Below are 57671 nucleotides of genomic sequence, written 5' to 3'. Positions count from 1 at the left end.
CATCCCAAAACAGGCCGAGGAACCGGATCAAACCAACAACCGCGTCGAGCATCGCGTGTTTGTGGCCGAAGCCAAACGGCTTCGGGTGCTGATGATTGAGGGCTTCCCCCGTTATGACTATCGGTATGTGAAAAGCCTTTTCGAGCGAGAATCCGATGCGGTCAAGGGAAACAAGTCCATTGAATTGGAGGTGTATCTCATCTCCGCCCAACCGGACTCTCCAAAGCAGGACCGGACACTGATCGGCCGGTTTCCGTCGAGTGATGAACTCAAAAAATATGATCTGGTGATTCTCGGCGATGTTGATTTTAAATCGTTTCCGAAAGGGGATCAGGCGGCCGAAACGCTGGCGAAGTTCGTCAAGGACCACGGCGGCGGTCTTTTAATGCTCGCGGGTGAGCAGGCAAACCCGCACAGTTACCGGGACACGCCGCTGAACGACATCATGCCTGTGATCTGTGACGGGCCCCCCCCGGAACCGGTCGAGCAGGCGATCCGCGAATCGTACCGCCCTCGGCTCACGACTGCCGGGCAAACGCACCCGCTGTTCAAGTTCTCAACCGAAGACGCGGACAATCCCGAGATTTGGAACCGCCTGACACCGTTGTATTGGTACTCCAAAGGTTATCACCGCAAACTCTCGGCCGAGGTGTTGGCCGTCCATCCAGACAGGCCGGCCGAGGCTGCCGCCGGCCAGATCGTCCGGGATGAGAATCATCCGTTGGTGCTTCAACAATTCGTCGGGGCCGGCCGGGTGCTGTTCATTGGATTCGACGACACATGGCGTTGGCGTTTGTTGCAGGACGAACCGCGTTTCAACCAATTCTGGATGCAGGCGGTGCGAACGCTGGCCCGCGGTCGTGTGGGGCGGATCGAGGTGCGGACGGACCGCAAGACCTATCGGCGGGACGAGCCGATGCGAGTCTCCGTGCGTTACCCGGATGAAATTCCCGCCCCGCCTTCGCCCGTGCGCGTCGCCCTTACCCGTGTGCCACCGACACAACCCGGCACGCCGCCGGCGGAGATCGAGGCCCAAACACTGGAACTCGCCCTCAAGGACGGGACGCGAGGAACCTATGAAACCATTCTCACCCGTACTCCGGACGGCGAATACAACTTCGCCCTGACGGATGTGCCCAACGGAACCACCCGGCCGAAGACGGAGGCGAAAGTTTTTCCTCCCCCCGGCGAGATGGATCGGATTCGCCTGAATGAAACCGACCTGCAACGAGCCGGGCGGGAATCGACCGGGAAGTATTACCCGTTGAACGAAGCGGGCGCCATCCCCGACGAACTGCCCGGCGGCGCCCGCGTGGCCCTCGATCAGCCCAGCCCGCCGTGGCTGATCTGGAATCACGAGGCGATCCTGGCCCTGCTTGTGAGTTTGTGGACTGCCGAATGGTTGATGAGAAAACGCTGGCGACTGTTATGATGTGTGGAACCCCGCTTCCATCGGGAAGAGATCATGCCGTTCACCTTGTTGCCACCCCCCGTCACGCGTGAAGACTTCCTGAGTCGACGGCTTGATTCCCTGCGGGGATATTTCCGTCGAGTCGTGTTCACTCGCGCCGCCTGTCGCTGTTTCGTCGTTGCCGTGCTGGCGGTGGGTTTGATTGGCTGGCTGGATCATCGCTACGCCCTCCCGGCGTTGGTGCGGGCGTATGCACTGGTGGGTCTGATCACAGCCGTGCTGTTCCTCTTTCATCGCTGGCTGGTAAAGCCGCTTCGCGGATCAGGCGACCCGGATCGTCTGGCCACCCTTGTGGAACGGCGTTACCCGGATTTCAACGACTCCTTCCGCAGCGCCGTCAACTTCCTGAATCATGACGCCGACCGGCCCACCTGTTCGCCGGATCTCCGCAAAGCCGTCATTCGCCGGGCCGTCCGCAAACTGGAACATCACGACCTGCGGGATGCCGTGGATCGACGCGGAACCATGCGGGCCTTGTTCGGCGCGATGGCTCTTGCTGGGGTGATGGGTTGGTGCGTGATCGTTCAACCGGATGCCGTATTGGCAGGCGCCAAACGTCTGACGGAACCATTCGGCGGCAGCAGACCGCAACAGCAAACGACATTGGAGATCGTGTCCCCCGCCTCATTCCCGCATCGCATGGCAAGGGGCGAAGCGCTGGAATTGAAAGTGCGCGTTGGCGGTTCGATTTCTGATCGCATCACGCTGGTGATCCAACCTGACGGATTGCCAAGCGTGGAACAACAATACACCGTGCCGGATGATGCCCCCGCCAATGAGCCGATTACCCTTCGGATCGAGCCGAGCCGGATTCCCCGGAGTTTCCAATTCCGGGTGAAAGCCAACGACGCGGACACTGGCTGGCGTTCCGTGACAGTGTCCCCGCCTCCGGTGCTTGTTCCTTTCAACGGCCGGCCCAGCCCGCAATTTCATTTGGAATACCCGGCCTACACGGATCTCCCGGACGCCGACCTGCCCGACGGCGGCAGCATCATCGAGTGCATTGCCGGAACCCGCCTAACGTTGCGAGCCGCCACCGACCGGCCGGTGGCCAAGGCATGGATCATTCATCGCCCGGAAAATCCGCTGTCTGCTCAACTGACAATGCTTTCGGTCCTCGGCGGAAAACCCGCCGCCGCAATTCCCGGCTTCGATTTGATGGCCCGCGAAGTGTGGGCCGAAATTCCGCTGACCATTCGGGACGGCGCCTTGTTGGAAGCCACATTTGTGCCGCGAGTATCCGGCCCGTATGTGTTCCGCTTCGAGGATGAAACCGGTCTCGGAACCACCCGATTGCTCGACCTGCGGGTCCACCCTGATCCCGCCCCCGCGGTGACATTGGAACGGGCGATCAACGGCCGGGACCAGATGATCGCGTTGCCGGAAGCGGAAATCCACCTGCCAGTTCGCGCACAGGACAAAACATACGCCATTCGCAGAGTATGGCTGGAATACCGGATCAACTCCGAACGGGCCGTCCGCATGCAGATGATTTATGATCCGGGCCAATTGACGAATTTATTGCCGCTGTTGCTCAATCTGAAGCCCTCGACAACCAACTTTCCCGTTCCCTCATTATCGCTCACAAGGATGCAGCAATTGGCGGCCGAACCGATGCTGGCTCTTGCCAGTGTTCGCACGGAAGACGGTCGCCCACTGCGAGAAGGGGACATGCTGACACTTCATGCGGTCGCCGATGATTTCGACGATGTCACGGGCTTCAAGGAACCCGGCCGCAGCACGGAATTGCGAATCGCCATCGTTTCCAAGCAGGACGTGGAAACCATCGTCCAGCAAACTCAAAGCGAAGTGCGCGATCAACTGGCCCGGTTGCGACAATTGCAACAGGAAGCCAAAACAAAGGTGGAACAGGCCGCCAAAACACCTGAGATGAAACCCGCCGAAATGGATAAGTTCGCCGAGGCCGAGCAGACTCAGGATCAAATCCGCAACAAGGTCGAACAGGGCGAGGAAAGCATCCGGGCGACCATCGACAAACTTCGCCAGCAATTGAAGGAAAACAAGGTTCCCGATTCGCTGGCCACCGAACGACTCGACGAAGCCGCCAAGGAGCTTGCCCGTCTTGCCGATCGAGAATTCGAACCACTGGCCGGGGATTTCGCCAAAGCCAAGCGTGAACCGGACCCGAAGGCAAGGAAGGCTACGCTGGACAAGATCGCCGAACGCCAACGCGGGGTTGAGAAAACCTTTAAGGAACTCGTCGAACGGCTGGAGCCTTGGAGCGGGGCCGGCGAAATCCGGGGCGATGCCCGCAACTTGTCACAGGACATTAAGCGACAGGCCGACCAAACCAACCAGCTTGGCGGCAAAATCCCCGAGAACACCCCTCCGGAAAAGCTGGATCCGATGGCGAAAGCCGAACTGGACAAGGCCATCCAAAATGCCGAGCGTCTCAGCGACCAGGCCCGCGAACTCATCGAAAAGATGAACCGACTGGCAGTCGAAAAGGAAATGTCAGCAGGGGAGAAAATTCAACAATCCACGGCTGCGGAGAAGCAAGCCGCTGATTTGAAAACTCAGGCCGCGAAGGAGCCCAAAGGTTCCCCCAAAGAACGCGACCTTGCCAACCAAATCGATGAGAAAACCCGCGAGGCCGGCGATCTCCGCGAAACAGCCGCCGATCTGCAACGCGAGGCCGCCGCTTTGCGACAGGCCGGACAAGCCGGCAACTCGGAAGAATTGAAAGAACAACTGCGACAGGCCGCCCAAGCCGCGAAGCAAAACCAGCTCAACCGAGCCTCCCAGCAACAGCAAGCCGCCAAAGAGAACGTGGACCGCTTGCTGAAGAACCTGCGTCAAACTGACGAGCAAAACGCCGAGCGGTTGCAAAAGAAAACCGAGCAGGCCAAGGCCGATCTCGACAAGATTCTCGACGAACAAGAACGGCTGCAAAAGAAGATCGATGATGCCGAGAAAATCCCAGACGAAACCCTGCGACGTGAAACATTAAAGAAACTCGCGGCCGAACAGGAACAACTGGAGAAGCAAACGCGAGAACTGGCCCAGCGGTTGAACCGCCAGCAAGCCGAACAACCCGCCGAGCGCCTTCGCCGGGCTGCCAATGAGATGGCCAAAGCCCGCGAGCAATTGCAAGAGGGGCAATCCCCCGGCGACAAGACGGATGAGGCCCTTGAACGCCTCGACGACGCCAAACTGGAACTGGAACAAGCGAAGGGTGAGCAAGAGGAAAAGCTCAACCGGGAACAACAAGCCGAACTTGCGGACCAAATTCGGGCGTTGAAGGAACGTCAAGAACGGATGAACGCCGAAGCGACGAGAATTCACCAAGTGGTGAAGCAGGCAAAAAAATGGGAACGGCCAATGCGAGCCAGCCAGAACGATCTTCGCCAACAGCAGGCGAAACTCGGCGAGGAGGCCGAGACACTGATCGAGAAAGAGTTTCAGAAGATTCCCGTGTTCGGCCGGATGTTGCGACAGGCGGCCGGAGCGATGAAACTGGCATCCAAGCGAATGGACGCCCGGTTGGAGGCCGCCGAAAGCGGCCCCTTCGACGCGGAGTTGGAGGATATCGCCGAACTCTCGACCCGCAGCCAGCAGATTTTGGCGAAAGAACGGTTGGAGCAACTTCTCGACGCATTGAAGCCGGATGCCCAACCCAAACCCGAATCGATGGCTGCCCCGCCGCCGGGAGGAGGGCCAATGCCCCCGGCGATGGGAGGCGACGAGCCGAAGAAACCGAAACTCCCGCCACTGGCCCAACTCAAGGCTCTGCGGAACCTCCAAGCCGACATTGGCGTGAGGACACATGCCTTCGACAAGGCCCATCCGGATCGCACCATGCTCAACGATGATGACGCCGATGAACTGATGGCGCTGGAGCAGATGCAACGGGACATCGCCGATCTCATCAAGGAACTGACCGCCGACGCTCCGGGGGAAATGCCATGAGAAGAATTTTGACCATCGCCCTCTTCTCCGGGTTGATCGGCGGGATGACCGCTCAAGAGCCGGAAAAGAAAGACGCCCCGGCGAAGCCCAAGGTCGAGGCAAAAAAAGAAGTCGAGCCTGAGAAAAAGGACGAGGAAACGGACGTTAAAAAGACAGCCGAGCGGATCGCGGATAACGCCGCCAAAGCCGGGGAACGCCTCAAGGAGAAAGACCCCGGCAAGGACACCCGCGAGTTGCAGGAACAAATTTTGAAGGACATTGATGCACTAATCAAAAAGTCTGACCCGCCGCCGATGAAGTCCGACATGCCGCCACCGATGCCGCCCATGAACCCGCCGCCGATGAAGTCCGACATGCCACCCCCGCCTATGGATGGGATGCCGCCCCCGATGGGGGGGATGCCTCCTCCACCGCCAATGGGAGGGATGCCACCCCCGATGGGGGGCATGTCCCCGATGGGGGGCATGTCCCCGATGGGGGGAATGCCGCCACCCATCGGGGGAATGTCCCCGATGGGCGGGATGCTTCCCCAACCGATGGGAGGCGGTCAACCCATGCCGAAGAACGAAGAAAGCATGGGAGGCAGTCAACCCATGCCGAAGGAAGGCATGGGCACCGCCAAGCCGGAGCAAAAAAAAGAAGGCATGGGGGGCGGTCAGCCGATGGGTACTCGGCCCGGCCGACGACCCCGGCCCAATCGTGAACCAATGGGCAAAGAACCAATGGGCACGGGACCGATGGCCAGGGCCGAACCCAAAGACGGCGAGGGTGGCAAAGAACCGAAGGGGACCAACCAGCAATCAACCTTCGGCCAGCCGCCGAAGAAGAACAACCGGCCTGAGCAATTTGCCGAAATGTACAAAGATGTCTGGGGGCAACTCCCCGACCGTCTGCGACAAGAAATGGACATGTATTACCGCGAGCAATTCATGCCTCGATATGGCGAGCTGTTGAGGCAATATTATTCGTCCATCGCGGAACAGAAAAAACGCGGTCCCGGAGACAAATGATGCCCTCACGCCGCCAATTTATCACGCGATCCATGACCGCCGGGGCCGGACTGGCATTCGGCTTCCCCACGCGGGCCAACCCCGGCGCCGACCCGTTCACGGAGCGGGAGTATCAAAATCTTGTCACGCCCGATGTTCGCCGGGCCGTGGACCGGGGCTTGCAATTCCTGGCAACCACCCAAAACCGGGATGGCTCTTTCGGGGATTCCCCGATGTTTCACGGCAATCTTGCCGTGACCAGCCTGGCCGGGCTGGCCCTGATGGCCGGGGGCCATCAGCCGGGTCGCGGACAATACGGCGACGCCGTGAAACGGGCGTTGAATTTCGTGCTGAGCATGGAGCAACGAAACCCGGAGGGTTTCCTGAACAACCCGACGAGCCTTTATAAACAGGGACCGATGTATAATCACGGTTTCGCCACCCTGTTTCTGGCTGAGGCCCACGGTATGGTGGCCGACCGGAAACTCGGCAAAAACCTTGCCGACACGATCCGACGGGCCGTGGATCTGATTATTCGCTGCCAGAATTCCGAGGGGGGCTGGCGCTACGATCCGATGAAGCAGCACGCGGATTCGTCCGTCACCATCTGTCAGATCATGGCCCTGCGGGCGGCCCGAAACGTGGGTTTCTTTGTGCCCAAAGAAGTGGCGGACAAATGCGTGAAATATGTCCGCTCCTGCCAGACGGCCGACGGGGGTTTTAGCTACTTCGCGGGACAGGGACCGGCGGCCTTCGCCCGCTCGGCGGCCGGGGTCGTGGCCTTGTATTGCGCGGGGGTGTATACCGGGCCGGAGATTGAAAGAGGATTGCGTTATTTGATGAAGTTCAAGCCGGGCGACTTTGCCGGGGGTCGCGGCTTCATGCCGGAATCACATTATTTTTACGGACACTATTACGCCGCCCAAGCCATGTGGACCGCCGGACCAAAATACTGGAACGACTGGTTTCCCGCCATCCGAGATGAGCTGCTGAGGATCAATAGATCAAGAAACGACGGCTCCTGGCAGGACCCCACAGTATGCGGGCACTATGCCACGGCGATGGCCTGCATCATCCTGCAGATTCCGAACAATTATTTGCCCATTCTGCAAAAATGAGGACCGGGTAAAAAAGAAGGGCAAGGCGAAGGGGGCTGCGAGTCTTTGTCAAACAACACTTACTTGGACATCGTCTGCAAAACGGCTTTGATGGTCTTGTCGCCGAGCTTGTCCTGCCACTTTTTCATTTCCATCACAAACAGCGTGATGTCCACCGGACTGGCCGTCTCAGTGGCAACAGCCAGAGACATCTCTGGTGTCTTGACGGCGTTTTTCCGAACCTTGGCGGCCTTGGAACCCTTGCGAATCCGCAGAGGGGGCATTCCCTGGCGTTTCCGTTCGGCGCTCCGAAGCTGCGACACATAGGCCTTTTCCAGTTCAAGGCCGTATGTTTTCTTCAAGTAGTCCACACATTCGTCCGGCGAGGCGTCCCAGCCGATTGCCACAATCATCGCGCGAATCTTGTCCTGCTGACTCACTTCACCCTCGGGTTTCTTCGCCATTGCCAGTTTCCTCGCATATGATAGATTCGGGCGAATCAACACATTGTTGTCAAGATAATATACATGCTGATCCAACACAATTTGGCAAGATTCAATCCGTTATCAACACAGAAATCTTATCTATTTAGCGGATTAATACCCGGTCAAAAAATCCTCGCCTTCCTTGTTTTGATCGCCGGCGGGTTGTCCTCTGGCCGGGCCGAATGGCGGGTCAACACGATTTCAGGCTCGCCGGCGATCACTTCCGGCGTCACTATTTCCGCGAATGGCGACCTGATTCTTGCTGAGAAAACACCCATTCCAGCGGCGATATGGTATTCGTTGCGCCGGACGGATCAGCCGCTGCCAGAACCAACAACCGGTCCTGTTCTCTATTTCACAAACGGGGACCGCCTCCCCGGCCGTCTGCTGGATTCGGACGGAACGACCATTCGCGTGCAACCGGCCTTCGCTGATCCAAAATCGGATCATCCGCTCACAGTGTCCCTTTCCTCTGTCAACGCGTGGTTCCTGCGAATCCCGACCGATTCCGAATACTTGGAGACGCAATCCAAGCCTCGCTCACGTGATCTCCTTGTCAATCGCCGGGGGGATTCGCTGGCTGGTTCCATCGCCACCTTGGACGACACGGGTTTTCGCCTGCAAGACGGCCCCAAAACCACGCTGGTCGAACGGGGAACAGTTACCGCTGTATTTTTCAACACGGAACTGGCCCGTGTTCGCAAACCCAAGGGGCGATATTACCGAGTCCGTTTTACGGATGGCACCCGGTACGCCGTTGCCGGCTTGTCCGTCGATGAAACGACCTGTCGGCTGACGACATTCGCCAAGGAGGCATTTGCCGTGCCCTTGTCACAAGTCATTTCAATTGATGTGGAACAAGGTCCGGCCATATGGATTGGTGATTTCAAGCCTCTCCGAAACGACTATCAACCCTTTGACGGGGAATCCCGCCTCCGGCAAACAGATCGAAACGCACTCGGGCATCCGTTGCGGCTGGCCGAGCCAAAGGGCGAATCAACTTATGCGTGTGGTCTCGGTCTCACGGGCGGGATGTCGCTGACCTACGATCTCGGTGGCAAGTTTAAACGATTCGAGGCACTGGCCGGGATGGATGCCCGAGATGGCCGTGTTGGCGAGGCAATTCTTCGCTTCCTGCGCGACGGCAAGCCCGTTGAACTGCCTGACGGCGGCCGGGTGGGATTGAAGCCGGTTGAAATGATTGTTGACGTGGCCGGGTGCAAGACGCTGACAATCACCGTCGAACGGGACCGTCACGCCGGAGTCCAGGACATTCTAAACCTGGCAAATGCCCGATTAATTCCCTGATCTTCAAACATGGCTCACCGGCCGAAGCACCTTGGCGGCGTATTTGCCCAACCGGCTGATGAGTAAATAGTTCACCGCCCCGGCGCTCGCTTTGGCCCCGAGTTTGCCAAAAACCTTGCCCAAAAACACCTCGGAAGCAGGCAGGTGGGGTTCCACGAATTGCTGAAGTTGATCGGACGCCATTCCCTCCATCTCGTTAATCTGCCCGGCGGCATACGAATTGAAGAACACCCGCGTGAGCAACACCATCGTGCCGAGCCGACCGGCCCTCAAGTTGTAAATGGTGCAAAGATCGGCAATCATCGCAAAGCTGAAATAGAGCGTCATTCCGGTGTCCGCCAAGGCATTCGGGGAAACGGCAGTGGCGAATGCCGCCCGACGGGACCAATATTTGATGCGTTCCCTGGCCGCATCGTCCAACTTCTGTTGAAAAGTCTCGCGGAAGGCAACAAACCAAGATTGCGAGTCTGGCCAGCGGTCCTTGTCCATCAATTGGTCGCGGGTTTTCATCACCGCATACAGCGAATCTCCGGCAAGGCCCACCCGGGCCAGACGCTTACGATCCCGATCCGTTGAAGCCGGATACTCGAGGAGATAATTCGTCAGTTGTTCATAAGCTTCGTGTCGCTTGGCATTAATCAGCCAGCGCAACCGGGTGCGGCGTTCCAGTTCCTCCAAGCCGCGCAAACGAAGTTGTTTGTTTCGCCTAAGTTTCAAATAAAGCACTATCAGCCGACTGACAGAATAAAGCACTAAAAACGACAATAATCCGAACACTCCCCACGCGGCATACCACATTGGCCCGCTTAGGGCTTGAATAGCAATAATGGCCGTCGAAACTTGGTTGAACAAAAACAACCCAAGAATACCGCCCATCCCCAGCATCACCAACCCAACAAGCGGATGCCCGAACAAACTTGGCAAGCCGAACACCGTCGGCTCGGAGGCCAAAAGTTCCTGGGCCTGTTGCATCTCGGCATCGAGCAACGTCAGTTCACGCGGCAGATCGTTCTTGGCGGGCGTGGTGAGTGTCGGTGGCACTTGGGCCAGCCGCCCCTCGCCCTCGTCTGTCTCACCGGGGCGGGACTCAAAGTTTTCTGAAGAGAGTCGTTGTTGGGCGATATCGGGCAACGGGACGGGGACCGGTGGTTCCGGACGCCGCGGAGCCTGCGGCAGCATCAACGGCATGTCGTCGAGGTCGTTCATTGCTCTCTCCGCTACCAACTCAGGAAATTGAACAGTTCATCCAAACCCACTTGTTCGGTCGGGCAATTGCTCAGGGGGGACACTCGCGGATACACATCCGGAAAAATGAAATCCCCCGGCTTCCAACCCTGTTCCGGCCACACATCCGGAACGGGGGGAACGCTAAATTTTCGTTCGGCTCCGGGGGTCAACGGCGTGCCGTCCGCGTCATATAACGTGCTGCCGAGCATCTCCCGGCGGCCCTGTTGATTCTCCCTCGCCCCGAGGACAGCGGCGACCGGGAAATAACCCATCGTGATTCCCCGGCAATTCTTGGCCTCATGCCGGACGAGTTGCTCCATCAAACTCCGCACTCTCGCACGATCTTCAAATGGAATACGGTCGGTTTTCGGAGCCACAAAGGCTATCCGACTTATCCATGATCGCCGCCAGTTGACCGGAAGCAGCGTCTCATATACGTTTCGCAACACCAGATCGAGGGTGGTGTCTTTCGGGTCGAGGGCAGCCAGCAGATCGCCGACAAGTTGTCGGTAATCGTTGTACATCCCGGGCCCGTGACCCAAAATAGCCAGCACATCGACCATGATGACCAAGGCATGACAAGTCTTCAAACTGGACACCACGGGAAGAATGACTTCCTCCTGGTATTTGGCAAATCGCCCCACGAACGCCTCCACCCATTCCGGATGTGTCGTTCGAGAATCGGCGGGCAGGGGAACGAATTCCTCCTCCGGTGAAAGACCGCAATAACGTGTCTTTGCCAAGATTTCCGAATCAGTTCCCTTGATGCGCTGTCCGTCGCGGTCCAGCAAGAAAGTCGAGGGGGTGATGTATGGCCGGTAAGCCAGCCGGGATTTGGCGAGAGCGACCTTATAACGGTGGACGACATCGGCCACGGAAGCGTCAGCCCGCCGGGCGAGTTCAAAAAATGGCTGAAAATACTCCCCGGTCGTCAGGTCTTTCTCCAACCGGCGACACGTCCGATCCGACCATGCGGCGTAAGCCGTCTTCGCATCCTTCTCGCCGGTGATCATCGGGATGTCGTTGACCCGTTCCCCTGGCAAGTCAAACAGATGCAATCGCAAACGATTGAAGGTCCAATCGCTTCGTTCAAATTCGCAAACGTATTGGGAGATGTCTTTGGTGGCGGCGGGCCACTTGCCGTTCTGCACGAACTGATTCCGATAACCCTCATAGTCGAACCACGACAGCGACCCGGGTTTGCGAACATCGGGAGTGTCCGTGATTTCCTTATAATGGCTCACTTCGCCGTATTTGTTGGCCGCTCCCAATTTGAATCGCAATGGATCGTGAAACTTCAAATGGTTGATGAGGGAGGTGAGCAGGACGGTCTTGCCGCACCAGCGCGGCCCGATAATGCCGATTCGGCGTTCCACCGTCTTCCACCGGAACGTGGACATGCCGTCCCCCACAAGCGAAAAACCTTATCATACTCTTCGCCGCCGGGCGGTGTGCATTTGATTGACCCGTTCATGCCGAAAATCGGGTCTGGTTATGCGATTCCCGCCCGGCACGGTTATTCTTTGGAAGAGGCCGGCCTCACGCCACGATATGGAAACGGCACATGACTACGACTGAGCGAATTGATCTGATCCGGACCAAAGTACATGGCGGCGAACGCCTAAGTTATGACGAAGGCGTGTTTTTGGACGCCAACGCGGATCTGCACACATTGGGTGAACTGGCCAACATTGTGCGGGAACGAAAGAACGGCAAAGTCACCTATTACAATGTCAACGAACACCTTAACCCGACCAATGTGTGCGTCTATCGTTGCACCTTTTGCGCGTTTCGGGCCGATTTGAAGTCCGAAAAGGGCTACGTCATGCCCGACGAACAGATTATTGCACGCGGTCGGGAGGCGACTGACCGGGGCTGCACCGAATTACACATTGTTGGTGGCCTGCACCACCAGCTTCCGTATGAGTGGTATTTGAACATCGTGCGGATTCTGCACCGCGAATTCCCGGACCTTCACCTGAAGGCTTGGACAGCCGTGGAATGGGACTGGTTTGCCCGCATGACCGGCCGGCCCACCAAAGAACTGCTGCAAGAAATGAAAGATACCGGTTTGGGCAGCCTGCCCGGCGGCGGGGCGGAGATTTTCCACCCGGAGATTCGCAGCCAGATTTGCGAGCACAAGGCTGATGGCGCCGAGTGGTTGCGGGTCCACCAAGAGGCTCACGAAATCGGGCTGAACTCGAACGCCACCATGCTTTACGGCCATATTGAAAAGCCGGAACACCGGATCGATCACTTGGTGCGTCTGAGAGAACTACAGGACAAAACAGGCGGCTTCCAGACCTTCATTCCACTGGCCTTCCACCCGGAAAACACCCGTCTGAGCCACATCCCCAAACCCTCCGGCCTCACGGACCTGCGGGTGATGGCCCTGTCCCGGTTAATGCTGGATAACTTCCCGCACATCAAAGCTTACTGGATCATGCTTGGGATGCAGACGGCTCAGATCGCCCAGAATTACGGGGCCGACGATATTGACGGCACCGTCGTCCACGAAAAGATTTACCACGAAGCAGGCAGCGATTCCCCGCAAGAATTGACCGTCGAGGAATTACGACGGCTTATCACCGAAACCGGCCACACCCCGGTCGAACGGGACACGCTATACCACGAAATCATCCGGGAACCCGGCTCGAAGTGGCGAAAAGGCAAACGGATGCTGGCGCTGGCGTGATGCGACTGTCATCCGGCGGCAAGATGAATACGCAGGTCCACACAAGCGGCGGCATGACTGGCTTCCAAATCGAGAGGAACCGCCAAATCGGCCGACAACCATAACGGAACCGTCGGCAGCCGGTTGCCCAATTCCAAGGGAGCCGGCCACGCCAGCAATTGCCCTGCCTCATCGTGGCCGATGGTTCTGTAGGAAACGACCCCCAAACCAGCAGATATTTCGGACACCACTTCCACACCCAAAGCAACCAGCAGGTCGGCGTGCAAGTTGGCCAGTCGGGTTGTCACCACATCAACCACCACAACTCCACATCCTTGTCGAAGCAGGACGGCGCATTTTGAGGCAAACGCCTGCCGGGAACGAAGCCGATCCTTGTTTCCGGGACTGACCAATTCGACGGAGGCTGCGAGAACCGGGTCGCCATTGTCTGACATCACATCCACCCGCACGCCATCAATGGCCGTCAGGTCAACGACTAGCGATATTCCGGGAGAGTCTGGTTTCCAGTCGGACATCCCGGCCGACCCGTCAATCGTTCCGTTTGAGATTGAGTCATGTAGCGCCGCCACATCAATTTCCACGGGTCCGTCATGATCCAGAAACGGGACGGCATAATAACCGGCCGGAAGGACGCCTTGATTCAGCAGGCGGGCCATGGCGGCGGCCCAAGCTCCGTGAAACCCTCTCCACGGATGCGTGCGGCTCAACGGCGGACGAAAGTGATCGAGCAATGGCATGGTTGCTCCGTAAAAACTGACCGCACATGTCACCGGAAAAACGACCCGGCCACAATCACAGGGTCACAATAGCCGAACCCCAAGTGAGACCGCCGCCGAATGCGACCAGCAGAAGTGTGTCCCCGGGTTTGGCGCGGCCGGTTTTGAGGGCTTCGTCGAGGGCGATCGGGACCGATGCGGCCGAGGTATTGCCGTATTTTTCGAGATTAACCATGACCCGGTCGGACGGAAATCCGGTCGATTCCAAGGCGGCATCAATGATCCGCTGGTTCACTTGATGGGGAATCAGCAGATCGATTGACCGCCCGGCGAGACGACACTCCAATATCGCATCGGTTGTCAACTCGATCATCCGGCGAACAGCAAACTTGAACACTTCCCGGCCATTGAGCCGTATGTGTTCATGCTGTTTCTGATCAGCCGGGGGTTGGGGGGTGACCAAGCCCGGCACATGGATTAATTCACGCGGGCCACCATCCGCGTAAATCTTGACCGAGTGGACGCCACGTTCGCGTTGTGGCGAAGCCGAGAGAATCGCCGCTCCGGCTCCGTCTCCAAAAAGAATGCAACTATTCCGGTCCGTGAAGTCCAGCGTGCGTGACAGCACGTCCGAGCCGACAATCAACACATGCCGGGCGGCGCCAGTCTTCAAAAACTGATCCGCGATGGACATCGCGTACAGAAAACCAGTACAGGCCGCCGAGAGATCGAAGGCGGGAATTGGCCGGCAGCCCAAGGCCGCATGGATCACGGCCGCGTTCTGCGGGCACATATTCTCCGGAGTCACCGTGGCACAAATAATCAGATCAATATCTTCAGGATGGAGATCAGAACTTTCCAAGGCCAGTTTCGCGGCGGTGACCCCAAGCGTTGCCGATGATTCGCCGGGGCCGACAAACCGGCGTTCACGAATGCCTGTGCGGCTGCGAATCCACTCGTCGGACGTGTCCACATAATTGGTGAACCACTCATTGGGCACGACGCGACTCGGCACGCTGCACCCCGTGCTGCGAATCACCGAGTTGTGAAGGCCAATCATGCCGTGCAAACGCCTTGCCATGAAACCGACAATTAATCTCTGACAATGCTAGCCAAACATCCGGGTGTTCGCCAGACGGGCGGGCCGAACTTACCGAGAATCCGCCTCATTCTCGTTGAACTCCATGCCTTCTATCTCGTACACTGGACAACATCCCACCAAACACTCTCCACCCTGAGGGAGGCATTTCCTAATGAACTGGCGTACCTGTCGTTTTTGTATTCTTTGTGGCATTCTGTCAGCGATCATGGCTTTGCTCATGTTTCTGCCAAGCCCCGCCCAAGCCCAAGAGAAGCCGGTCAGCTTCATTATGGATGTCGCCCCCATCCTGAAGGAGAACTGTTTCGCCTGTCACGACGCCAAAAAGCGTTCCGGCAAATACGATATGACCACTTTCGAGAAGTTGATGGCTGGCGGGGCCGGTGAAGAAGGCATCCATGCCGGCAAGCACGAGGAGAGCGAAGTCTACACCCTCATGGTGACGGACAAAGAACGTCGGATGCCCCCCCGGAAAGACAACCTTTCCCCCGTTCCCAAGGCCCAGACGGAAATCATCAAGAAGTGGATCGTGCAGGGGGCCAAACTGGACGCGGGCATCGACCCGAAAGCTGATCTTGTGCGGGAGCTTCGCATCCGCTGGAAGTCCCCGAATCCCCCGGCCGCATACAAATATCCGACGATCATCAACGCCTTGGTCTTCTCGCCGGATGGCAAGAATCTTGTGGTCGGCGGGCATCACGAATTGACGGTGTGGGAAGCCGCGACCGGGAAACTTCTGAAGCGAGTTTACACTCGGGCCGAACGGGCTTACGCGATGGCCTTCCTGCCGGACGGCAAGCTGGCCGTCGCCGGGGGGCGGCCGGGACAAGAAGGGGATGTCCGCATTTTAGACTTGAACGGCCCCGGCAAAGCCGAGAACGGCGTGCAGATTCTTGATGGTGTCAACAACAGCCAAGTCATGGTGAAGCAACTGCTCGATGTGGATGATTCCGTGTTGTGCCTCGCCGTCTCCCCTGATGGCAAGCGACTGGCCACCGGCGGATGCGACCGCACCGTGCGGGTGTGGGATTTGGCCACCGGAAAACTGGAACAATCCATTGAAAACCATGCCGATTGGGTGATGGGGGTGGTTTTCGCCCCGGACAACAAACACCTGCTGACGTGCAGCCGGGACAAAACCGCCAAGGTGTGGGATCTGACCGCCAAGGAATCCGTCCTCACGTTCCCCGAACACCAAAACCCGGTGTATGGTGTGGCAGTGAAGGCCGACAGCAAAGCGGGTTTCTCAGCCGGGGCCGACAAGCAACTGCGGATGTGGAATTCAACTGGCGAAGGCAAGCAAATCAAAGCCCTCGGCGGCCACGGGGACGACATCCTCAAACTCGTCCAGCATCCGAAAGAACCGATCTTGGTGACCGCTTCGGCCGACAAGACCGTGAAAGTATGGAACAGCGAAACTGGTGCGAACACGAAGACCCTCAGCGGGTTGACCGACCATGTGTTCGCGGTGGCGATCAGCCCCGATGGCAAGCAAGTCGCCGGTGGTTCCTACGACGGCGAAGTGCGGGTATGGAATGTGGCCGATGGGATGGTAGCGAAGGCGTTCAATGCCTCACCCGGCTATGTTCCTCCGGCCCCGCCGATGCCTCCGGTCAAGAAATGACGACTGGTTGATACATCCTCTCTCTCGGGGTTCCGTTCATGCGTTCCTTTTGGGTGTTCATGGGCGGGATGTTGTTCCCGGCCGTGTCGATGGCCGCCGTCGATTTCAGCCGGGATGTTCGCCCGATTCTTTCCCAATACTGCTTTCAATGTCATGGTCCCGACGAAGCCGCCCGCAAAGGCGGCTTGCGTCTCGACCTGCGTGATTCCGCATATGGCAAAGGAAAATCCGGTGAAGTAGCCATCGTTCCAGGCAAATCAGCCGCCAGTGAGGTCATCAAGCGGATCGACCACGCAGATGCCACGGAATTGATGCCGCCGCCCGCCACCAAAAAGCCGCTTTCATCCAAACAACGCGAAATATTGACCCGGTGGATCGACGAAGGGGCGATTTATCAGGATCATTGGGCGTTCTTGGCTCCGAAACAGGCCCCCTTGCCAAGCGTAAAGTTATCGGATCGGCTCATAACGCCTATTGATCGGTTCATCGTCACCAAGTTGGAAGCCAGCGGGCTGACGTTGAATCCCCCCGCCAAGGAAACATTGGTTCGCCGGGTGTTCCTCGATTTGATTGGTTTGCCGCCCACCCCAGAGGAAGCAGCCGCGTTTTTCAAGGACGAATCACCAGATGCTTATGCGAAACTCGTCGAACGGTTGTTGAAATCCCCACATTATGGAGAACGCTGGGCCAGAAAATGGCTTGATCTCGCCCGCTATGCGGACACCAACGGCTTCGAGAAAGACCGCGCAAGAAGCATGTGGCCCTACCGCGATTGGGTAATTCGGGCCATTAACGCCAATATGCCGTTCGACCGGTTCACCATTGAACAACTGGCGGGCGACTTGTTGCCGGGCGCCACCGAGGAACAACGCATCGCCACCGGTTTTCACCGGAACACGATGACGAATGAAGAAGGGGGCATCGACCCGCTCGAATTCCGCTGGCACTCGGTGAATGACCGCGTTGCCACCACCGGAACAACCTGGCTCGGCCTCACACTTAATTGCTGCCAGTGTCACAATCACAAATTCGATCCCGTCTCGCAGGCCGAATATTACAAGATTTTCGCGTTCCTCAATAACGCGGACGAACCGACGATGGACGTCAAGTCCACAGACATCGCCGCCAAACGGGACACCATTCTCAAGCAAATTGCCGAACGTGAACAACAACTCATTAAGAAAATTTCGCCGGAGAACTTCAAGAAATGGCAGGAAGCTGAACGCCCCAAAGCGATCGCTTGGCACATCGCCGAACCCATTGAGGCAACCGCCAACATTCCGACCTTAAACCGCGAAACGAATGGCATCATCTTCGTGAGCGGAGACATGAGCAAGCGGGACATCTACACACTGAAGTTCAAATCCGTTCCCAAAAATACCACGGCACTGCGAATTGAAATCTTCCCCGATCCCCGGTTGCCGGCGAATGGTCCCGGCCGGGTGAGTTATGAAGGCCCATTCGGGGATTTCTTCCTGACCGAACTCACCCTGAAATCAGGCGACACGACAATTCCGCTCGGACTAGCCAACGGTTCAGGCCATGACGGCAAGAACAAGCCAGAACATGCGGTGGATGGCAATGTTCTCACCGGATGGTCGATTAACGGCAAACAGGGCCAAGCCAACAACGCCGTCTTCAATCTCAAAAAGCCTCTCGAAGCGGACACCGATCTTCAACTGGATCTGTTGTTCGAGAAGTATTATGCGGCCGGGTTGGGCAAATTTCGCGTCTCGTTCACCAAGGCTGATATCCCTGTCGAATCACGGGCCGTCTCACACGAGGCCGAAGAAGCCATGCGAATCGACCCCGCCAAACTCTCCGACGAACAGCGGAACATTTTGTCGGCCCAATACGTAACCATTGCCTCGGAACTGCAAACCGAACGGGCCGATATTGCCAAGTTGCGGACCTCGCTCCCGAAATTTCCCACCACACTGGTGATGCAGGAACGCCCGGCGGGGCAAACACGGCCAACGCCGGTCTACAAACGGGGGGAATATAACCAGCCCACCACACCGGTCACGGCCGATGTGCCAGCCATCCTGCCGAGTCTTCCCAAAGACCTGCCGAAGAACCGTCTGGCGTTTGCAAAATGGCTTGTGGACACCCAAAACCCGTTGACAGCCCGTGTGATTGTCAACCGACAATGGGCAGCGTTCTTCGGTCGGGGAATCGTCCGCACACTGGAGGATTTCGGCTATCAGGGAGATGCCCCGACACACCCGGAATTGCTTGACTGGCTGGCCGTCGAGTTCATGAAATCGGGTTGGGACATGAAGAACCTGCATCGGCTCATTGTCACTTCCGCAACATACCGGCAATCGTCTGAAGTCCACGGGGAACAACTGAAGACCGATCCGAAGAACCAATTGCTGGCCCGCTTTCCCCGGCAACGTCTGGAAGCCGAAATCCTGCGGGATCAGGCCCTCACGGCGTCTGGACTGCTCTCTCGCAAGATCGGCGGCCCGAGCGTCTTCCCGCCGCAACCACCGGGCGTCACCTCCGAGGGAACTTACGGCGGCCTGACATGGAATGCCAGCGCCGGCGAAGATCGCTATCGCCGGGGGTTTTACACCTATGTCAAACGCACCGCCCCGTATGCGATGTTCCAAACTTTCGACGGACCAAGCGGTGAATTCTGCACTGCCCGCCGCGAAGTATCCAACACCCCCCTGCAAGCCCTGACAATTCTGAACGATGCCGTGTTTCAAGAACTCGCCCAGACGATGGCGAAACAATTGACATTGGCCCCCGGCGACACAGATGCAAAACTAAAGATGTTGTGGAATCGCTGCATGACAAGACCGCCAACCACCGACGAGTTGACCACACTGCGGACCTTCTTCAACACCCAGAAGGCGCGATTCGAGAAACTTCCGAAGGAAGCAAACACGGTGGCCGGTCCCGGCGATGGCGACCCGGTTCAACGAGCCGCCTGGACCGCCACGGTTCGGGTGGTGTTCAATCTCGATGAAATGGTGACCAAGGAATGAAAACAATATTTCTAGACCGTGAGTGGATGGCGGCGGCCGCCTTGGCCACCGGCGTCCCGGACCCGGTCGAATACCCCGACTCCGACGGTGAACCCATCGCCGAGAACACCCAACAATTCGACTGGATCATGATGCTCAAGGGGGAGCTTGACGACCTCTTCAGGCAAGATCCCAATGTGTTTGTCGCCGGGGATTTGTTGTGGTATCCGGAGTTTGGCAATCCGGCAAACAGGATCGCCCCGGACACGATGGTGATTTTTGGAAGACCGAAGGGGCATCGCGGTTCCTACAAGCAATGGCTTGAAGGGGGAATTTGTCCGCAGGTTGTCTTCGAGGTGTTGTCCCCCGGCAACCGGCCGGGAGCCATGACGGAGAAGTTCCGGCGATACGAAAGTTTGGGCGTCGAGGAATATTACATCTACGATCCGGAAGATTTCTCGCTTCAGGGCTTTATCCGCGAGGCAAACGTCTTCCGGGGAATCAACCCGATGGACGGATGGATCAGCCCCCGTCTTGGCATCACTTTCGTTCATGACGGAGCCAGCAAATTACGGATTCGCAAACCCGACGGAACATTCTTCCGCGATTATTTGGAAGTGACCGCCGAGGCCGTGGCAGCCAAGGAACGAGTGCTGGAAGTGGAAGATGAGTTGGAGGAAGAACGCCAAGCGTCTGAACGCAAACTAAGGGCTGAGCGGCGAAAAACTGAAAAAGAACGACAGGCCGCCGACATAGCCAAAGAGCAAGCCGACAAAGCTAAAGAGCAAGCTGACAAAGCAAAAAAACAAGCCGACATTGAGCGACAACGGGCCGATTTGTTGGCGGCAAAGCTTCGGGAACTTGGCATCAATCCGGATGATGTGAAATGAACCAACCAGCCAACATCGCCCGGCGTTATTTCCTTCAAGAATGCGGCATCGGCCTTGGCAAGATGGCCGGGGCGGCGTTGCTGGCCAACGGCTTGGCAAAGGCGGCCGAACCATCGCAATTTGCCCCGAAGAAACCTCATTACGCGGGCAAGGCGAAGGCCGTCATTCATTTGTTCATGGCCGGGGCGCCGAGCCACCTGGACTTGTTTGATTACAAGCCCGAACTCGCAAAGTGGGAGGGCAAATCGCTTCCCGAGGCGGTTACTAGCAAACAGCGATTCGCGTTTATCCGGGCCGACGCGGCCGTGATGGGCCCGCGGTTCAAATTCAAAAAATTCGGCAAGGCGGGGACCGAAATCGCCGATATCTTGCCGCATTTGGGCGGGGTGATCGATGATGTGTGTCTGATTCGATCAGTGCAGACGGACCAATTTAACCACGCTCCCGCCCAAATTTTCCTGAACACCGGCTTTTCACAACCTGGTCGGCCCAGTTTGGGTTCATGGGTGCTGTACGGCATTGGTTCGGAGGCAAAAGACCTTCCGGCATTTGTCGTCATGTCCACCGGAAGCGGCATCAGCGGCGGGGCGGCCAACTGGTCGAGCGGGTTCCTTCCCAGCACCTACACCGGCGTGCGATTTCGCAATCAAGGCGATCCGATTTTGAACGTGCAACGCCCGCCGGGGATCGACGAACAATTGCAACGAGATTCACTCGACGCGATTGGCCAACTTAACCGCAAACGGCTGGAAACCATCCGTGACCCCGAGATTGAAACCCGCATCGCCAACTACGAGATGGCCTTCCGGCTTCAAAGTTCTGCCCCCGAATTAATGGATCTTTCTAAAGAAACCAAACAAACGCTGGAAATGTACGGGGCCGACCCGGCCAAACCCTCTTTCGCCCGAGCTTGTTTGCTTGCCCGAAGAATGGTCGAACGCGGCGTTCGGTTCATTAACATTTACCATGAGGGATGGGACGCCCATTCGGACCTCACCGGCAACCACACGGGCAATTGCAAAACCACCGACCAACCATCGGCGGCTCTTGTCAGAGATTTGAAACAACGCGGCCTGCTCGATTCCACACTGGTCATCTGGGGCGGGGAATTTGGACGGACGCCAATGGTGGAGTCAAATCCGGTGCTGGGGCGAAGCAACGGCCGGGACCATTTGCCGACGGCCTTTAGCATGTGGATGGCCGGGGGCGGCATCAAACCCGGCATCGTCCACGGCGGCACAGACGAACTGGGTTATCAGGCGGTCGAGAAACCGGTGCATGTCCATGACCTTCAGGCGACCATCTTGCATACGCTCGGTCTCGACCACGAGCGACTGACGTTTAAATACGCCGGCCGGGATTTTCGGCTCACCGATGTTCACGGCCATGTCGTGAAGGATATCCTGTCATAACAATCCCCGGCTTTTTGAGAACTGATTGTGCCCACCGTCATCATTATTGTCCTTGTGACGCTGGCCCTGATCGTTGCCGCACTTTATGTGCGTTACGCCCTGACGCCGGAATTTCGCTGGAAACGTGAACTGGCGAAGACGCTTCTTGCAACCGAGAATAAATCCCGAGCCGCTCGCGAAGCCCTTCAACGATTGGAATCTTCTCGCCAGGCCGCCCGCGACGAAATGGAACACCATTTGGCCGACCGCATTCATGCTTCCATGAATCTGGACGTGCTGACCGAACATCCCGGAATTGGCGACGCCACGGTGAAACGTCTGCGAGACGCCGGAATTTTGACAATTGCCGAACTGCGCCGGATCAATCTCACGTCGGTGGATGGTCTCGGCCCGGCCCGGATCAGAGATCTGCAAACGGCCCTGAATGTTCTTCAGATCAACGCCACTCGCCGGGCAAAAGATCCGAACGACGCTTTGGTGCGTCAGGCAATTACCCGTCATCATGAGCAAGACCGTTTGTTCGGCTTGAAGATTGCCGAAGCCGAGGGTGTCGTCCGGCAGGCGGATGCGCTGTTGAATCGACTGCAATCCCGGCGAGAAATATCACGGCGTATCAATTTCCTGACCCATCTTTGGCTGCCTCACCGTTTTCCACATTTATCTGAATCGCAATTGGCAGAGTCGTTTGAGACTCCCCTGCCGGAACCAAAGCCAATTCCGATTCCCGTGCCGCCTCCGCAGACACCGTCTCCGCAAACACCGTCATTGATACAGGATCCACCCGCGGCAAAACCGCCGTTGCCTCATGCCCCGCCGACGCCGATTGAAATCTTGCGGGCCATCGCCGGGTTGGGGTTGGCCATTGCCAAGGCAGACGGCCGGGTGGCCGCGTCGGAGCGGAAACAACTTGGGCTGTTTCTTGAACGCCGCTTTGCTCCCATGCCGGAATTGAAAGCGGCTCTTCCGGCGTTGACGGCCACCGAATCAGCCGAGATTTTGTCTCTTTCCGATGCCCTTGCGGATGTGAAACGGCTGGTTCCGTCGCCTCAATTTTCAGACATTTATCTGATGGCTTGTTCCGTCGCAGACGCGGCCGGTGATCGAAATGCCAAGGAAATTGCCTGCCTCGCGGAAGTGAAAACGGCCCTTGGTCTTTCGGATGTTCCAACGCCCAAGCCTGCGGAACCACCAATCCCTGTCAACGTCCCGAAAGCGGAATCATCGACATCGCCTGAAATGACCGATGCGTCGGCCCGGCAAACGCTTGAAATCTGCGAAAACATCCCTCTGTCAGCCGATCTGATTCGCCGACAATTTCGCCTGCTCTCCGAGCGGTACGAACATTCGCGGTTCGCCAGCACAGACGCCGAGTTCGCCCGGTTGGCGGAGGTAAAACGCAAATCTGTTCGCACGGCCGCCGAATGGCTCATCAGGGCATTCGACGTACCATTAGAACCCCCGGACCAGCCGAAGCCCCCGGCCGATGATCGTTACAATCCCGACCTCGACGCCGTATTCGGAGGCTGACGTGCCCCTCTTCGACGAACACCCGCTTAATGAACTCGATCAAAAAGCCCACACGATCCTCGGGGACAAGGTGGTTATCAAGGCCCTTGCCCAACAAGCGGCTTTTCAGGGGTTGCCGCGGTATGTCTCCGAGTATCTGATCGCCAAGTTTGTGAAGCCGGAAACGTGGAAGGAAAACCTCGCCAAGATGCAGGCCACGGTCAAGGAACTTCTACCCGATTTGGACCACCGGGAATTGGTGAAAGAACGCCTGCTCAGCAAAGGTGAGGTGACGCTCATCGACAATGTGGACGCCAAGATTGATCTGAGGGGGGGCCAGCGATTCGCCCGAGTTCCCACGTTGCAAGACAGCAAAGTTCGCGTTTCGCCGGGACTGATGGAACAACACCCTGGTTTGCTGCTCGGGGGTCTCTGGGGCACGGTGAAGATCAAATACACCCCGGAGATTGACGCCGAAAATCCGAATGAACTCGCCAGTTTCACGCCATTCCAAATCGGCCCGCCGGACCTGAATTTTTACCGCGAAAAGCGGAGCCAATTCACCACCGACGAATGGATGGCTCTCTTGCTTCAGAGCGCCGGTTACAGCCCGGCGGCCTTCCCGGAACGCCGCACCCGGTTGCTCCTGCTCACGCGGTTGGTGGCCTTGGTGGAACGCAATGCGAATGTGATGGAACTCGGCCCGCGACAGACAGGGAAGACGTTCCTGTTGCGAAACGTTTCCCCCCGCGTGTTCACAATTTCCGGCGGCAAAACCACCCCGGCGAACCTGTTCGTGAACTTGTCCACCAAGGCCGTCGGCATTCTCGGCACCCGAAAGGTGGTCGTGTTCGACGAGATCGCCCATACCACTTTCGGTGATGAAGACGCCACCATCTCCACGCTCAAAGACTACATGGAAAGCGGCCAATTCAGCCGGGGTTCGATGGTATTTGCCGCCGATGCCGGGTTGGTGTTTGCGGGGAACATTGACGTGGACGGGAATCAACCGCACCCCCGCTACAAGCACTTGTTTGAACCCTTGCCGACGCAACTGATCGATTCGGCGTTTCAGGACCGCATGCACGCTTACATCCCTGGTTGGGAAATGCCGAAGATCACTTCGGCCGCCGTTGGCAAAGGGGTTGGTTTCGTAACCGATTATTTCGGCGAAGTGTTGGTGCGCCTGCGAGAAGACAACCACGCCGACCGCGTCCGCGATGTCCCGTTGCGAGAGGGTCTTACCCGCCGCGACCAAACTTCCATCGAACGCCTCGGCTCCGGCCTTGTTAAACTGATTTATCCGGACGGCAAACTGACCGATGCCGAACTGTTGGAAGTCGTAACCTTGGCTTGCGAACTGCGACAACGTGTTCACAACCAACTCTGCATTTTGGCTCCGGGAGAGTTCAAACCGAAATTGATCGCTCCGGTAAGCGTCGAGAAGCACATGGCTCCCGATCTGGCAAAATAATTGCTCGCCGTTTATGAATCTTTGGGATTTCCTCACTGTCGAATCACCGTCCGTTTCGCCGGATTATGCGGTTTTGCGGGCCTCGCGGCGCGCGATGGCCACGAATTTCGAGGTGTTATTGCCGTTTGGCGATCCCTCGGCACAGTTCGCGGCCGAAGCGGCCTTGGATGTGATCGACGATTTGGAGGAACAGCTCAGCGTTTACAAACCTGCCTCGGAAGTGTCGTATCTGAACTCGACCGCCTTTGCCGGCCCTGTCGCCGTGGAACAAGGATTGTTCGACTTGCTCCACCAAGCCGCCCATCTGAGTCATGAAACACACGGGGCCTTTGACATTGCCACCGGGGCCTTAACCAAGGCTTGGGGCTTTTACCAACGGCAGGGCCGCGTTCCCACCCCGACCGAACGCTCCAAAGCAATGGCCGCAGTCGGTTCGCGGTTTCTGGCGTTTGATGTCGATCATCGCACCGTGCGATATCTTCGCGAGGGGTTGGAGATCAACCTTGGGGCCATCGGCAAGGGATACGCCCTTGACCGGGCCGTTGACATACTCACGCGAGAGCGGGGGATCAGATGCGGCCTGATGCACGGCGGTTCCAGCAGTGTGCGGGCCATCGGCTCTCTGAATCCCGACGGGCGAGGCTGGCCGATCTTGTTGAAGCATCCGTGGCTGGAAGGCGTCCATTTGGGGACGCTGTTTCTGGCTGATGCCTCGATGGGAACTTCATCGGCCACGTTTCAGCACTTTGAGTACAATGGACAAAAACTCGGGCATGTGCTGGACCCTAGGTCCGGTTGGCCCACAACGGGCGTTCAACAGGTTTCCGTGATCGCCCGGACGGCTGCCGAGACTGACGCCCTGTCCACGGCGTTCTTTGTGCTTGGCCCGGATGCGACCGAGCGTTGGTGTCGTTCCCGACCGGATATCGGCGTGGTGATGCTGGCCGACGGCGAGACGACCGTTAGAACATGGAACCTGCCCAAAAATCTGTTTCAACCTTCTCTCCCGGCCTGACGGCCTCGTGAGTTTCCGATGATCCGTATCACGTTTTGGACGGCATTCTTCTTGGTGTTGCTCCGCGTTTGCATCGGCTGGCACTTCTTCTTCGAGGGTGTCAGCAAGGTCAAAAGCGCGTACCTCGGCAAGTCGGTTGCCAATGAAAAACCTTTCTCCAGCGAAACGTACTTCCGCGAATCCGAAAGCTGGCTGGGGAAGAAACTCAAGCCGATGCTCTTGGGCGATCCGGACAAGGAACTGGCCGAAAAGCTCACACCGGTTGAAGGGGCTTTCCCTCCATCTTTGGCTTCCGAGTGGGATGCCTATGAGGCGGGTTTCAAATCACATTTCGCCCTCAACGAAGCCCAAACCGCCGAAGCCGACAAGCTGCTGGAAAACCACAAAGCCCATTTCGTGAAATGGGTTGACGGGGATGACGGGATCGACCCCAAAACCAAGCAGCCCAAACGCTATTTGTTAAAGGTGAAGCGCAAAGCTCCCGGCAACAATCCGGGCGGAGACTTTGAAGAAGAAATCACGGTGGCCAGGCGGACCAAAGAACTCCTGAAAAAATCGGACGAAGTGAAGGCCCAATACGCCAAGTTCATCGAGATGGGCAAGGATGTGGACGGTGCCTCGCTTCGGACACTGAAAGGTGATGTGACCGCCATCCGGACCGAGTTGCAGAAGGAACTCGACGACCAAACCAAAAAATTGAAGGATGATCTCGCCAAACTGCTTGATCCGCGAATCGCCGGATATGTGACGAAAGTGGAGTCCAAGAACGAAATCGACACCCTGAATGAAATGCTTACCCCGATGAGCGATGGGAAGAATCCGCTGGCGAAACTTTGGAACGATTACGCCGCGTTTGTGAAGGACTTTTCCCCCGGCTTGTCGGAAGGACAAAAGGTGGATGTTGATCTCCGGTTGAAAGCGGCCATCGAGCGATTTGACCGTTGGCTGGCCGGAAAAGACATGTTCACCGGGGAAGCCCTTCCCATGAACGAAGTGGCCGAGTGGAAAGCGTTGTATGAAAACGCATCCAAGCCCGATCCCAAACTCGCCAAGGCAAAAACGCCGGAAGAGATTGCCGCCGAACAAAAGCTGTTGGTTGGCCGGATGCAGGCTGAACTCAAAAACCAGACTGACGCCCTGCGGACGGAAATCGGCAAAACTCTCGGCGACGACCGCTCTAAGGGCTATGTCCCGCCGCTCACCGAGTATTACTACGGCTTCATCCCCAAATGGAAGCCGATTGAATACATGGACTGGACGACGCGGTGGTTCCTCGCCGTGATTGGCTCCATGCTGATGGCCGGTCTGTTTACCCGCTCTTCATGCTTTCTGGCGGCCGGGTTCCTGCTGATGACCAACCTGATCCAGCCATCCGTCCCGTGGTTGCCTACTGCCCCGAACAACGAGGGGAATTATCTGTTCATCAACAAGAACATGATCGAAATGATGGCCCTGCTGGCCTTGATGACCACCCGCAGCGGGGTTTGGGCGGGGCTAGATTCAATCATCGTTTATGTGTTTGGTCGGCGAAAAACGGCGTGAAGTTCTTTGAATTTGAAAATCTGCTAACATCCAAAATAGCGTAACGAACACACGGGAGAACTCTCCGATGGCTCTGGATCTTACCGCCGAACAAAAAGCGCTCGGCAAGGCAAACGCCAACGACGTGGCCGAGGATTTGTCCCGCCGTGGTTTTATGAAGAGCGTGGGCGCCGGGGCGGTGTTGGCTCCCGCCGTCGCCGCCACTTATTACGGCTACGAGGCATCCCAAGGCAAGCCGGTGAAGGTCGCCCTGATCGGTTGCGGGGACGAAGGCGGGATTCTCCTTAACGAACACGATCCGAAGACGGTTGAGATCATCGCCTTGTGCGACATCCGTCCATACAACCAGAACCGCATCATCGAGGGCGAGGGACCGACCACGCCACGACGCGGTTACAAGGAAATTTATGGCAAAGAGGCGGGCGAGAAGGTTCGCAACGCCCATATGTACACCGATGTGAAGGAGATGCTCCAGAAGGAAAAGGATCTGGAGGCCGTCATCATCGCACTGCCGTTGCACCTGCACAAGCCGGTGGCCATCGACTGTATGAGGGCGGGCAAACACGTTCTCTGCGAAAAGCTGATGGCCCGGACCGTGGCTGATTGCAAAGAGATGATTAAAGTCGCCAAGGAAACCGGGCGAATCCTCTCCATTGGCCACCAACGCCATTATTCGCTGCTCTACGCCCACGCCACAGATGTGATTAACGCGGGCGTCCTCGGAGACATCAAGCACATCCGGGCCTTGTGGCACCGGAATTTCTCGTGGGACTGGAAGCCGGACGGTAAGAAGATCGTCGAAAACGTTCCGGGCATTCGCCAGCCCGCCCCGATGTTCCGCGACGGATGGTTCCAGCCGATCCTTCAGATGGATTACGACGCTCTCAAGGACAAATTCAGCCAGTTTGGCTACAACTCGGTCGAGGAACTGGTTCGCTGGCGGTTGTTCAACCGCACCGGCGGCGGCTTGATGGCCGAGTTGGGCAGCCATCAACTCGACGCGGCTAGCATCTTCCTTGGCAAAGTCAAACCGCTCTCCGTGCAGGGCGTCGGCACGCGATCATTCTTCGGCGACGTGCATGACGAGAAGGATCGACGGAATCCTCGAGGAATTGACGACTCCGTGTTCGTGACGTTCGAGTTCCCTGGCAAAAACCACCCGCAGGGGCCGCACAAGGGAACGGACACTCACGACGTGGTCGTGTTGACCTATTCCTCGATCAGCACCAACGGCTTTGAACCCTACGGCGAAACCGTGATGGGCACGCGCGGCACGATGGTTGTCACCGCCGAATCCGAGTTGATGCTCTACAAGGAACCGGAACCGGGCAAGGGTTCACCGGCCAAAACCACGATGGCGAAGGTCGAAACGGTCGGCAACAAGCCCGCAATGGCGGCTGCCGGAACATGGGGCGGCCCCCCTCCTGCGGCGGCCGCCGGTGCCGCTCCGGGCATTGCCGGGGCCGGTGGCCCGGTGAGCCGGGGCTATAAGGAAGAAATGGCCGATTTTGCCCATTGCATTCGGCTGTGGAAGAATGATGTCGGCTATCAAAAGAATTCGGACGACAAATACGTTCAACGCCTCCCCCGCTGCCACGGCGAAGTGGCCATGGCTGACGCCATCCTGGCCCTGACGGCGAATTTGGCGATGGCCCGCCGTCAGAAGATCGACTTCGATCTGGATTGGTTCAAATCAGATTCAGACAAATGCCCCGATACCGGGGTGGAACACAAGGATTAAAGCGGCAGAAACAAACAGCCAAATACTCGCTGACCAGTCTCAAAAAAGGGCGCATTTTCTAAAATCCAATGCGCAATCGTTGCCAGTGCGCCGGACGATAAGTCCGGCGCACTGGCAACGATTGTTTGCCCTTATGTCAATTCGCACATGCCCTTTTCTCATAAAGTGATGCGGCCGATCACTCCCCTGTCTCATCAATTTCTCATCGACACCAAAACCGGTTCCGGTGGTTAAATATTGGACTCTCTCTCCCTGATGAGCCTTCTGCCAACACATGGATCATCCAATCGTGTTTATCGATCAAGACGGCATGGAAGTCGGTTTCGCATGCTCATCCAAACCCGAAAGGTCAGAGTCCATGATTGCTCGACGGGTAGCCGTCATCGGGGGCGGTCCCGGTGGGCTGATGCTGACACATTTGTTAAACCAAGTACCCTCATGCGAATGCACGATCTTTGAGGCAAGCTCCCGCCTTGGGGGAAAGATTGTCACGCGACAATTCGCCTCGGCCCCTGTTCGTTATGAGGCCGGTGCGGCCGAGCTTTACGACTATTCCCAAATCGGCCCGGACCCGCTGCGGGAACTTGTCGCTGAACTGGGGTTGCCAACGCGGCCGATGATCGGTTCGGCGGTGATCCTTGACGGCCGGATTGTCCGAACACTGGCCGATGTCCGGCGGGAGTTTGGGGATGCCACGCATGATGCTTTGAAAAGCTTCCGGCGCAAGGCAAGAAACGCCATCTCCCCGCAAGAGTATTACGATTCCGACTGGAAAGAAGACAACGCGGACCCGATGGCCCGCCGCCAGTTTCATACCTTGTTGCAAACGGTCCCGGACGAGACGGCCCGCCGGTTGATTCAAGTGACGATTCACAGCGACTTGGCCACGGAACCTCATCAGACAAACGCCGCCTATGGCCTGCAAAACTTCTTAATGAACGAGCCGGGCTACATGCGGCTATACACCGTTGACGGCGGCATCGAGCGGATTCCGCAAGAACTCGCCAAGCGAATCAGTGCCCGTGTCCGGTTGAACCATCGCGTGGCCCAAGTCGAAAAAACCGAGGACAACCGATATCGCGTGATCTCCCGATCCGGCACGGAAACTTCCAGTGAAGTCTTCGATTTCGTCGTGGCCGCTTTGCCCAACAACTGGTTGCCATCGGTTGATTGGGCCGGACCGGTTCTCTCGAACGCGATGCACCGGCATCACGCCCATTACGACTATCCCGCCCATTACCTGCGGGTGTCGATCCTGTTCCGCAAACCGTTCTGGCGGAATTATCTGCCCGACGGGTATTTCATGCTGGATGCGTTCGGCGGCTGTTGCGTTTATGATGAAACCTCTCGCGGCGTCACGCATGAATACGGCGTCTTGGGCTGGCTGATCGGCGGCGAAGCGGCCTTGAATCTGAACAACCTGGATGACGCGACACTCACCAAGCAGATGCTCGATTCACTGCCTGATTTTCTGCAACACGGCCGGGATGACATGATGGAATCCCGCGTTCATCGTTGGATCGGTTCGGTCAACGGCCTGCCGGGCGGCCGACCGATGCTTGATCCCGATGTTCGCCATCAACCCGAACCGACGGAACATCCGGGCCTTTTCGTGATCGGTGATTACTTGTTTGACTCTACCCTCAACGGGGTGCTGGACTCGGCCGAATTGGTGGCTGATTGGATCGCCGAGGAGATCGCTGAAATCCAAGCTGCGGGGACCACCGGGCCGAATAACATCATCGCTCCCGCCAAACCGGTCGAACTTCCCAAAGGGAATCCGCGGTTGCCGTCGGACCTTCAGATCATCTCCAAGTAAAATATGTTCCCGGGAATCGTCCCGTCATCCCTGTCGGCCCTCTCTTGATGCCGTTTCCCGGAGATCATCTCGTGGCAACCATTGCAAAGCGGTTCACCTTTCGGGAACAGTCACAGACATCGGCAACGCCGACCGCCTCTTTCCGGTTGTCCACGACTTGGGTGGCGGTTGAGGAGCAACGCCCGCTGGACGACCTGCCGAGAGAGAATGTCTGGCCGGAACCGACCGATTTTATCGACGTTCTGTTCGTGGCCAAAAATGAAGCGGATCGATGGGAAAAATGGCTGGCCGCCCCGGACCATCCGGAGGCGGTTCCATCGATCACTGCCACGGTGGAAAACCAGACCATTCACTGGCGGCCGGGCCGGGCAATCATTGTGGGGAAGCCCAATGCTCAAGGAGATGCCTTGGCTGCTTTGTTGGAGTTTGCGTTTTATGAAGGACGGTTCCGCGAACTGGAAGCCGCCTTGGAAAGCCGCCATGCGGGTGCCGCCGTCGATGTGGAGCATGCTTACCGCATTAAAAACCGGGAACTGGAGCAAAAATTCGGCGAGAGCATCGAATCCCTATATTCCTTGCGACTGGTCTTTGTCAAAATCGAACCCCACCTAAGCCGCACGCCTCGTCGGTTGTCCGTGACATCGAGAAGGTTAATGGCGAGACTGCTTCGCCGGGCCGATCTGGAAGGCCGTCTGGAGGATTTCAACACCCTGTTGGAAACCTGCGAGGATTTGTATGAGGGGGGCAGCGACCGAATCGCCGATTACCGCTGGTATCGCAACGGCCACCGGCTCGAAGTGGGAATTATCGTGCTGCTGGTCATGGAGGTGGTGCTGATGACCCTTGAACTCATCTCTCGTTATCGTGAGGGCGGTGGAGAATAAATTCATCTCCACCCTCGTCAATCCAAAGATAGAATCCGAATATTTCGGAAGCTCAGGTCGGTCGTCGGGTCATGGCCCTGAATGCTGATCGCCCCTTTGGAAGTTTTGGCTCCGTTACGGCCATTGTCGGCTTCCTTGCGATCATCAAGCCAGTCAACGACCGGATAGCCGTTCACCCAAGTCGAAAGACGTTTCCCCTTGGCCAGCACGGTCATAGTGAACCATTCGCCGTCCGTCGAAACGACTTTGCGGGCGGGCACCCGACGATAGATGGCCCCGGTGCCGAAGTCGAAAGGCTTGGTGCGGTCTTCGCCGATCCATTCATTGCGGATCTGGGCTTCGTAACCTTGCTGATATTGGTCCGGAATCGCCCGGAAGAAGATGCCGCTGTTCAGGTGTTTGCCGTTGCTGATGCACTCTAGTTGCAAGAGAAAGTCCGCCCATTGGTCGGTGGTTTGGAGATCGCCGGGGCCGTTCTTGACGTTCAGCCAGCCCTCCTTGGTGACTGAAAACACGGATGCCTTTTTGGCGGCGTTCTCTTTCCAGCCCGTCAGGTCTTTGCCATTGAACAGGTCTTTCATGGCGGCCGGTTTGAAATGAATGTCTCGAAACTCACTTTTCTTGCCGGGAGCCACGCCGACTTTGAGCGGGTTCTTGCCATTTTCAAAAGTCATCTTCTTGGCCTTCCACTCGCCTTCCAATAATTCGGAATACCGAAGTTCGCCGGGGATCGTCGGATGATTCCACAAGACGGAAGAGACTTGGTCGCCCCCGATTTTCAACACCCCTTTTTCGACCGTCACCGCCCCTTCGGTGGTCCATCCGAAAGTGGTCTCGCCATCAAACAGCGAGATCCAGCCTTCGGTGATGCGTTCCTTGGAAAGAGTGTTCGGCGCGGCCGGGCCTTCGCCGTGGGCCATGAGGGGGAAGAGAGCCAGCACGGCAAGCAGTCTCATTCGTGACTCCGAAATTATGCAAGGATTTCCTTGATGACATGACCGTGAACATCGGTCAGTCGGCGGTCGATGCCATTGTTTCGCACAGTGAAACGTTCATGGTCGATTCCCAACAAGTGCATGATCGTCGCGTGGACATCATATACCTCCGTCGGGTGTTTTCGATCCAGCGGCTTGTACCCCCACTGATCGCTAAGACCGTGGGTGACTCCGCCTTTGATGCCGCCACCGGCCAGCCAATTGGTGAAGCAATACGGGTTGTGGTCGCGGCCTTTGCCTCCCTGCGAGGAGGGCATCCGGCCGAATTCTGTCGTCCAGAGGATGATGGTGTCCTCCAGCAAACCCCGTTGTTTCAGGTCTTGGATCAGAGCGCTCGCCCCGTGGGCCATGCCGAAAGCCAGCGGGCCGTGATCGCGTTTCACATCCTCGTGTGAGTCCCAATTTCGCCGGGGAAAACCGTTGTCGTTGCCGGACCAGATTTGCACGAAGCGCACACCCCGTTCAAGCAATCGTCGGGCCACGAGACATTTCCGGCCGAAGTAGTCCGTTTCCTCGACGTTGTTGATCTCTTTGTCAAACGAACTCTTGCCATGATCGAGGCCGTAAAGCTTCAACACATGAGCCGGTTCCTTGGAAATATTAAGGGCCTCCGGGGCGGCCAGCTGCATCTTGGCGGCCAGTTCGTAACTCTGGATGCGGGCCTCCAACCGGTCGTCCATCGGCCGATCACCCGCGTGGCGGGTGTTCAACTTATTCAACAGTGAAATGGTGGAGGCATCGCTTTCGCGAGTGACATACCCGGCGGTTTTGTCTGGGAACAAATCACTGATCGGCGTCGGGGTGCCCGGATAAATCACCGTCCCCTGATGGTGCGACGGCAGAAAAGCACTGTCCCAGTTCTTCGTCCCGTTGGATGCAAGTCCGCGATGATCCGGCAACACCACAAAGGTGGGCAGGTTGTCATTGAGCGAACCCAACCCATAACTGATCCAACAACCCATCCCCGGAAAACCGGGCCGGTTGAAGCCAGTGGTTTGCAACAACGTTCCCTGACTGTGAACGCCTGTTTTGCCGACCATGTTGTGGATGAAGGCCATCTCGTCGGCAACGGCGCCGAGGGGCGACACCGTCTCGCTGAGTTGCTTGCCGCATTTGCCGTATGGCTTGAAGTCCCAAAAGGGTTTCAGCCACGGGCCGAGGCCGTTTTGAAACGCCTCCACATGCTCGCCGAAATCGGAGTTTTTGCCGTGGTGTTTCACGAGGTCCGGCTTGAAGTCGAACAAATCCACATGGCTGGCCCCGCCCGCCATGAAGAGTTGGACCACCCGTTTGGCCTTCGGCTTATGATGCGGCAATCCCGCCTGTGGTGCGGCCATCCCCTTCTCGGCCATCATGGCGGCGAGGGCGATTCCTCCAAGTCCCCCGGCGGAGGACCACAAAAATTCCCGTCGATTTTGAAACAGGTTCATGGATCGCTCCTCAATCGACAAAGTGGAATTCGTTCAGGTTGAACAACAGGCGACACGTATTTGGCAGACCATGTTTCGCCGTGTGTTCCGTGAGGGCGGCCAGTTCCTCGGCCGAAGGTTCCCGGCTCAACGCCAGCCGGACCGCCAGGCGAACTTGTTCCTTTGGCTCTTTTGCTTCTTTGCTCACTCGCTCGGCGAAGTGTTTCGCCATCGCGATGCTGAGTTTGTTGTTCAGCACGGCCAACGCCTGAAGCGGAGAGTATGTTTGATTGCGTTTGTCCACCGAGACGGACGGGTCCGCACAATCCAGCGTCGTCATGAACGGTTGAAGCTGCGAACGAACCAAGAACCGATACACCGCCCGGCGATGCGTGCGGACATCCTCGGGATCGTAACGGTCGTATTCGTAGTGCGGTGAGTGATCTGGCTTGTCGATCACGAAGTCTTGAAAGGCCGGACCGCCCATCGTGAGATCGAGTTTGCCGCTCACCATCAGGATGCTGTCCCGAACGGCCTCGGCCTCCAGTTTGCGGCGGACCATCCGGGAATACCACATGTTGCCGGAATCGGCACGCACGGCATCAGCATCCCCGGCCGATGATTGCCGATAAGTCTCGCTCATCACGATGGTCTTGTGCAACCACTTGAACGAGCCGTTGTGTTTGAGGAATTCGGCCGCCAGCCAGTCAATCAGTTCGGGATGTGAGGGGAGTTGGCCCATCCGGCCGAAGTCGTTCGGCGAATCGACAAGACCACGGCCCATGTGATACAGCCACACCCGGTTGACAATCGAACGCCATGTCAGCGGGTTCTTCTCGGAGGAAAGCCATCGGGCCAATCCGGCCCGGCGTTCGCCCTCGGCGTGGTTGGCTGGAAGATTGAATTCACCAGGAATATTGGGCAATTGAGTCAACGCGCTGGCTTCGACCAGCTTGCCCGGCTTGGTGACTTCGCCGCGGTTCAGAACATTAATGGGACGAGGCTTGCCCCCCTGCCCGCCCGTGCCGACGAACGCCCCGCCGCCGGTATAAACCATCCCGACATACGCCGTCCGTTGCGCGGGCAACGCCGCCATTTGTCGGACCATCTCGGCCACTTCGACGGTCAACGCCGTCTCGCGTTCGCGGGTCTTGGCTTCGACGACTTTGTTCAACAAATCCTGACGTTGCTTGCGGAGTTCATCGCCATTTTGAGGAATGCCCGTTTTTTTGGCGTAAGTGATTCCATCCGTGAGATTGCTCCGACGCCATCGGGGTCCGGCTTCGATCGTGTCAAGCGAGATGACCGTTTTGCCGAACGCCACATTCGCGCCGCTGGCGTCGAGTGCTTCCAATTCGGCAAGGGCGAGCATGTAATCGTTCTGCCGAAGGGCCAGTTTCGTGGCCGTTATCCGCACATATCGCCCCTGCTTCTTCATTGCAGGAAAAGTCTGCGGTTCCACGCCAGGATTTTTCACATCCGTGGCCGTGCGATCCGCAAGCAGTTGCACATTGGTCTTGAACTCGGGATCGTCGGCCAGTTCAATCTTGAACCGCACCGGGAAGCCGAAACCCGCTCCGATGTCCGCGAAATCGTCGTGACAACCCGTGATGGAAACGGAAGCCAGTTGCACGGATTTGCCGAGGTCAACTTGAACCCACTTCACCGTGTCTTGTCGTTCAGTCAAGGCGCTGTGGTAGCCGAATTCTGGGGCCGCGCCCGCGACAGGCTTCGCGATCTTGGACAGCAAATCATCAAGTCTGGCCAACTCGGCCCCGCCCGCTTTCTTGATGGCCTCCCGGATTACGGCCAGTTCTCCTTCAACCTTCTTCCGACGGTCGGCCAAGACGCCTCGTTGGCGGGCAGTGTTCGGATCAACATCGTACCGCATGTCCGCCCGGTCGAGGGCGGCGAAGACCGCCTGAAGGCGGTAATAATCTTCCTGCGAAACAGGGTCAAACTTGTGGTTATGGCATTGGGCGCAATGCACGGTCATGCTCATGAACGTGGACATCGTGTTGGCCACCATGTCGTCACGGTCCAGATGGCGGGCCACCTTGCCGTCGATCTTCGTCTCGGGCACTTCCGCATGGCCGATAAAGTCCCACGGACCGGCGGCGATGAAACCCAGTGCCTCAATGCCATCCTGTGTGCCAGGAAACAACACGTCCCCGGCGATTTGTTCCTGAACAAACCGGGCGTAAGGTTTGTCCGCGTTCAGCGAGCGGATCACGTAATCGCGGTAGGGCCAGGCGTTCGGACGGGGCTTGTCTTTGTCGTAGCCATGACTGTCGCCGAAATGCACCACATCCAGCCAGTGCCTCGCCCAGCGTTCCCCATACTGCGGTGCCGCGAGATATCGATCCACCAGTTTCTCGTAGGCGTCGGCCGCCGGATCGTTGGCGAATTTCTCCACTTCTTCGGGAGCGGGAGGCAACCCCAACAAATCGAAACTCAGACGACGGATCAAAGTCCGTCGGTCGGCCAAGACGGCAGGCTTCAGCTTCTGTTCCAGTTGCTTCACCCGGACAAAGCGGTCAATCGGATGGGCCGACCAACGGCGTTCCGTTTCGGGAAGCACCGGCGGAGCTGGATATTTGATTGGCTGGAACGACCACCACTTGGTGCGATCTTCGGCGACGGCCACTTCCGGCCGCTTCGCTCCGGCGGTGATCCAAGTTTTGAGTAATTGCACACTCTCCGGCTTGAGGGCCGGGCCATCCGGCGGCATCCGGTCATCAGGGTTGGAACTGATGACTCGCTGAATCAAATGACTCTTGGCCGGATCGCCCGCCTTGAGTGCCGAACCGGATTCCCCGATGCCAAAGTTCGGAGCGGCAGCATCAAGCCTTAGATTTCCCTTTTGCTTTTTCGGCCCGTGACAAGACACACAAGCAGAATCCAACAACGGCTGGATGTCTTTGGTGAAGTCTGGTTCGGCTGCCGCCAGCGATCCGGCTGACAGCAAAGCGGCCACGAGGGACGTGCGAAGTGAACTCATCGGCATCCTCGTTCACAAAACATGCGATCAAGACTGTCGGCCATCCGGGATGAATAAGCCGACAAAATTTGGAAGGTTCAATGCTCAAGACACGGATCACTTGCAGGAAGCGGACTGTTCGGAATTCCGCTTGAACCGTGACATCCCCAAACAAAACAACAACCGAGATTCATCAACAATCATACCGGATTCCGGTGTTTTGCTCATGAACTTCGGTCATTGAAAAATCGGAACTCACAAGCGAGGCGAATCGCTGATTAGAAGTCCGTTGCGGCTTCGCCACCGCTCATGGTGCCGAGGCTATTCCAAACGCCGATCGCAATCGAATTCCGGGCAAACCGAACAGAACCGTCGCCCAACAACACATTCACCCCGCCTGTGTGACGACTGCGAGCGGCCGCTTGAGTGGGCGAACCACCCGTGCAAGGGGCGGCCACATCCGCATTGTTGCAGATAATCGTGTCTGTCCCGCTGTTTGGCGTGCTGAGGGTCATAAAGGCGAAGCCAATGTACGCCGGGTCATCGTTGAAAAAGTCACCGTTGGAATTCGAGTCGGCATCCCCCTTGGCGATCAGTCGTTCGGACATCATCAATGTGTTCGACAAGCCATCGGTGATCGAACTGAAAGGTGTTCGTTGAGGCGTGGCCGCGTTTCCACCCGTGAACCCAAAAATCGCGTCGGCAATTGTCCCTGAAAAGGGAACGGATTTATTGCCCCAACAAACCACATAGTTTCCTCGTGCCCGATAGTATGGATCACCCATCCAGAGGGCGTTTGGCCGGTCACTCGGGCAGTAGTACAGCGGAATTTTTTGAGCAGAAAGGCCCGTCGTCGCATTCTGATTAACACTGGGACCATTGTAAAACTGTTGCACGTCGACATTTCCGTACTGAGTGGCCAACGCCGTCTGCTCGACGTAAGCCCACAAGTGTGGAACCCATGTGTGCCGCGGTGAGTTGGTCGCGCCGGGGGGAAGAGCGGAATTCACATCGTGGTGGCCGTGCATGGCCAGGCCCCACTGTTTGAAATTGTTGGTGCATTTCATCCGGTTGGCGGCCTCGCGGATCTTTTGCACGGCCGGCAGAAGCAGGCCAATGAGGATGGCAATGATCGCAATCACCACCAACAATTCAATGAGCGTGAACCCAGACCGGCTTTGGCGGACTTTCTTCATCTAGAACACCTGTAAAAGAATCATGATTGGATTGGGCAGGTCAATCGACAGACAACCGAAAGATGTGAGGGGGCATTAATCTGGTTGCGCCGAAGTATCAGGAGAGTTGTGTGGATTCTAGAGGGCCTGACAAGATGATTCAATCCAAAATGCACCAAGCAAATTCCATGCCCTTGCCTCTCGCCCAGCTGATTTCGTTCAACTTGGCCGAGAGCATTCTCCGACTAAACAAGTCACTTTTTACCGGGGGCCGGATCGGAGATCAGTTCAAAATTCAATTCCTTGGTGTCCGGTTTGATGTCGTGAACCAGTTCAGACTTGGAATTGTATTTGGCGGGGATGATTTCAGTGACAATGTCCACCAACGGGCTGTCCGGGGTATTGTAAGCCTTCCGCTGTCCGGTGACTTTTGACGCCGAGATGGACACTCGCATTTTGGTCACCGGCACTTCGGCGGTGAATTCGCCGTTCTTCACGATGCCGCTGGCGGTCGGCGCATCATCACCAACCGGCCGAAAATTCACCAACCCCTCGGCCAACGGCTGGCCGTCAAGTGTCACCTTCCCCTTGATTTTGGCCACGGATGGCCCGGAAGACCCGCAAGCGGGAATGAGAAAAATCAACGCAACAACCGCCGCCAAACGGCCGATTCGGAACACATGTAACCGCATGATTTGATGTCCGACGATGAGAGTGTTTTTTGGGGAGAGTCATCCGTGGGTTTACCGACTGGTTAATCCACGGATTTGCCACTGTTAGGTATTAGACCCTATTCACGATAACCAAGAAAATCGTCGTTAAACCCTTGTGTGACAAATGTTTGCGCCGAATATTTATCATATTTCACAAGTGCTTGCGAACAAAGCAATTACGGTTATCGTGAATACGATCTATTAAAAATTCCCAACGACTTCACCGCCGCTCATCGTGCCCAACGCAGACCAAATCCCGCTGGCAATCGCGCTCCGGACAAACCGGACCGAGCCGTCGCCAAGCAACGCATTCACCCCGCCCGTGTGCCGGCTTCGGGCCGCCACTTGGTAAGGGGAGGAATTGTTCACGCAAGGGGCGGCCGGATCGTTGGAATTGGTGCAATAGCCCATCGCATCCGTGCCGCTGTTCGGAGTGTTGATCGTCATGAACATGAAGCCGCAACCGCTGATATCGTCGTTGAACACGTCTCCGTGCGTGATGAAATCACCGTCGGCTTTGGCCATGATGATTTCCGACATCAACAACGTGTTGGAAAGCCCGTCCGTGATAGAGCTAAAGGGCGTCTTTTGGGGTGTTGCCTGATTGCCCCCCATGTGGCCAAACGGAGCATCCAGCGTCGATCCGGAGGAATTCGAGTATTTGTTTCCCCAATTCACCATGTAATTGGAACGTGCCCGATAGTACGAGTCGCCCGTCCAAATGGCGTTCGGACGATCACTGGGGCAATAGTACATGGAAATCTTTTGAGTCGACAGCCCGGTCGTGGCATTCTGGTTGACACTGGGCGCCAGGTAAAACTGTTGAACATCCACACTGCCATATTGGGTCGCCAAAGCAGTCTGTTCGATGTAGGGCCACAAGCAAGGCACCCACGTGTGCCGGGGACTGCTGGTTCCGCCGGGGGGAAGGGCGCCGTTGACATCGTGGTGGCCGTGCATGGCCAGGCCCCACTGTTTGAAATTGTTGGTGCATTTCATCCGGTTGGCGGCTTCCCGGATCTTTTGCACAGCGGGCAACAGGAGGCCAATGAGGATGGCGATGATCGCGATCACCACCAGCAGTTCGATCAGGGTAAATCCTGAACGAGGTTTACGAGGATTTTTCATGAACCGTACCTTGAGAAAAAATCAATGGAAAAGACTTGAGGGTTTCAGTCGCAGGCAAATGGGTTTGCTCCAAATGCCATGTTCGGACAAATTTCAAATGACATGAATGTAATGTGAAGATTGTAAGCGATTCGTGCGGAATCGGTCAATCGAAATATTCAGTTGTCTCGTCAGAACTTCGGAAAACGCTCTGCCTATGCGAACACACCTTCTCATTAATGCCAAATCTACCGCTTCTTCGGCGTCTTCTTCACCGGCTTGGCCGCTTTTAACTGACGTTCCCGCACGGCCACCGGGAGGATATCCGGTTCCACTTGATAGGCCTCGGCCAGCGTATTAGTGGTGTTAAACAAGCCGACGACGGCCATCACCTCACCCAATCCTTCTTCGTCCAACCCCAGTTTTTGGACGGCGGCCGTGTGGGAGTTGATGCAGTAGGCGCAACCGTTTGTGGCTGACACAGCCAGGGCGATGATCTCCTTGGTCAGCATGTCCAGTTTGCCCGGTTTCATGATGGCTTTCAGCCGGGACCAGACCAATTCCAGATGTTCCGGGTTGGTGGCCAATGCTCGCCAAAGGTTGGGGACGCGGTCGATCTTCTTGGTCTCCATGATGTCCCGATAGACGGCCTGGACTCGCGGGTCAGTCGTCGATTCATCCACATCGCGGACAGTGCTCATGTTGGTGTCTCCCTGACAAGGTGTTCTTTGAGCATGTTGGTGATCTCCTCCACCGGCCCCGGTTGGGTTTGGGCGAGATTCATCGTCTCCCAGCGATCATCCGGTTGGGCGAATAACTTCCCCTCATCCGTCGGCACCCCGACGGGAAGGACGTAACTCCATTCCGGGATGCGGAAATAACGGGCAATCCCGGATGGCATACATCGTTCAGCAAGGATGTTCGGCCGGCCTGAAAACACAACGGGATTCAGTAAGGAGTTTTCTGTCCCCAAGCCAAACGCCTGTCGGATCGCCCCGTGAAGGTCGTCATGGGTGGTGAATTGGGATATTCGCCGCGGGGCCAGCCGGGAAGCCGAGGAGTGGATTAGCAACGGGACGTGAACATCTTCCGAATAAACGCAATCCGGATGCGGACCAACGTAACCATGTTCGGCGAGGGCCAGGCCGTGGGTTCCGGTCACCACCGTGACTGCATCGCTATCCAATTTGGGAAAAAACGACCTGCGGATGAGGGTGATGTCCCGGTCAAGTTCCTCCAGTTGACAGGCGAAACTCAGGCGAAGCCGTTCCCATTCGCGGTCGTCCGGGGGATATTCGCCGAACGCCGGATCGGTCAACGGGACCAGCGGTTCATCTTCCTTGTTAAATTCGGAGTGTTTCGCCAATTGCTGGAAGGTTTCCTTCTTCACATTCCAAGGCGGCAAGAGTTGGGCCGTTTCCACCATTACGAACCAATCGGGTACGTCGATGAGCGACTTCGCGGCCTGACGAGCCAATGACCACAGGGACTTGGTTTCGCCGGGTGATTGCGGCGTGTGATTCAAGAAGAGTGTGTGAATGCCCCGGACATTGAGTTCAGCCAGCAAGTCCGTTCCCGACTGACCGCCGGTTTGCCAGGATTGTCGGAACCCGGCCGGGGTGGGCCGCGTACAGAAATGATGATCGAAGACGAAGGATTCGGCCGCCAAGGCGTCGAATTGCGGGGTGAGCGTCCATTCGTTTCCGTATGGTCCCGGCCAATGGGTGTTCAGTCCGTGGACGGCGATCAAAAGGAACTTCATCCGGTGGTCTGTGCGGTTCGGGATTCCAAGGAAGCGGGTCTGTCGGCCCTGCGACACCTTCGGTACATCATAGGTATTCTTTCCGAGATGCGGGGGTAGGCGTGCTGGGTCCGATTTTTAACCGGGAATTCCTGACGGTTCCCCGGCGCGAACGCCATCATGCCATCCGGCTGGCCTCGCTGGCCCTTTTGTGGGTCATCGGCATCACGGCCTGGCAGGCAACCGTCGGGTTCACCAAAGACGCCGCCCTGGGCGAAACCGCCCGTTTTGGCTTGCTGCTGTTCCAGATCGCCAGTTACGTGCAACTCACGCTGCTGCTGTTCTTTTCAGCCCTCTCGGCCGCCAGCACGGTCGCGCAGGAGAAGGATCGCCGCACTTTTCTGTTGTTGCTGCTCACGGACATGCGTGACTACGAAATTGTGCTGGGAAAGATGCTCGGCAGTCTGCTGCCCATCGTCATTCTGTTCGGCGTCACCGTGCCCTTTTTCTCCATGCTTCTATTGCTTGGCGGAGTATCGGGCACGCAAGTCATCCAAACCATTCTTGTTTTGGCGGCCACCTCCTTCGCGGCCGGTTCTCTTGGGGCGTTGGTCGCCTTATGGCGGGATCGCACGTTTCAAGCCCTCGCCCTCGCGGTGCTGGCCATTGTGTTTTACCTCTTCGTCGCCCAAGGGGCCGGATTGCTGGCCCGGTTGTTTGTCTCCACCGAGCAAGCAACAGTGTTGATTGCTTGGCTTGAACCCTACTCGGCCATGCTGTTCGTGCTGGAACCCCCGTCGGAGGGAATGATCGTTCATCCGGCTTACGGCTTCACGGTCTTCATGTTCTTCTTCGGCCTGGCTCTCACTGGGTTGGGGGTGTTCAAACTGCGAAGATGGAACCCGAGCGGCGAACCCGTCCAGCAACGGGAAGCCCCCGAAGATGCGGAAGCCGAGATGAAGGACCGGGCAAAAGCCCATGCAGCGCCCGGCAAGGCCCGCGATGTTTGGAAGAACCCGATCCTCTGGCGGGAAATCTGCACCTATGCCTACGGGCGACGGCCGGTCTTGGTGAAACTGGCTTACGGCTTGGTGACCGCCCTCATCGTGTATTTTGCCATCAGCGAACTCAATCGCGGCGGTGAACGCCCGGAGTTCGCCGCCGCTTACGGCCTCGTCCCGGCGGCGATTCTCAGTTTGCTACTCATCAGCGCCCAATCGGCGACCTCCATCACTTCGGAGCGGGACGGCAAGGCCCTCGACCTGTTGCTGGTCACCGACTTGGACCCCAGAGAGTTTGTCTTCGGGAAACTCGGAGGCGTGTTGTACAACACGAAGGAATTCATCCTGCCGCTGGGCTTGCTGACGATCTATTACGCCATCATCGGTGTGATGGCCTACTCGCGTGATGGTGATGCGAGTTTTGCGAAGAATTTCGGGCCGATGCTATGCGTGTTGATGGCGTTTGCCGTCATCATCGCCTTTGTGATGGTGTTGGGGTTGCACGTCTCCCTGCGGATTGAAAATTCCCGGCTGGCGGTAGTGAACACGCTTGGCACGGTGTTCTTCCTTTCCGTGGGGACCATCGTGAGCATTTACCTCATCGTCATCAACGGCGGCAGTCTGGGGAATCAACTTCTGAGCTTTAGCGCCTTCATCTGTCTGGGGATCGGCGGATTGTGGTGGGTGTTGAGCGCCGACCGGCCGTCGGCGGCCTTGAGCCTCTCGTCGATTCTCTGCCCGTTCGCCATGTTTTACTCGGTGGTCAATATCCTGATCGCCAAGCCCGGTTCGCGGGAATCGGCCGACCCGCTCATCCCGCTGTTGGTGGTTGGGGCGGCGTTTGGCTTCACCATCTCGGCGATGCTCGTGCCACTGTTGAGCGAGTTCGACGTGGCCACCGGCCGGACGACATCCAACTCCGAAGAGTGACTTTTTCAGGAGGAAACACGCATGTTCGCAAGGTTTGCGATTCTGGGTCTCATCCTCTTCGCCGGGTTTGCCGCCGGGCAGGACAAACTGTACCCGGAAGCCACATCCGGCAAGGGAAAAGTTTCTTATGTGAACGGGTTCCTGGTGATCGTCCTGCAAGGGACGCCCGAGGAAATTGGCACGCAGTATGGCGAACTCGTGTTGAAGCCGGCCAAACCGCTCATTGGCCGGGTGGACAAATACATGGTTCAAATCGGTTGGGAGAAGGTTTTCCCAACGATGGTCAAATTGTCCGGCTTGGTGTTCATCAACTTCCCGGCCGATCAGCAAAAGGAAGTCTCGACGGCCGCCAAGATCGCGGGCGTTGACAAGAACTTGTTGACTGCCTTGAATGCCATCCCTGACCTGGCCAAACTCGGCGGCTGTTCCACATTGGTCGTCGAGCCAAACCGCAGCCAGACAGAAGGCCCGCTGTTCGGGCGCAATCTCGACTGGCCCCCTTTTGAGGGACTGCCGGAATTCACTTCTGTGATCGTCTTCAAACCCAAGGGCAAGCAGGCTTTTGCCGCCGTCACCTTCCCGGTGCTGATCGGCTGCCTCTCAGGGATGAACGAAGCCGGATTGTCTCTGGCCATCAATGAAATCACCGAGAGCAAGGACAAATCCACCGGGCGAAACATCACGGGAACACCGATGATGATGCTCTTTCGTCGCATTTTGGAGGAATGCAAAACCATCGACGAAGCCGAGGCGATATTGAAGAAAGCCGACCGCACGACTTGGTTCTGCCTGACGCTATGCGATCCGAAATCGTCCTGCGTGCTGGAAGTCACACCGAAGAACGTGGTTCGCCGATCAGCCATTCAAGATGTCTGTTGCTGCACAAATCATTTCCGCACAGACGAACTGAGTCTGACCAAAAAATGTGATCGCTATCCCAAACTCGAAGCCATCCAGACCGGGAAACAGAAACTCGGCGTCAAAGAAGTGTTCACAGCCTTGGGGGAAGTCCATCAGGACAATCACACGGTTCAGTCGATGATTTTCGAGCCGAAAGCCCTCACGGTTCACGTCTCCAAGGGGACTGGAACCAAATCGGCGACGGAAATCCCCCTCACCAAGATTGATTTGAAGCCGTTCTTCCAGAACAATCAGTGAGTGTTATTCCAAATCCCATGTGGCCAGCCCAACGGTAGGTTCTCATGCCCGAACCGATCCAGTTGAAATTCGACGGCGGCACGATCATCGTCAGCGATGGTGACGCGGACGTTCGTTCACAATTGCCGGGCGTTTCCTTCGACCCCCGCACTCGGACGGAGCGGGCCGAGGGGCGGGCTTACCGGGCCATCGTCGAACATTTGCTGACCCACAAGATTCCTTACGCCGATCAGGCCCGAAACTACCAAGTCGCCGCCTGGAGCATGCAAAGCACACGGGTGCCGTTTCCCCATCAACAAGAGGCGGTCGATGTCTGGTGGAAATCACGCGGGCGCGGCGTGGTGGTGCTGCCCACCGGAACCGGCAAAACGTTCACGGCCATGCTGGCGATTCAAAAATCACAGCGTCCGGCGCTCGTCATCACCCCGACCATCGACCTACTGAACCAATGGCACTTTGAACTCTCCAAAGCCTTCGGCGGAACCATCGGGCTGATGGGCGGCGGCGAGTACGACATCCAACCGCTGACGGTGACGACCTACGATTCCGCATACATCCATTTGGATCGTTGGGGCAACAAGTTCGGCCTGTTGGTGTTCGATGAATGCCATCACCTGCCGGGGCCAACGTATGCGATGGCCGCCGTCGGTTCGATTGCCCCGTATCGGCTCGGGTTGACCGCCACACCGGAACGGGCCGACGGACAGGAAAGCCAGTACGAGGGATTGATCGGCCCGACAGTCTACCGGCGGGAGATCAAGGAACTCTCGGGGGACTTTCTGGCCGACTACGAAACCCGGCGAATTTATGTGTCATTGACGGCCGACGAACAACAACGTTACCAGACCGCCCGAGAAACGTATCGCCAGTTCATTTTGGATCGCAACATCAGCCTTGGCGGGCCGAACGGCTGGCAGCGGTTCATCTTCGAGGCCAGCCGCAGCGCCGAGGGTCGGGTGGCGTTTCAGGCGTTCCGCGAGCAAAAGAAACTCGAACGGGCGGCCGAGGCAAAACTGCAAACGCTGGAGCAACTGCTCCTCACCCACGCCAAAGACCGAATTCTGATCTTCACCGCCGACAATGCGACGGTTTACAAAATCGCCCGCCAGTATCTGGTGCCGCCGATCACGCATCAAACCAAGGCCCGCGAGCGGAAACAGATTTTGGAACGCTTCCACTCCGGGGAATATCCGGTGGTCGTCACCAGTCAGGTTCTCAACGAGGGCGTGGACGTCCCGGCTGCAAATGTGGGCATTGTGCTTTCCGGCACCAGCACCATCCGGGAGAACGTCCAGCGGTTGGGCCGTCTGTTGCGGAAGCAAACCGACAAGCACGCCATCTTGTACGAGATCGTCGCCAAGGGAACGAGCGAGGAATTCTCCAGTGAACGCCGTCGCCAGCACCATGCCTTCCAGTGAGTTTTGCATCCCATGCTGACCGGCAAACATGTTCGTGTGCGGATGGTGCGGAATCGGCTCATTCCGCAGTATCTCGATGTGATGGACCCTGTCTGGCAGGAAACCGCCACAACGTTGCTGGAATTGTTTCGCACGTTTCCCGGTCGTTCTCGCGAGGAGATTGAGCAGGAACTGGCCGAAGTCGTCGGCGATTTACCCTCCCAACTGGTTCAGCAGGGGTTGGCGAAACTGCTGGAAGATCGTTGCGAATTCGAGGTCGATTCCGAGCAAGACCCGGCATCCGTGCGGGAACAAGTGTTCTTGGAAGCCGCCCGTCAACGCACTTCGGGGCGCCCTTTCGACCGTCAGGCGATCCTGGAAGCCGTCGGCCTGCATCTCTCCACCACGCCGGAACTGGTGGATCTCGCCATCTTCGCGGATTTGAAGGCCGAGCAACGGGTGACGAAATTCGCCGATATCACGCCATTGCAACTCATCCATCGGTACAACGTCGCGCTGGCCCAGGCGGCGCTATTGCGGTCGTCGCGGGTGGTCGTGCGAATCGAAGGGGAATCACAGGCTCGCTATCGGCACCTCTTCCGGGCGATCAAGTTCCACCGGTTGATCGGAACCATCACCCACGCCGGGCGTGATGCTTACGAAATCACCCTCGACGGCCCCCTGAGCTTGTTTAGCTCCACTCAAAAATACGGGGTGCAACTGGCTATCTTCCTGCCGACCCTTCTGCTGTGCAAACGCTTCTCGCTGGCCGCCGAGGTGAAATGGGGGCCGCAACGGAAGGAGAAGGAATTCCGGCTGGACTCATCCGACGGGCTTCGATCTCATCTGGTGGATTACGGCGATCACACACCGCCGGAAATCACCATGTTTGCCGAGAGTTTCGCCAAACTCTCCACAGACTGGACTCTGTCAGCCGACGCCCAAGTGATGGCGTTGGGCAATCATTTCTGGGTTCCCGATTTCACGCTCATCCACGCCAAATCCGGGCAGGTGATTTACGTCGAACTACTGGGCTTCTGGCGAAAAACGGATGCCGAGGCCCATTATGTCCGCCTGCAATCCCATTACCCAAACCAGTTCATCCTCGGCATCTCGGACCAGTTCAACCTCGACGAAGAAACGGCCGCCGTGAACGCCAACATTTATCGTTTTCGACGAACGCCGCTGCCGAGCGAGGTGGTCAGAATCGCGGATGCGTTGGGGAGATGAGGCTACAGGGCTTCGAGTTTTCGGATTTCGAAACCGGTCAAAATCGACCTTAAAAGTGACCGAAAACGGTGAAAAACAGCCCTCCGGCGACCATTTCTGAACAGTTGGACACCCCAAAAGTGGTCAAAAACAGTGGGCCAACTGAACACTATTTTTCAAAACCCCCGGCAAAACAAAGGGGTCGCCTGATGATTTTGGGCAAATGCGCAGCGATTTTGAGTGGTTGAAAATGGCCCATTATGGCGAGCCGACAACCTGAACCCTCTCACAGACTTGTCAGGGGCTTTCCCACAAGTCCTTGACAATGATTCCATCCGTTCCGTTGACCAGTGCCCGGAAAGTGTTGGGATTGATGTCACGACGGGCTTTCCTGACACTGCCGTCCGCCATCAACACAAGAAAGAACGGATTCTGCGGGCTGATTCCGCCAACCGCAGGGGGCGATTTTCCGGGGCCGAAGTCCAGTTGGTCCGGCTTCGTCCATTCGATCGGGTCGCCCGCCTCAAACACCATGATGGTGTTGCTTGTGCCATCCGTCACCCCGGTAACCATTCGACCTCGGGGAAGGTTCGCATTCGGCGGCCCCAATCGCTCGAACATCGCTCCCGCACTCGAAAACCCGCGAAAATAAGTCTTCTCGTTCCCAGCCTTGCCCCGCGAGGCCGATGTGGCGTATTCATCGGGCATTTCCTTCAGCAGAAGCCGGTTGGCGGGGCTGTCCCACGGTTCGTCCTTTTTGAACTTGTTGTAAAGATCCGTTTCGTTCAGAAACGGCAGCAGATGAACCCGCCAGCTCAAGAGCGGTTTGCCGGCGGCGTTGTAAGAATCAGCCGGGAAGAATCCGTTCGTTTTTTCAAAATTATCCAGTTGCCTTCCCAGTTCCTTCAAGCCTTCCGAGGTCTCGATGGCCTCGCTTTTGTTCATGTTCAGCTGGGCGTCTTTCATGATATTTTCGCCCGCCTCCTTCAACTTGTTGACCGCCCGGTTGCAGCCGATCCACGCGGCGGTGATCCCCCCGCCGCAGATCAGCAACACCGTGGAGCAAATGATGCCGACAATCATGGCGGCATTGCTTTTCTTTGGCGGCCCCCCGCGGTCGTATCGCCGGGGATCATCGTCATCATCCCGACGGCGCGGGCGGCGGGGACGGTCATCGTCAAATTCGTCATCTCTGGCCATGGAAGTTTCCTGAATAAATCACTTCTTGATGAGGTCTTCGACATTCACTTTTTCACCACCGGAAATGGTGATGAGAGCCTTGAGTTGTTCCGGGGCGATGGATTTTTTAAACGGTCGCACAAAACCATCCGAAAGAACCACGATAAATTCATTCGTGCCCCTGTCACCGCCCAAAGCCGGCAGTGGCTGACCGATGTCCCAAGTCAAATCATCGGGTTTCGTCCATTCCACCGACTCACCCGCCTCAATGCAAAAAATGGTGTTTGACGCGCCATCGCTGATTTCATCAAGCCCATACGCGGGCCGGGGCTGAAGATTGCCGCGACGCATGTATCGCTCTGGCGGAATCCTTTCCATGACAGCCCCCGGCGTGGCGAACGCACGCACATATGTGCGATTTCCTCGAACAGACGGGGAACTGTCCCCCACCCGTCCGTAAATCGCGGGCATCAGGTCCAACAAAGGACGATTGTTGGGACTGTCCCAAGGCTCGTCGAGTTTGAACTGGCTATAGAGATTGTTTTGCTCGATGTAGGGCAAAATATGAACCCGCCAACTGAGAAGCGGCTTGCCGTTCGCATCGTACGTGTTGGTTGGCAAATAAGCATATGTCGATTCGTAATTACTCACGCCCAAACCAACCTGCTTGAAATTGTTGCTGAGTTTCATTCGGTTGGCGGCCGTGCGGACGCTTTGGACGCCGTTAAGCAGCATATAGAAACCGCCGCCGCAGCACGGGACGATCAGCACGGCGGCGACAATGCCCAAAATCAGAAACAGGTTGCTCTTTTTGGCCGGACGAGCGGGTCGGTCATCCTCGCCGTCCCGGCGAGGCCTTCGAGGTTCGTTTTCAAATTCATCATCCCGGCGTGAGCGACGGGGTCGGTCTTCAAATTCATCTTCATTAGGCATGCGAGTTTCCTGAAAAATATCACTTGATGAGGTCTTCGATCCGCACTGGTTCGCCACCGGCGATGGTGATGAGAGCTTTGAGTTGCCCCGGCGTGATGCTCTTCTTAAGAGTTCGCGCCTTGCCGTCCACGAAAGCCGCTTGAAACTCGTTCGTGTTCCGGTCCCCGCCGAGGGAAGGAATCGGCTGGCCGATGTCCCATGTCAAATCGTCCGGCTTGGTCCACTCGACAGACTCCCCGGCCTCGATCATGAAAATGGTTTCGGATCGCACGTCGAGAACTTCGTTGAATCCGAGGTCAAGCCGGATTCGGCCATTCGGTCGTTTTTGGCCCCGTTCCAAAGGGATGCGTTCCATTGCGGCCCCCTGGGTGGAGAAAGCGCGAATAAATGTTCGGTTTTCGCGTTCGGTCGCCGAGCGGGCATTTGGCGACCCAAAGATGTGGGGCATTTCATCAAGCAACGGCCGGTTATTGGGGCTGTCCCACGGTTCATCGAAGTGAAATTTCTGATAGAGTTCCTCTCCTTCGATGTATGGCAAGAGTTGAACCCGCCAGCTTAGCAAAGGCTGGCCGTTCGCGTCGAAGGTGTTCGCCGGAAATCGGCCATGAGCATCGTGAAAGAGTTCGACCGCGAAAATGATCTGGCTGAAATTCCCCTGAATCACCATCCGGTCAGTTCTCGACTGAACTCTTCTGATTCCACCGAGCGCCAACAACCCCACAAAGGCCAGCAAGAGAATAATCGGCCCAATGAAGAGGCCGGGCCTTAGCCGCACCTGCCGGATCCGCACCGGATGCGTGGGCAGATCATCCGGTTCGTCACGGAGAGGCGGAAGATGATCCGCCTCGATATCGTCGTTGTTAGCCATCAAAACTCTTCAAAGTCAGTCCAAGAACACCTTTTCGTTTCCGGCATAGGTGATCGCAGCCTTCAATTGCTCCGAGGAAATGGTTTTCTTTACTGGTTTCACAAAACCGTCGCCGAAGAGAGCAATAAACACATCGGAATTTTTCCGGTCACCGCCGAAGGATGGCATGGGTTGCCCCGGAGCCCAAGACAAATCGTCCGGTTTGGTCCAATCCACAGACTCCCCGGCTTCCACACACAACAACGTGTTTGAAAGGCCATCCGAGACATTCATCATCCGCGGCCCCTTGGGAGCGCCAAACGGGTTTCCAAAATCCAGTTTGCCATTCTGCGGTTGGTTGGCCATTTTGGGTTCCATCATGGCTCCGGACATGGAGAAACCACGGTAATACGTCTTGCTGCCCATCGGAACTTTGCCGGTTCGCTCGGCCCAAGTGGCATACACCTTCGGCATCCGGGAAAGCAGCGGCTTGTTGTTGGGGCTATCCCAAGGTTCGTTCAATCGAAACTGTTGATAAAGACCCTGCTCTTCCACATATGGCAGAATGTGAACACGCCAGCTCAGGAGAGGCTTTCCATTCGCATCAAAAGAATTGGTCGGAAAGCCGCTGTTGACAGTTTCATAATTGTGCATCCCGAGACCAATTTGTTTCAGATTGTTCGAGATCGTCAACCGTTCGCCTGCGTCCCCCAACTTATCCTTCGCTTTTGAGATGACGTAGTAAATCCCGTAACCGCCGCCTCCACAAAGCAATATCAGCACCAAGGCCAGAATGCCCAAGATCAACGGCAACTTGCTGCCCTTCTTGGGAGCGCGATCAGGTCGGTCCAAATCATCGTCGTCATCACGGCGACGGGATTTGCGAGGACGGTCTTCCGGTTCATCATCGTCATCCCGGCGGCGGGATTTTCGGGGACGGTCTTCTGGTTCGTCGTCATCGCGACGGCGGGGTTTGCGAGGACGGTCCTCTTCTTCAAAATCATCATCGTTGCGTGCCACGGGAAAGCCCTGCAAATAGTGATTGATGGATGTGAGCCATTGTATGAGAACCGTTTCCAAATTAGGAACATGAAGACATGGGTGATGGCCGACAGACCGGCGAATTTCGATCTGTCGTTTCAAATTCTTTATTCAAAACCACTTACGACCAAATCACTCCGTAGACTCTCAAGAAATTCTGACATCCTTCAAGGCGGTATTTGATCACGGAGGCTCCTTTGTCTGATCACTCCCTTCACGGGTAACCATTCCAATGATTGACCGAACCCAAAACGGCCGGCCGCCCTCGTCTTGGTTGAATTCCACCTTCCGAATTCGGAAGGATTCGTCGTTCTTCGTTTGTTCGCTAAGATTTCTGCTGATCCGTTTCCGCTCCCTTGGGAGAGAAGAGACTCTTCATGCGACACGTTCTTTCGGCGGTGGTGCAAAATCAACCCGGCGTGCTGGCCCAAATTTCCGGCATGCTCGCCTCCCGCGGCTTCAACATCGACAGCCTTGCTGTCGGCGCCACCGAAGTCCCGGAGATGGCCCGGATGACCTTCGTCGTCCGCGGGGATGACTCCGAACTCGAACAGGTTCGCAAGCAGCTAGGCAAGGTCGTCACCGTCGTCCGCGTCATGGACATTTCGTCCGAAGATTTCGTCGAACGGGATTTGATGCTCATCAAGGTGAAATCATCCGCCCAGCAACGGGTTGAGATTTCCCTGATGGTTGAGATGTTCCGTGCCCGCGTGGTTGACATCACCCATGACACGCTGGTGATCGAAGTGAGCGGCACCGAAGGCAAAATCGAGGCGTTCATCGAACTGATGCGGCCCTATGGCATCATTGAATTGTCCCGCACCGGCCGGATCGCGCTGGTTCGCGGTTCACTCACAGAAGGGCCCAAGGCATGAGCAATCCAACCACCGTCTCTTCGTCAACCCGGAAGCTGACTCCGGCCATGATCGACACGCTGCGATCGCTGACTGAAGGCCAGAAAATCCGACTGACGCAAACCGTTCGCGTTGGCCGGCGCCTCTGGACCACCACGGTCAACGGCACGTTTCGCGGCCTCAATTACCTGGCCACGGGCGTGACCACCGACCGCGTTCCGGAGGACGACGTGATCGTCCCCGTGCTGCACTTCACCAAAGAAAACGGTGAACTCTCCAGCATCGCCGTGGATGAGAACAGCAAAGTGGAAAAGGTTTGACCGAGAAGACGAACCACAAAGTCACAAAGGTCACACGAAGATTCACAAAGAAAATCAAATCAATTCTTCTTGGTGAGACTTTGTGTGACCTTTGTGATTAATCTTTTCCACCCGCCAAATATCTGCCCCACAAATCTCGCGTGGCATTGGCCCATTCTGGAAATTCAAACCGGAAGCCCGATTCCATCAACCGGCCCGGAACAACCCGGCGGCTTTTCAAAATCAACTCGGTTTCCGTTTTCAGGAAGATGGCTCCGAGTTCCAACATCCACTTGGTTGCCGGAAGACCGATCTTGATGCCGGCGGCCTGTCGCAAAATCCGCATGAATTCTGCATTCGGCAACGGGTTCGGCGAACAAAGATTCACAGGGCCGCTCAAATCATCCCGGTCAATCAGCCATAGCGCCGCCCGCGTGAAGTCGTGGTCGTGAATCCAAGAAACAAACTGCCGACCATTGCCATTGGTGCCGCCAAGCCGCTTGCGGACAAGGCCTGCCAGCACGTCAAAGACACCATCGCGGTCGGGACTCATCACCATCGCCGTCCGCATGAGTACGGTTCGCGTGCGGGGCAGCGGAATCTCGGAGGCAGCCGATTCCCACGCCTTGGCCACATCAGTGCTGAATCGCCAAGTGCCGGGCACATTTGGCTCATCCCCGCCGATGAGGCCCGTGGTCTCGTCATTCGGGGTATCGTAACGGTGCGCGTAAATGGTGGCCGTGCTGGATTGCAACCAGACTTTCGGCGGCCGAACGGCCCCGGCCATCGCCTTGGCGATGGCCCGAGTGGAATTCACCCGCGACTCCATGATGTCCCGGCGATTCGCTGCCGAATAACGGCAATTGACGCTTCTCCCAGCCAGATTGACGACAACATCAGCCCCGTCGATCTCTCGTTCCCATTCGCCGGAATTAATGGCATCCCACGCCACCACCCGAACGGCCGAAGGCGAGACGGTTCGGCTCAGGATCACCACCTCATGACCGGCGGCCACGAATGCTCGCGTGAGGATTTGGCCAATCTGTCCGGTCCCGCCGGGGATGACGATTTTCATGGTTGTTCTCGCCGGGGAAAGTGACGCGGCCGCAAAGTCCGCCCAAACCGATTGGTGGATCAACCGCCGACGGATTCCCGCTCACAACAACCACACGCCTCATTTTCGGCATCATCGGTTCTGTTTCACCCATCGAAAAGGACTACCCACCCGGACTTCCGTTGACATGGCTTTCCGCTTCAGCAACATTGGAAGCGGAGGTGGGTTATGCCCCGGCTGGTGATTGGTTCGCACAACAAAAAGAAACTGGTTGAACTCAGCGACTTGCTGAAAGATCTTCCCTTCGAGGTGGTCAACCTCGATTCGTTCATGTCCGTGGAGGATGTGGAAGAAACGGGCACTACCTTCGAGGAAAACGCCCGGCTCAAGGCCGTCGCCTACGCGAAAGCCACCGGGCAATGGACACTGGCCGAGGACAGCGGCTTGGTCGTTCCCGCCCTGAAGGGACGACCGGGGGTCTACTCGGCCCGCTATGCCGGGACGCACGGCGACGATGCCGCCAACAACAAGAAGTTGCTCGCGGAACTGGCCCCGCTCCCCGCCGACCGCCGGGCGGCTTACTACGTCTGCGTCGCCATTCTGGCGGCCCCGGACGGAGAGGTCAAAGCCGTTTCGGAAGGCCGTTGCAACGGCGTAATCCTGACGGACGCACGCGGAACCGGCGGTTTCGGTTACGATCCGCTGTTCCTCATTCCCGAGTTTCACCAGACCTTCGGCGAACTTTCCTTGCGGGTCAAACAGGCATTGAGCCACCGGGCGAAAGCCGTGGCCGGGCTAAGACCGGCATTGCGAGCCATCGCCAACAACCAATGACCGGATCGATTCTGTTCCATGCTTTCAGGCAAGTGAATGAATCTTGATTGGTCATACGACGCATCAAACTTGAAAGACACCGATGACCGACTTCGCCGAACTCACAGATGAAATCCTCGCGTTCAAGCATTACCAACAGGCCGAGCGGGGAATGGCGGAGAACACCATCATCTCTTACGCCCACGATCTGCAACGATATGCCGATTGGTTCGTGGCCGGCCAGATGAAGAACTTCCGCAAGCCGACGCTGGGGGAATTGGCCGATTACATCTCGTTCATGCGGGATGAAAAACTGGCTCCCGCCAGCATGGCCCGGCATCTTGTCTCGTTGAAGATGCTTTACCGCTTTCTCAAGCTGGAAGAACGGGCCGATCCGGCGGCGGTGGAATTGCTGAGTTCGCCCGCTTTGTGGGAACGCATCCCACAGGTGCTGTCCCCGGAGTCCGTGGAAAAACTGCTGGCGGCCCCCGTGCCTTCGGACCGATTCTTCCTGCGGGATCGGGCGATCCTGGAGACGATGTACGCCACCGGTTGCCGGGCGTCCGAGGTCGTCGGGCTGAAAGTGGCCGATGTATATCTTGACGCGATGTTCTGCAAATGCACCGGCAAGGGAAGCAAGCAGCGGATTGTGCCGTTAGGCTCGAAGGCCATCGCCGCCCTGCGGGTGTATCTTGGGGAAACCCGAACCGGGTCCGTGATGGCCACTCCCAGCGAATACGTCTTTCTGAGCCGCGCCGGAAAGAAACTGGACCGCGAGATTCTGTGGTCCATCGTCAAAAAATATGTCAAACGGGCCGGATTGCACCGCAAAACCAGCCCGCACACCCTCCGGCACAGTTTCGCCACTCACTTGCTCTCCGGCGGCGCCGACCTGCGGGCTGTTCAGGAAATGCTCGGCCACGCCAGCATTGGCACCACTCAAATCTACACCCATGTGGACCGCAACCGGCTCAAGCAGATGCACAAACTCTTCCACCCCAGAGGTTAATTTCAAAGCGGGGGATACCTCGCTTTCACCTATCAGCACACAAATTTTCCAATCACGGATTTTTGAACACCTTTCTTCTCTTCTGAAATAGCGGCACAGTTATTGCGTTAATGTTGTCGCAATAACCAAAACTCGTCCCCAACCCCGTTTATTCACGCGGTTTGGGAAGTTGATTGCTCAAGAGAACGAAAGAATCCGATGAAGACTGACCATTGCGATCACTGCGGCCAAGTGGTGTTTTTTGAAAACGTCCAGTGCGTCAAATGCGGCCACCTGCTGGCTTTCCTGCCGGATGAAATGCAAATCGGTTCCCTTGAGGAAGCCGAAGATGGATTGTGGCGAAAACCCGACGCCAAAAACAACAAAGCCCGATATCGGCTCTGCGCCAACTACACGGAACATCAGGTCTGCAATTGGGCCGTGGACTCCGATGATTCCAATCCCTTGTGCATTTCGTGCCGGCTGACGCAAGTGATCCCGAACTTGAACGAACCGGGCAAGAAAGAAGCGTGGTACAAACTGGAAACCGCCAAACGCCGGTTGATCTACACGCTGCTGGCCCTCAAGTTGCCAATCACCGGCCGACTGGAAGAACCGGAAACCGGCCTCTCCTTCGAGTTCCTCTCAGACCCCGAACCGGGCACGCCGGATGCCGAACCCGTTCTCACCGGACACGACAATGGAAAGATTGTCATCAACATTGCCGAGGCCGACGACTCCGAACGGGAGAAACGCCGCCATGCGATGCACGAACCGTATCGCACCCTGTTGGGCCATTTTCGGCACGAAATCGGCCATTATTATTGGGATCAGTTGATTAAGGACTCGCCCCGTCTCGAAGCCTATCGGCATCTCTTCGGTGATGAGCGGGCCGACTACGGCGAAGCCTTGCAGAAACACTACAAGGACGGCGCACCGGCCGACTGGAACGAACGATTCATCAGCACCTATGCCACCGCCCACCCGTGGGAAGACTGGGCCGAATCATGGGCTCACTACTTGCATATGTCAGACGCGCTGGAAACTGCCTCCGACTGCGGCCTCCATTTGAAACCGGCCCGCAGCGACGAACCCAAAATGAAGGCGACAGCCATCCCGGTCGGCAAACAACCGGATTCCTTCCAAGTGATGGTGAACAACTGGTATCCGCTTACCTATGTGCTGAACAATCTCAACCGCGGCATCGGCCTGCCGGATGGTTACCCTTTCGTTATCTCCCCGCCGGTGCTCGACAAATTGCGATTCATCCACGAAACGATCTCAGCCAACGCCAATCCGGTGCTGAGAACGAAGGGATTAAAGGCGGTCCGCGTTTGAATTTCGAGAAGGATCGTTCCGTGCAAAACCCCGGAAATCGCCAGACTACCGGGGAAATGACCTTAACTCATTAAGACCGCGATAAGCAGATTGTAAATTCCGGCTTATCTTCACGCCAGTTTGTTGCAAATGCCTATGGTTCTGGTTAGCCGAAAAATGATGTGACGCTCCTTCAACAGAGCTTGATTTTCCGCATTTCGGCTTTCCGGAGCGGGATTATTTCACGTCCTTGCTCATGGTTTAGAATCGGCGATGTTGAGCACGGCACGACCGGTGAAATCGCTCAACTCGGTTCGAGATGTCAACCGATGACCAAGGCATGAAACGTCAACGGCGATTATCGGCGTTCTTGTGCGGAAGCCTCTTCCTCGGCGGATGTCACACGATGTCCCCGGACGGAGGCGAGTCGCAAGTGGACGGGGTGGTGCAAAGCCGCTTCGGCTATGACGCCCAACCGCCGACGCCGACGGGCGTGAACGAAGTCATCTATCCGCAGGGGTTGACCGAAGCGCAACCGCTCACCCTCGACCACGCGGTGATGCTCGCCCTCTGGAACAACCCGACCTTTCACGACAACCTCGCCGAGTTGAAACTGACGCGGGCCGACCTGA

General features: G+C 57.1%; 44 protein-coding genes and 1 pseudogene (1 of these 45 cut by a window edge). 27 read left to right on the top strand and 18 right to left on the bottom strand.

The window, feature by feature from the left end:
• The 4 genes in view from BGIM_RS0123925 to BGIM_RS0123910 are tightly spaced (at most 33 nt apart) and all read left to right on the top strand, a layout consistent with a single transcriptional unit that may run on beyond the window.
• A protein-coding gene (locus BGIM_RS0123925; RefSeq protein ID WP_157369371.1) for a VWA domain-containing protein crosses the window boundary here: on the top strand, nucleotides 1-1432 show its end. The gene continues 3752 nt to the left of window position 1, outside the view; the window shows 1432 of its 5184 coding nt (coding positions 3753-5184); the start codon falls outside the window, past its left edge; it ends in the stop codon at nucleotides 1430-1432.
• Between the two features lie 33 nt (nucleotides 1433-1465).
• Entirely contained in the window at nucleotides 1466-5401 is a 3936-nt protein-coding gene (locus BGIM_RS0123920) for a hypothetical protein (RefSeq protein ID WP_020472252.1), read from the top strand.
• Complete coding sequence (locus BGIM_RS58135) at nucleotides 5398-6411, top strand: hypothetical protein (RefSeq protein WP_157369370.1); 1014 nt, start codon at nucleotides 5398-5400, stop codon at nucleotides 6409-6411. The genes BGIM_RS0123920 and BGIM_RS58135 overlap by 4 nt, the downstream gene beginning before the upstream one ends.
• Nucleotides 6408-7508, top strand: coding sequence for a prenyltransferase/squalene oxidase repeat-containing protein (locus BGIM_RS0123910; RefSeq protein ID WP_157369369.1), 1101 nt, complete (start codon nucleotides 6408-6410; stop codon nucleotides 7506-7508). Before BGIM_RS58135 ends, BGIM_RS0123910 begins: the two co-directional genes overlap by 4 nt.
• 59 nt (nucleotides 7509-7567) lie before the next feature.
• Here the strand turns inward: BGIM_RS0123910 and BGIM_RS0123905 are convergent, their stop codons facing one another.
• On the bottom strand, nucleotides 7568-7951 hold the full coding sequence (locus BGIM_RS0123905) for a hypothetical protein (RefSeq protein WP_020472250.1): 384 nt from the start codon (nucleotides 7949-7951) through the stop codon (nucleotides 7568-7570).
• 63 nt (nucleotides 7952-8014) lie between these two features.
• On the opposite strand from BGIM_RS0123905, the gene BGIM_RS0123900 reads away from it, so the two are divergent.
• The gene (locus BGIM_RS0123900) at nucleotides 8015-9280 is read left to right on the top strand and encodes an NPCBM/NEW2 domain-containing protein (RefSeq protein ID WP_020472249.1); all 1266 of its coding nucleotides are present in this window, start codon (nucleotides 8015-8017) and stop codon (nucleotides 9278-9280) included.
• Nucleotides 9281-9283: 3 nt separating this feature from the next.
• Here BGIM_RS0123900 and BGIM_RS0123895 read toward each other — a convergent pair whose 3' ends face one another.
• Together BGIM_RS0123895 and BGIM_RS0123890 are read right to left on the bottom strand one after the other, a co-directional pair.
• The gene (locus tag BGIM_RS0123895; protein ID WP_020472248.1) at nucleotides 9284-10486 is read right to left on the bottom strand and encodes a DUF697 domain-containing protein; all 1203 of its coding nucleotides are present in this window, start codon (nucleotides 10484-10486) and stop codon (nucleotides 9284-9286) included.
• A gap of 11 nt (nucleotides 10487-10497) precedes the next feature.
• A complete protein-coding gene (locus tag BGIM_RS0123890; protein ID WP_020472247.1) occupies nucleotides 10498-11907 on the bottom strand; it encodes a YcjX family protein in 1410 nt (469 codons plus the stop codon).
• A gap of 164 nt (nucleotides 11908-12071) precedes the next feature.
• On the opposite strand from BGIM_RS0123890, the gene mqnE reads away from it, so the two are divergent.
• Nucleotides 12072-13202, top strand: a complete 1131-nt coding sequence (mqnE, locus tag BGIM_RS0123880; protein ID WP_020472245.1) for an aminofutalosine synthase MqnE — start codon at nucleotides 12072-12074, stop codon at nucleotides 13200-13202.
• 8 nt (nucleotides 13203-13210) lie between these two features.
• Here the strand turns inward: mqnE and BGIM_RS0123875 are convergent, their stop codons facing one another.
• Nucleotides 13211-13939, bottom strand: a complete 729-nt coding sequence (locus BGIM_RS0123875) for a hypothetical protein (protein ID WP_020472244.1) — start codon at nucleotides 13937-13939, stop codon at nucleotides 13211-13213.
• A gap of 55 nt (nucleotides 13940-13994) precedes the next feature.
• On the bottom strand, nucleotides 13995-14978 hold the full coding sequence (locus tag BGIM_RS0123870; protein ID WP_020472243.1) for a beta-ketoacyl-ACP synthase III: 984 nt from the start codon (nucleotides 14976-14978) through the stop codon (nucleotides 13995-13997).
• 259 nt (nucleotides 14979-15237) lie between these two features.
• On the opposite strand from BGIM_RS0123870, the gene BGIM_RS0123865 reads away from it, so the two are divergent.
• From BGIM_RS0123865 to BGIM_RS0123815, 11 genes are all read left to right on the top strand, one after another.
• On the top strand, nucleotides 15238-16641 hold the full coding sequence (locus BGIM_RS0123865; RefSeq protein WP_238537707.1) for a c-type cytochrome domain-containing protein: 1404 nt from the start codon (nucleotides 15238-15240) through the stop codon (nucleotides 16639-16641).
• A gap of 38 nt (nucleotides 16642-16679) precedes the next feature.
• Nucleotides 16680-19637: a PSD1 and planctomycete cytochrome C domain-containing protein gene (locus BGIM_RS0123860; RefSeq protein WP_020472241.1), complete on the top strand. Its 2958-nt coding sequence runs from the start codon at nucleotides 16680-16682 to the stop codon at nucleotides 19635-19637.
• Between the two features lie 26 nt (nucleotides 19638-19663).
• Nucleotides 19664-20506, top strand: a complete 843-nt coding sequence (locus BGIM_RS0123855) for a Uma2 family endonuclease (RefSeq protein ID WP_020472240.1) — start codon at nucleotides 19664-19666, stop codon at nucleotides 20504-20506.
• The gene (locus BGIM_RS0123850) at nucleotides 20503-21918 is read left to right on the top strand and encodes a DUF1501 domain-containing protein (RefSeq protein ID WP_020472239.1); all 1416 of its coding nucleotides are present in this window, start codon (nucleotides 20503-20505) and stop codon (nucleotides 21916-21918) included. Before BGIM_RS0123855 ends, BGIM_RS0123850 begins: the two co-directional genes overlap by 4 nt.
• Nucleotides 21919-21945: 27 nt before the next feature.
• The gene (locus BGIM_RS0123845; protein ID WP_020472238.1) at nucleotides 21946-23445 is read left to right on the top strand and encodes a TerB family tellurite resistance protein; all 1500 of its coding nucleotides are present in this window, start codon (nucleotides 21946-21948) and stop codon (nucleotides 23443-23445) included.
• Nucleotides 23402-24898 carry a BREX system Lon protease-like protein BrxL gene (gene brxL, locus BGIM_RS52085; RefSeq protein WP_020472237.1) on the top strand — a complete coding sequence of 499 codons (1497 nt, stop codon included), beginning with the start codon at nucleotides 23402-23404 and terminating at the stop codon, nucleotides 24896-24898. Before BGIM_RS0123845 ends, brxL begins: the two co-directional genes overlap by 44 nt.
• Before the next feature lie 94 nt (nucleotides 24899-24992).
• Nucleotides 24993-25913, top strand: coding sequence for an FAD:protein FMN transferase (locus BGIM_RS52080; RefSeq protein ID WP_157369367.1), 921 nt, complete (start codon nucleotides 24993-24995; stop codon nucleotides 25911-25913).
• Between the two features lie 18 nt (nucleotides 25914-25931).
• Nucleotides 25932-27455 carry a DoxX family protein gene (locus BGIM_RS0123830; RefSeq protein WP_020472235.1) on the top strand — a complete coding sequence of 508 codons (1524 nt, stop codon included), beginning with the start codon at nucleotides 25932-25934 and terminating at the stop codon, nucleotides 27453-27455.
• Nucleotides 27456-27522: 67 nt separating this feature from the next.
• Entirely contained in the window at nucleotides 27523-29196 is a 1674-nt protein-coding gene (locus BGIM_RS0123825; RefSeq protein ID WP_020472234.1) for a Gfo/Idh/MocA family protein, read from the top strand.
• Between the two features lie 358 nt (nucleotides 29197-29554).
• Complete coding sequence (locus BGIM_RS0123820) at nucleotides 29555-31015, top strand: flavin monoamine oxidase family protein (protein WP_020472233.1); 1461 nt, start codon at nucleotides 29555-29557, stop codon at nucleotides 31013-31015.
• A gap of 71 nt (nucleotides 31016-31086) precedes the next feature.
• Nucleotides 31087-31899 carry a hypothetical protein gene (locus BGIM_RS0123815; RefSeq protein ID WP_157369366.1) on the top strand — a complete coding sequence of 271 codons (813 nt, stop codon included), beginning with the start codon at nucleotides 31087-31089 and terminating at the stop codon, nucleotides 31897-31899.
• A 17-nt stretch (nucleotides 31900-31916) separates the two neighbouring features.
• Here BGIM_RS0123815 and BGIM_RS58130 read toward each other — a convergent pair whose 3' ends face one another.
• The 8 genes from BGIM_RS58130 to BGIM_RS0123770 form a co-directional block, all read right to left on the bottom strand.
• Nucleotides 31917-32855, bottom strand: a complete 939-nt coding sequence (locus tag BGIM_RS58130; RefSeq protein ID WP_020472231.1) for a 3-keto-disaccharide hydrolase — start codon at nucleotides 32853-32855, stop codon at nucleotides 31917-31919.
• A gap of 14 nt (nucleotides 32856-32869) precedes the next feature.
• Nucleotides 32870-34324 carry a DUF1501 domain-containing protein gene (locus tag BGIM_RS0123805; protein WP_020472230.1) on the bottom strand — a complete coding sequence of 485 codons (1455 nt, stop codon included), beginning with the start codon at nucleotides 34322-34324 and terminating at the stop codon, nucleotides 32870-32872.
• A 10-nt stretch (nucleotides 34325-34334) separates the two neighbouring features.
• Nucleotides 34335-37304: a DUF1553 domain-containing protein gene (locus BGIM_RS0123800; protein ID WP_020472229.1), complete on the bottom strand. Its 2970-nt coding sequence runs from the start codon at nucleotides 37302-37304 to the stop codon at nucleotides 34335-34337.
• A gap of 257 nt (nucleotides 37305-37561) precedes the next feature.
• The gene (locus tag BGIM_RS0123790) at nucleotides 37562-38479 is read right to left on the bottom strand and encodes a DUF1559 domain-containing protein (RefSeq protein WP_020472227.1); all 918 of its coding nucleotides are present in this window, start codon (nucleotides 38477-38479) and stop codon (nucleotides 37562-37564) included.
• 233 nt (nucleotides 38480-38712) lie between these two features.
• The gene (locus BGIM_RS0123785; RefSeq protein ID WP_020472226.1) at nucleotides 38713-39150 is read right to left on the bottom strand and encodes a hypothetical protein; all 438 of its coding nucleotides are present in this window, start codon (nucleotides 39148-39150) and stop codon (nucleotides 38713-38715) included.
• A gap of 222 nt (nucleotides 39151-39372) precedes the next feature.
• Nucleotides 39373-40299, bottom strand: coding sequence for a DUF1559 domain-containing protein (locus BGIM_RS0123780; protein WP_020472225.1), 927 nt, complete (start codon nucleotides 40297-40299; stop codon nucleotides 39373-39375).
• 227 nt (nucleotides 40300-40526) lie between these two features.
• Nucleotides 40527-40979 (bottom strand): carboxymuconolactone decarboxylase family protein, encoded by a 453-nt coding sequence (locus BGIM_RS0123775; RefSeq protein WP_020472224.1) that lies wholly within the window; start codon nucleotides 40977-40979, stop codon nucleotides 40527-40529.
• The gene (locus tag BGIM_RS0123770; protein WP_020472223.1) at nucleotides 40976-42040 is read right to left on the bottom strand and encodes an alkaline phosphatase family protein; all 1065 of its coding nucleotides are present in this window, start codon (nucleotides 42038-42040) and stop codon (nucleotides 40976-40978) included. The genes BGIM_RS0123775 and BGIM_RS0123770 overlap by 4 nt, the downstream gene beginning before the upstream one ends.
• Before the next feature lie 101 nt (nucleotides 42041-42141).
• On the opposite strand from BGIM_RS0123770, the gene BGIM_RS0123765 reads away from it, so the two are divergent.
• The 4 genes from BGIM_RS0123765 to BGIM_RS0123750 are packed head-to-tail and all read left to right on the top strand — an operon-like array spanning nucleotide 42142 to nucleotide 47735.
• Nucleotides 42142-43950, top strand: coding sequence for an ABC transporter permease (locus BGIM_RS0123765; RefSeq protein WP_020472222.1), 1809 nt, complete (start codon nucleotides 42142-42144; stop codon nucleotides 43948-43950).
• Nucleotides 43951-43971: 21 nt separating this feature from the next.
• Nucleotides 43972-45108, top strand: a complete 1137-nt coding sequence (locus BGIM_RS0123760; protein ID WP_020472221.1) for a C45 family autoproteolytic acyltransferase/hydolase — start codon at nucleotides 43972-43974, stop codon at nucleotides 45106-45108.
• Nucleotides 45109-45152: 44 nt separating this feature from the next.
• On the top strand, nucleotides 45153-46526 hold the full coding sequence (locus tag BGIM_RS0123755) for a DEAD/DEAH box helicase family protein (protein WP_020472220.1): 1374 nt from the start codon (nucleotides 45153-45155) through the stop codon (nucleotides 46524-46526).
• A 12-nt stretch (nucleotides 46527-46538) separates the two neighbouring features.
• Nucleotides 46539-47735, top strand: coding sequence for a DUF790 family protein (locus BGIM_RS0123750; RefSeq protein WP_020472219.1), 1197 nt, complete (start codon nucleotides 46539-46541; stop codon nucleotides 47733-47735).
• 276 nt (nucleotides 47736-48011) lie between these two features.
• Here BGIM_RS0123750 and BGIM_RS0123745 read toward each other — a convergent pair whose 3' ends face one another.
• From BGIM_RS0123745 to BGIM_RS58125, 4 genes are read right to left on the bottom strand one after another with little or no spacing between them, the layout of a single operon-like run.
• Nucleotides 48012-48914, bottom strand: coding sequence for a DUF1559 family PulG-like putative transporter (locus BGIM_RS0123745; RefSeq protein ID WP_020472218.1), 903 nt, complete (start codon nucleotides 48912-48914; stop codon nucleotides 48012-48014).
• An 18-nt stretch (nucleotides 48915-48932) separates the two neighbouring features.
• Nucleotides 48933-49826 (bottom strand): DUF1559 family PulG-like putative transporter, encoded by an 894-nt coding sequence (locus tag BGIM_RS52070; protein ID WP_020472217.1) that lies wholly within the window; start codon nucleotides 49824-49826, stop codon nucleotides 48933-48935.
• Nucleotides 49827-49845: 19 nt separating this feature from the next.
• Nucleotides 49846-50694 carry a DUF1559 family PulG-like putative transporter gene (locus tag BGIM_RS0123735; protein WP_020472216.1) on the bottom strand — a complete coding sequence of 283 codons (849 nt, stop codon included), beginning with the start codon at nucleotides 50692-50694 and terminating at the stop codon, nucleotides 49846-49848.
• Between the two features lie 15 nt (nucleotides 50695-50709).
• Nucleotides 50710-51693 carry a DUF1559 family PulG-like putative transporter gene (locus tag BGIM_RS58125; RefSeq protein WP_193789009.1) on the bottom strand — a complete coding sequence of 328 codons (984 nt, stop codon included), beginning with the start codon at nucleotides 51691-51693 and terminating at the stop codon, nucleotides 50710-50712.
• Nucleotides 51694-52091: 398 nt separating this feature from the next.
• Here BGIM_RS58125 and ilvN point away from each other — a divergent pair, with 398 nt between their 5' ends.
• Nucleotides 52092-52589, top strand: coding sequence for an acetolactate synthase small subunit (gene ilvN / locus BGIM_RS0123725; RefSeq protein ID WP_020472214.1), 498 nt, complete (start codon nucleotides 52092-52094; stop codon nucleotides 52587-52589).
• A complete protein-coding gene (locus tag BGIM_RS0123720) occupies nucleotides 52586-52888 on the top strand; it encodes a hypothetical protein (protein ID WP_020472213.1) in 303 nt (100 codons plus the stop codon). The genes ilvN and BGIM_RS0123720 overlap by 4 nt, the downstream gene beginning before the upstream one ends.
• A gap of 97 nt (nucleotides 52889-52985) precedes the next feature.
• On the opposite strand, the gene BGIM_RS0123715 is transcribed toward BGIM_RS0123720, so the two are convergent.
• Nucleotides 52986-53942 carry a TIGR01777 family oxidoreductase gene (locus BGIM_RS0123715; RefSeq protein ID WP_020472212.1) on the bottom strand — a complete coding sequence of 319 codons (957 nt, stop codon included), beginning with the start codon at nucleotides 53940-53942 and terminating at the stop codon, nucleotides 52986-52988.
• 207 nt (nucleotides 53943-54149) lie between these two features.
• On the opposite strand from BGIM_RS0123715, the gene rdgB reads away from it, so the two are divergent.
• The 4 genes and pseudogenes from rdgB to BGIM_RS64960 form a co-directional block, all read left to right on the top strand.
• Nucleotides 54150-54755: an RdgB/HAM1 family non-canonical purine NTP pyrophosphatase gene (gene rdgB, locus BGIM_RS0123705; RefSeq protein ID WP_020472210.1), complete on the top strand. Its 606-nt coding sequence runs from the start codon at nucleotides 54150-54152 to the stop codon at nucleotides 54753-54755.
• Between the two features lie 82 nt (nucleotides 54756-54837).
• The gene (gene xerD / locus BGIM_RS0123700; RefSeq protein WP_020472209.1) at nucleotides 54838-55743 is read left to right on the top strand and encodes a site-specific tyrosine recombinase XerD; all 906 of its coding nucleotides are present in this window, start codon (nucleotides 54838-54840) and stop codon (nucleotides 55741-55743) included.
• Nucleotides 55744-55941: 198 nt separating this feature from the next.
• The gene (locus BGIM_RS0123695) at nucleotides 55942-57060 is read left to right on the top strand and encodes a zinc-binding metallopeptidase family protein (RefSeq protein ID WP_020472208.1); all 1119 of its coding nucleotides are present in this window, start codon (nucleotides 55942-55944) and stop codon (nucleotides 57058-57060) included.
• 319 nt (nucleotides 57061-57379) lie between these two features.
• Nucleotides 57380-57671 (top strand): annotated as a pseudogene (locus BGIM_RS64960) (TolC family protein); the annotation flags it as partial.

Source organism: Zavarzinella formosa DSM 19928, assembly GCF_000255705.1.
Classification (GTDB): Bacteria; Planctomycetota; Planctomycetia; order Gemmatales; family Gemmataceae; genus Zavarzinella; species Zavarzinella formosa.
The sequence above is the reverse complement of the archived record's forward strand: the minus strand, read 5'-3'. Positions and strand labels throughout refer to the sequence as shown.

Coding starts and splice junctions, on each gene's coding strand:
- BGIM_RS0123920 (WP_020472252.1), top strand. CDS start 1,466: ATGCCGTTCACCTTGTTGCCACCCCCCGTCACGCGTGAAGACTTCCTG.
- BGIM_RS58135 (WP_157369370.1), top strand. CDS start 5,398: ATGAGAAGAATTTTGACCATCGCCCTCTTCTCCGGGTTGATCGGCGGG.
- BGIM_RS0123910 (WP_157369369.1), top strand. CDS start 6,408: ATGATGCCCTCACGCCGCCAATTTATCACGCGATCCATGACCGCCGGG.
- BGIM_RS0123905 (WP_020472250.1), bottom strand. CDS start 7,951: ATGGCGAAGAAACCCGAGGGTGAAGTGAGTCAGCAGGACAAGATTCGC.
- BGIM_RS0123900 (WP_020472249.1), top strand. CDS start 8,015: ATGCTGATCCAACACAATTTGGCAAGATTCAATCCGTTATCAACACAG.
- BGIM_RS0123895 (WP_020472248.1), bottom strand. CDS start 10,486: ATGAACGACCTCGACGACATGCCGTTGATGCTGCCGCAGGCTCCGCGG.
- BGIM_RS0123890 (WP_020472247.1), bottom strand. CDS start 11,907: ATGTCCACGTTCCGGTGGAAGACGGTGGAACGCCGAATCGGCATTATC.
- mqnE (WP_020472245.1), top strand. CDS start 12,072: ATGACTACGACTGAGCGAATTGATCTGATCCGGACCAAAGTACATGGC.
- BGIM_RS0123875 (WP_020472244.1), bottom strand. CDS start 13,939: ATGCCATTGCTCGATCACTTTCGTCCGCCGTTGAGCCGCACGCATCCG.
- BGIM_RS0123870 (WP_020472243.1), bottom strand. CDS start 14,978: ATGATTGGCCTTCACAACTCGGTGATTCGCAGCACGGGGTGCAGCGTG.
- BGIM_RS0123865 (WP_238537707.1), top strand. CDS start 15,238: ATGTTTCTGCCAAGCCCCGCCCAAGCCCAAGAGAAGCCGGTCAGCTTC.
- BGIM_RS0123860 (WP_020472241.1), top strand. CDS start 16,680: ATGCGTTCCTTTTGGGTGTTCATGGGCGGGATGTTGTTCCCGGCCGTG.
- BGIM_RS0123855 (WP_020472240.1), top strand. CDS start 19,664: ATGGCGGCGGCCGCCTTGGCCACCGGCGTCCCGGACCCGGTCGAATAC.
- BGIM_RS0123850 (WP_020472239.1), top strand. CDS start 20,503: ATGAACCAACCAGCCAACATCGCCCGGCGTTATTTCCTTCAAGAATGC.
- brxL (WP_020472237.1), top strand. CDS start 23,402: ATGATCGTTACAATCCCGACCTCGACGCCGTATTCGGAGGCTGACGTG.
- BGIM_RS52080 (WP_157369367.1), top strand. CDS start 24,993: ATGGCCACGAATTTCGAGGTGTTATTGCCGTTTGGCGATCCCTCGGCA.
- BGIM_RS0123830 (WP_020472235.1), top strand. CDS start 25,932: ATGATCCGTATCACGTTTTGGACGGCATTCTTCTTGGTGTTGCTCCGC.
- BGIM_RS0123825 (WP_020472234.1), top strand. CDS start 27,523: ATGGCTCTGGATCTTACCGCCGAACAAAAAGCGCTCGGCAAGGCAAAC.
- BGIM_RS0123820 (WP_020472233.1), top strand. CDS start 29,555: ATGATTGCTCGACGGGTAGCCGTCATCGGGGGCGGTCCCGGTGGGCTG.
- BGIM_RS58130 (WP_020472231.1), bottom strand. CDS start 32,855: ATGAGACTGCTTGCCGTGCTGGCTCTCTTCCCCCTCATGGCCCACGGC.
- BGIM_RS0123805 (WP_020472230.1), bottom strand. CDS start 34,324: ATGAACCTGTTTCAAAATCGACGGGAATTTTTGTGGTCCTCCGCCGGG.
- BGIM_RS0123800 (WP_020472229.1), bottom strand. CDS start 37,304: ATGAGTTCACTTCGCACGTCCCTCGTGGCCGCTTTGCTGTCAGCCGGA.
- BGIM_RS0123790 (WP_020472227.1), bottom strand. CDS start 38,479: ATGAAGAAAGTCCGCCAAAGCCGGTCTGGGTTCACGCTCATTGAATTG.
- BGIM_RS0123785 (WP_020472226.1), bottom strand. CDS start 39,150: ATGCGGTTACATGTGTTCCGAATCGGCCGTTTGGCGGCGGTTGTTGCG.
- BGIM_RS0123780 (WP_020472225.1), bottom strand. CDS start 40,299: ATGAAAAATCCTCGTAAACCTCGTTCAGGATTTACCCTGATCGAACTG.
- BGIM_RS0123775 (WP_020472224.1), bottom strand. CDS start 40,979: ATGAGCACTGTCCGCGATGTGGATGAATCGACGACTGACCCGCGAGTC.
- BGIM_RS0123770 (WP_020472223.1), bottom strand. CDS start 42,040: ATGAAGTTCCTTTTGATCGCCGTCCACGGACTGAACACCCATTGGCCG.
- BGIM_RS0123760 (WP_020472221.1), top strand. CDS start 43,972: ATGTTCGCAAGGTTTGCGATTCTGGGTCTCATCCTCTTCGCCGGGTTT.
- BGIM_RS0123755 (WP_020472220.1), top strand. CDS start 45,153: ATGCCCGAACCGATCCAGTTGAAATTCGACGGCGGCACGATCATCGTC.
- BGIM_RS0123750 (WP_020472219.1), top strand. CDS start 46,539: ATGCTGACCGGCAAACATGTTCGTGTGCGGATGGTGCGGAATCGGCTC.
- BGIM_RS0123745 (WP_020472218.1), bottom strand. CDS start 48,914: ATGGCCAGAGATGACGAATTTGACGATGACCGTCCCCGCCGCCCGCGC.
- BGIM_RS52070 (WP_020472217.1), bottom strand. CDS start 49,826: ATGCCTAATGAAGATGAATTTGAAGACCGACCCCGTCGCTCACGCCGG.
- BGIM_RS0123735 (WP_020472216.1), bottom strand. CDS start 50,694: ATGGCTAACAACGACGATATCGAGGCGGATCATCTTCCGCCTCTCCGT.
- ilvN (WP_020472214.1), top strand. CDS start 52,092: ATGCGACACGTTCTTTCGGCGGTGGTGCAAAATCAACCCGGCGTGCTG.
- BGIM_RS0123720 (WP_020472213.1), top strand. CDS start 52,586: ATGAGCAATCCAACCACCGTCTCTTCGTCAACCCGGAAGCTGACTCCG.
- BGIM_RS0123715 (WP_020472212.1), bottom strand. CDS start 53,942: ATGAAAATCGTCATCCCCGGCGGGACCGGACAGATTGGCCAAATCCTC.
- rdgB (WP_020472210.1), top strand. CDS start 54,150: ATGCCCCGGCTGGTGATTGGTTCGCACAACAAAAAGAAACTGGTTGAA.
- xerD (WP_020472209.1), top strand. CDS start 54,838: ATGACCGACTTCGCCGAACTCACAGATGAAATCCTCGCGTTCAAGCAT.
- BGIM_RS0123695 (WP_020472208.1), top strand. CDS start 55,942: ATGAAGACTGACCATTGCGATCACTGCGGCCAAGTGGTGTTTTTTGAA.